This is a genomic window from Aerococcus sp. HMSC062A02 (assembly GCF_001809535.1).
In the GTDB taxonomy this organism is placed as follows: domain Bacteria; phylum Bacillota; class Bacilli; order Lactobacillales; family Aerococcaceae; genus Aerococcus.
Map to the genome: position 1 here is coordinate 1 of NZ_KV797935.1, position 57,671 is coordinate 57,671.

Sequence of the window (57,671 nt, forward strand, 5' to 3'; positions counted from 1 at the left end):
GGTTGCGCAGAAGTGGCTCCTCTTCACAAAATCCGTCGAAGGCCTTCAGCCTTCTCTGGTTTTTGGTTCCAGAGGTCTATTTCTCCCGCTAGCCCTCACACCCTTTAGTTGGGTTCGCAAGAGCAGCTTTGGGGTGCTTTCGCAAGTCGGAAACGTGCAAGCGGTGCTTGCCCTTATTCCGACTTACTCCAAGCATCCAAAGCTAAACGTTCTTGCTCACACCCTTTTTAGATTTTCCAGATGTCTTCGTTATAGTCTTGGATGGTGCGGTCGGATGAGAAGAAGCCGGCTTGGGCGATGTTGGTGAGAGCTTTTTTGGTCCAACTTTCTTGGTCTTCGTAGTCGGCGTAGACTTTTTCTTTGACGTCGATGAATTCTTCGAGGTCGATGAGGGCCATGAACCAGTCCTTGTACTTGATGTCTTCATGGAGACGGTAGAGGCGGTCGTGCTGGCCGAGCGCTAGGAGTTCGTCGCTTACAATGAAGTCAACTAAAGGTTTGATGCGTTCACGGTGGTAGTAGTCAGCTAAGTGACGGTGGTAGTCGCCGGTTTCATACAGCTTGACAATGGTTTCACTGTCTTGACCGAAGACGTAGATATTGTCTTCACCCACACGTTCGGCGATCTCAACATTGGCCCCGTCTAGGGTACAGATGGTGAGGGCACCATTGAGCATGAATTTCATATTACCAGTCCCGCTGGCTTCTTTGGAGGCCAAGGAAATTTGTTCTGAAATATCTGCTGCTGTGATGAGCTTCTCGGCACTGGTCACATTGTAGTTTTCAACCATGATAACTTGGAGGTGAGGGCTCACATCAGGATCCTTAGCGATTAATTCAGATAAGCAGAGGATCAGATGGATAATGTCCTGGGCAATGGTATAGGCTGGGGCTGCCTTGCCACCGAAGAGGATGGTAATCGGTGTGCTAGGGGCATTGCCTGCCTTGATATCCAAGTATTTGTGGATGATGTAGAGGGCAAGCATTTGCTGGCGTTTGTATTCATGGAGTCGCTTGATTTGGACATCGATAATGGCATTATCGTGTAATTGGACGCCTTGTTGGTCAGCCAGGTATTCTTGGAGTTGCAGTTTATTGTGGTGCTTGATCTCTTGGAGGCGTTCCAAGCTATCTGCCTGGTCAATTTCTTTTTCAAAAGCTGTCAAGTCAGCATCCTTATGCCAATCTTGGCCAATCTTTTCATCCAGTAACTGGGTGAGCTCGGGATTGGCTGCCATGATCCAACGGCGGAAGGAAATACCATTCGTCTTGTTATTAAATTTGTCTGGATAAAGCTTATAGAAAGGCTTGAGCTCAGAATTCTTCAGGATCTCAGTATGGAGCTTGGCTACGCCGTTAGTTGAGAAGGAGAAGTGGATAGCGATATGAGCCATATGAGCACGGTCCTCCTGGTCGATGATTTGAACCGCTTCTTGGTCAGGATAGCGCGATCTAATTTCTTCATCCAATTGGCGAATAATCTTGGCGATTTCAGGTACCACTTCGTCAATATAAGCCATGGGCCACTTCTCGAGGGCTTCGGCGAGGATGGTGTGGTTGGTGAAGGCAACTGTCTTTTCAATGACAGCTAGGGCTTCCTTGAATTCAAAACCATGGTAGTTGGTTAAGAGGCGGACAAATTCCGGAATAATGAAAGCTGGGTGGGTGTCATTGATTTGAACGACCGCATAGTCATAGAGGTCGTGGAGGTCGCTGCCCTTGGCCTTGGCTTCTTCAATAATCAATTGGGCTGCATTGGATACCATGAAGTATTGTTGGTAGATCCGCAAGAGGTTGCCCACATAGTCTGAATCATCCGGATAGAGGAAGAGGGTCAGGTTTTGTGGGATATTCATCTTGTCAAAGTTAATGCTGTCCGCTTCAATAATATCGGAAGTTACGGATTCCAAGTCGAAGAGGCGGAGGCGGTTATGGGCTTCTTGCTCAAAGCCTGGGATTTCGATCTCGTAGAGGCTGGATTTGAAGTTGAAGTGGCGGAAAGGAATCTCGTAAGAGGTCTCCGTCTTTACTAACCAATTCGGATGGTTGAGCCATTCATCTGGCACAGAAGCCTGTTGGTTGTCGCGGAAGACTTGGCGGAAGAGGCCGAAGTGATAGTTTAAGCCAATCCCGTCGCCATTAATCCCTAAAGAGGCAATGGAATCGAGGAAGCAGGCAGCTAGACGGCCTAGGCCTCCATTCCCAAGAGAGGGTTCAGTTTCCGCTTTTTCTACGTCATGGAGTGACTTGCCATTGGCCTCGAGGACTTGGCTGACTTCATCATAGAGGGCAAGGTTGATGAGGTTGGTGGTCAGAAGTTTCCCAACTAGGAATTCAGCTGAGATATAGTAGAGCTTTTTCTTCCCTTGATTAACAGGGGAATTAACCATTTGTTCTTGAACATAGTCAAGTAGGACCTTATAAGTTTCTGCGTCAGAGAGATTGGCGAGTTCCTTCTTGAAGAGCTCCTTAGCGTGTTGTTCTAATGCGTGCATGTTAGTCTCCTTTGTTTGTAATACTTGTGCCTAACTTAAATTTAGGATTTGCACGGAAGTAGGTTTCCGTTAAGTCTGTCAATTGTTCATAAACGTCAGCTGTTAGGGCATCTTCTGCCATGCGCCATTGCCAATTGCAACCGATGGTGGAGGGCGTATTCATCCGAGCGCGGTTGCCCAGATTTAATAAATCCTGCATGGTGTAGATGGCGATTTGACTGCTTGAAGCAGCGATTCCCCGGTTGAGGGCATGGGAAGCTGCTTCGGCTTTTCTTCGATTTAAGTAAGCGTCCACTTGATCGCGTTGGGCTTGGTTAGCGCTTTCTTCGTACCAACCGCGTGCGGTCTCATTATCGTGGGTCCCTACATAAGCTATTGTATTGGCATAATAGTGGTGTGGCAAGTCTAAGCTGTCTGTTTTTCCGTTAAAAGCAAATTGTAAAATTTTCATTCCGGGATAGCCAGTCGCTTCTCGCATTTCAATGACTTCATCGGTCATAAAACCTAAGTCTTCAGCAATAATTGCTAGGTCACCAAGGGCGTCCTTTAAGGCTTTGAAGAGCTTTAGGCCCGGTCCCTTGGTCCAGTGGCCTGAAGCGGCTGTTTCAGAACCATAAGGCACTTCCCAGAAGGACTCAAAGCCGCGGAAGTGGTCGATGCGAACAATATCGTACATTTCAAAGCTCTTGGCCATGCGCTGGATCCACCATTGATAGCCCTGGTCAGCCATATAGTCCCAGTCATAAATCGGGTTCCCCCAGTACTGGCCAGTATCTGAGAAATTATCGGGTGGCGTTCCCGCAACGGTCAAGGGATCTTTATTGGCATCTGTTTTGAACATAGCCGGCTGGGTCCACATTTCAACACTGTCACGGGCCACATAGATCGGCATGTCGCCAATGATTTGGATATGCTTTTGATTGGCGTAGGCCTTGAGAGCTTCCCATTGTTTGAAGAAGAAGTATTGGGTAATCAGGTGGTAGTTGTAGCGGTCGGCATGGTCCCGGCAGAGGGCCTTGACTTGGTCAACCTGGTAGGTCCGGTAGGCTTCTGGCCAATCGTACCAAGCCTTTAAGTCGAAGGATTCTTTGACGGTCATGTACTGGCAGAAAGCTTCCAGCCAATCCTGGTTAGCTTGGACAAAGTCTTTGAAGTCTCTGCTCTTGTCTTTCTTAGCTTTTTGGAAGCTGGCGACGGCTTTTTCCAGGAGAGGACGGCGGGCCTTGAAAATGCGCCCATAGTCCACGACTTCCGGATTCTTAGCAAATGATAGATCTTCGAGATCGGAAGCTTTTAGGTAGCCTGCTTCAACTAAACGGTCGAAGTCGATCAGATGGGTGTTGCCGGCAAAGGCCGAAAAGGATTGGTAGGGGGAGTCCCCGTAACTCGTTGTGGTCAGAGGTAAGATCTGCCAGTAAGATTGCTTGCACGCACTTAGAAAATCGACAAATTCATATGCAGCCCGGCCGAAACTGCCGATGCCATAGGGGCTGGCTAAGGATGTAATATGTAGTAAAACCCCACTTGTTCTTTCCATAAAGAAGCCTCCCAATCTAAAATTTTGATAATATGATGGCGTTTACAAACTCATTATAGTAAACTTAGACCATAAGCGCAAACGTTTTCTTAAATAAAAAGAAAGGGTGTCGAATATGACTGTAACCATTAAAGATGTCGCTGAGGCCTCAGGGGTTGCTCCTTCGACGGTCTCCCGGGTGATTGCTGATAACCCATCTATTAGCCAAGCTACCAAGGAGAAAGTTCGCCAGGTAATGGCTGACCTCCACTACTATCCCAACTATAATGCTCGACGCTTAGCCAGCCGCAAATCACGGACGGTAGGGATTGTCCTCCCGGCGGCTAGTGATGCCTTCTACCGTAATCCCTTCTTCCCAACAGTTGTCAGAGGGATTAATGAAGCAGCAAGCCAGGCCCAGTATGCTCTCCTCTTATCGACAGGGGAGGGTGACCAGGCGCGTTTGGACCATCTTCAGAATATGATCCTCGGTAAGCAAGTGGAAGGACTCATTTTCCTCTATGCTAGCCGTGAAGATCCTCTCTTGCAATTCGCTCTTAGCCAGGACTGTCCCTTGGTCGTGATCGGTAATCTGCCCGGAATCGATGTGAACCGGGTCGACAATGATAACCCGGTCATCGCCTACCAGGCCACCCACCACTTAATTGAGCGAGGGGCGAAGAAACTTGCCTTTATTGGCGGCGATCCTAAGCAGCAGTTCGTTAAGGAACGTTTGGCTGGCTTCAGCCGGGCCATGGAAGAGGCAGGGTTGGACCTAGCAGAAGAGGTGATTTATAATGATTTGCCCTTCCTCCAGTCCCCCGGTTATGAGCTAGCGCGTCGAGAACTCCTTAAAAAAGACTTTGATGCCTTTGTTTTTGCTGACCAACTATTGGCAGAAGGTGCCTATCAAGCTATGCGGCAATCAGGACTTGATCCATCTTGGATGGTAACTTTTAAAGCCTACAGTGATCCGGACTTGGGCCAAATCGAGGGCTATCCCTACTTTGATCTCCACAGCCAAGACTTGGGCTATCAAGCCATGCAGGTACTTCTAGAAGTCCTCGCTCAAGCAGAAGATGCTCACTCCCAACGCTATATCTACCAATGTGTGACGAGTGATTTTATCTCTAATGAGTAGGCAGCTTAGGGTAAAACTGCTTCCAGTGAACGAAAGCTGACCGCCATCCCTCATACCCTGGTGTAGTCGGGTTCGGTCGCGCAGAAGTGGCTCCTCTTCACAAAACGCCGTCGAAGACTTTCAGTCTTCTCTGTTGCTTTGCTCCAGAGGTCCACTTCTACCCGCGCGCCCTCACACCCTTGATTAGTTGGGTTCACAGTTGCAAACTTGAAGTGACTTCACCCAAGCGGAACGACCGGCTAAAGCCGCTCTTTTCCGCTTGGGCTCCAGTCATTCAAATCTGAACGCAACTGCTCACACCCTTGATTATGTAATCGTTTTAAAATATACCTTTACAAAAAAATGGGGGAGTGTTATACTTTGCTCGAACAATGAAAACGATTTCGTTAACTTAGCCAAAATTTTAAAATAAGGAGTTGGATGATGATGAACAGTATCAAGAGAATTTTCTCTTTTGATTTTTGGCAACAATTTGGTAAAGCCTTGATGGTTGTTATTGCCGTTATGCCTGCAGCTGGTTTAATGATTAGTATAGGGAAGGCCTTGCCATTGATTAATCCTGACTGGGCCTGGTTAATTACGACGAGTGGAGTGATTGAGAATATCGGTTGGGCGATTATTTCCAACCTCCACCTCTTATTTGCTGTGGCAATCGGTGGTTCTTGGGCCAAGGAAAGGGCAGGGGGAGCTTTTGCGGCTGTCACAGCTTTTATCCTGATTAACCGGATTACAGGGTCTATCTTTGGGGTGACAATGGATATGTTGCTGGACCCTAGTGGCCAAGCGGTGACCCATACCTTGTTTGGTCAAGAGATTCCGGTGAATGGTTATTTTGTTAATGTGCTCGGCGCGCCTGCCCTTAACTTGGGCGTTTTTGTGGGGATTATTGCGGGTTTCCTTGGTGCTAATGCTTATAACAAGTACTACAATTATCGCAAGCTGCCTGATGCCTTGTCTTTCTTTAACGGCAAGCGTTTCGTTCCCTTTGTAGTGATTCTTTGGTCAGCTATTGTGTCGATCATTCTTGCCTTTATTTGGCCGGTGATTCAAACGGGGATCAATTCATTCGGTCAATGGATTGCCAATTCTCAAGATACGGCGCCAGTGCTGGCTCCCTTCCTCTTCGGGACCTTGGAACGTTTGCTCTTACCATTTGGTCTCCACCACATGTTGACGATTCCCATTAACTATACTCAATTGGGCGGGACTTATGAGATCTTAACTGGCGCTCAAGCTGGTCAGCAAGTTCTCGGCCAAGACCCTCTCTGGTTGGCCTGGGCTTCTGATCTGATGAACTTACGCCGGGCCGGGGATACCAGCCAAATTCATTATTTGCTCGAAAACTTCGTGCCGGCTCGTTTCAAGGTTGGACAAATGATTGGTTCTATGGGGATTTTGATGGGTTTAACCTTGGCTATGTACCGCAATGTGGATAAGGATAAACGCGACAAGTACAAGTCCATGTTCCTCTCGGCTGCTATTGCGGTCTTCCTGACCGGGGTCACCGAACCCTTGGAATACATGTTTATGTTTGCTGCGATGCCGCTCTACATTGTCTATGCCCTCATCCAAGGTGTAGCCTTTGCCATGGCAGATATCATTAACTTGCGCGTCCATTCTTTCGGCGTTATTGAATTGTTGACTCGGACACCGTTGATCATCAATGCCGGCCTACTAGGGGACCTGGTTAATTTCATTATTTGCTGCCTGGTCTTTGCGGTATTGACCTATTTCATTGCAAGCTTCATGATCAAACGCTTCGGCTATGCTACGCCAGGTCGGATGGGGAACTACGAGAATGCCAACCCAGAAGAGACTAGCAGTGGGGAAGAAGCTAGTGCGGATCCTAAGGGGTCGGGCGATGCTCAAATTGACCAAGTCATCCGTCTCTTAGGGGGATCAGATAATATCGATAACGTTGATGCCTGCATGACCCGGCTGAGAGTATCGGTGAAGGATACGGACTTAGTGGGGACGGAGAAACAGTGGAAAGACGCTGGGGCGATGGGCCTCATTATCAAGGAACAAGGGGTCCAAGCCGTTTATGGCCCTAAAGCCGACAACCTTAAAAATGATGTTCAAGACGCCTTAGATCGTCATGTTCACCTTGATGCCATTGAAAAAGAATAAAAAAGCTTAAGGATTGGCTCTGCCAGTCCTTCTGCTCTTGTTAGGAGGAAATCATATTGAAATTACTCAGCCTGAACTGCCACTCCTGGATTGAAGACCAACAAGAAGTGAAAATCAAACAGATTATTGACCATATTGTTCAAGAAGACTATGATTTCATTGCCTTACAGGAAGTCAATCAATTGCGAGAAAGCCCCTTGCTTGATCAAGTGGGGGATACCTTCTTCCCCTGCCAAGACCAGTGCCCCATTCGTGAGGATAATTTTGCCTATGTCCTGGTGAAGGGCTTAGAAGATCAGGGCTTGACGTATTTTTGGGCCTGGGCCTTTAACCACATTGGCTTTGATCGATACGAAGAGGGGGTAGCTCTCTTGTCTAAGCGGCCTTTTAGCCCCCAACGCTGCCTCCTATCAGCTGAGGATGAGCCTGAAGACTATCGGACGCGGGCGATGATCTTGGCTGATTTCCCTGACATTGATCTGCAAGTGGCCTCCCTCCACTTATCTTGGTGGTCGGACCAGGTTGAAGAAGGGTTCCAATATGAATGGGACCGTATTCGGAAGGCATTTGAGAATTTCCAAAGTCCCAGCTTATTGATGGGGGACTTCAATGCACCGAGCCATATTGAAGGCGAATCCTATAGCTTGACCCAGGCTGCTGGGCTTGGGGATGCTTACCATCTAGCAGCTGTTTGCGAGGGCGACTATAGTATGGGCCCAGGGATTGCAGGTTGGTCCGATACAGACCGATCTCAACGTATTGACCTGATTTTGATGACAGATGATTTTGAAGTCGCTCGTTATCAAAGTCAATTTGACGGGGTTAGGGGGCCGATTGTTTCTGACCATTATGGGATTAGTGCTGTGATTAATCTACAATAAAATGAAGACACCCACTGGTTGATTTTGACCAGTGGGTGTTTATTTAGAGAAGCTATTTTGCTTAGTCTTGAGCGTTTTCGATGGCTGCAATTTTGTCGAGACGTTTTTGGTGGCGGCCGCCTTCGTAGTCCGCATCTAACCAAGCGTCAACGATCATGAGGGCGAGGCCAGGGCCTAGCACTCGAGCACCTAGGCAGAGCACGTTAGCATTGTTGTGGGCCTTAGTTGCTTGGGCAGAGAAGACGTCACCGCAGAGGGCAGCGCGGATGCCTTTTTCTTTGTTGGCTGTGATGGACATGCCAATGCCAGTCCCGCAGATGAGGATGCCGTAGTCCACACGTTCTTCTTGGACGGCGTGGGTCACCGCATGGGCAAAATCAGGATAGTCGACGGACTCACTGCTGTCTGTTCCGTAATTGACTACCTCGATGCCGCGTTCTTCTAAGTGGTCGGTAATTAAAGCCTTGAGGTCAACGCCACCATGGTCAGCGCCAATTGCAATTTTCATTTTTGGAAAGCTCCTTTACTGATATAATCTGCTTCTTTTATAACGCACTTTGCCTGAAGATGCAAGTTTTTTGCAAGCAAGCAGGAGAATTTCCAATTTTAAAATTTTTTAAGGAAAAAAAGACACCGCCAGCTTGAAAACTAGCTATAATAGGTCTATGCTTCTTAGCGAAAATGGAACTAGAGGTGCTGCTTTTGTGAAAAAATTGAGTCAATTTATCTATCAATTATCGATTTCGGGTGTCCAGCTGATTGCCGGCATTTTTTTGCTGGGCATATTATTTTTGAATAGCCAGTTCAGTGCCCAGGTGGAGGAGTACGGCCGTGAAGTCGTCCGTTTCTATCCGCCGAGTCCGCTTTTTTGGCCCTATGTTGGCTTGGTCTTAGTGATCCTCTTAATTGTATACTTATTGAGAGAGCGCCTGCGGGCAGAACAGGTCTTTAAGTTTCTAGCTGTGCTGTATCTCATTCTAGGCTTCTATTTGATCTTGAACGGAGCACTTCATTTGCGGGCAGATGCTCGGGCAGTTTATGACGTAAGTAAGATGATGGCTGATCAGAACTATGCCTTCACCATGCTTGGTGCCTATATGTATAACTATCCCTATCAAATGGGCTTGGCCCTCTATGAGCGAATTCTCGGGGCTTTCTCAGACCAGGTGATCTTCCTCTTCGTTGCCAATTTATTCCAGGTTTTAGGGATTAATTACTGTATCTATCGGATCAGTGATCATTATTTTAAGGAAAAACAAGGGATGGTCTTGATGAGCCTGGTCTTGTCCTTTCTATTTATCCCGCAACTCTTCTTTATCCGCTTTGCCTATGGAGAAATCCCTGGTCTTTTCTGCTTATTAGCAGGTTATTGGGCCCTTATCCAATACGGGGAGAAGAAACACCTGCTCTATTTGATCTTGACCTTTGTCTTCACAGCTCTATCCCTAATGCTCCGCTTGAATTATTTAATTTGGGTGATTGCCTTAATTCTGGGCCAGATTGTGCTTTTCTTCAGGCAGAGGAATTGGCGCTATCTCTTAGCGGTTGGGGTCTTAGCCCTAAGCATTCCTGTCGGCCAAGAAGCCGTCCCGACCTACTATCGCCAGGTTCATGGCTTCGACTTGGGGCCGGGAAGTCCAACTGAGCTGTGGCTGGCCATGGGGACGGACCCCTTGAATACGTCAAAGGCCCCTGGTTGGTATGATGAGAAGGCCCTCAAGCCTTTCCAGCGGACGGGTTTCGACCAAGAGAAGACCAAAGAGATTGGTCGGCAGAGAGTCCAGGCGAATGTTGACTACTTCAAGGAGCGCCCTGAATACGCCAAGACCTTCTTTGTCCATAAATGGGCTAGTATTTGGGCGGAACCGACTTTCCAAGGTATTTGGTCGGGCCCTCAATTTAAAGAAAACCAACTGACGACAGCTAAAAAGCCCATGCTGTCCCTCTACCGCTTTGGGAAACTATATTTTGCCTCCTTCCACTATATGAAGGGGCTGATTTTCTTGATTTACGGGGGCAGTTTAGTCTTTGTGCTCTTCCTCGTGCGCAAGTATCCCCAAATGACAGTGCTCATTATATTTTTTATGGGCGGGGTTATTTTCCATACCTTCTGGGAGGGCAAGAGCCAGTATGTTTATCCCTATGTTATTCTGCTCGTGCCGCTATTAGCCGCCAGTTTAGGCCATCTTTTTCAAGCGCTGGAAGCTCTCTGGGCTAAAGCCCGAGAAAAATTATTTTCTTAAATCTTAACGAAGTCTGTCGCGTTTATGGTAAAATAAGAAGTCCAAACGACGATCATAAGTTGACCGGAAAGGAGGGTTGATATGAAACTTAATCGAAGCCACCGCTTAATTGCAATGACCCATTACTTACTTGCCCATCCCCACACCCTAGTCTCTCTGTCATATTTTGTTGAACGTTTTCAATCGGCGCGTTCATCCATATCTGAGGATATCTCCATCTTAAAGAAGGAATTTCCAAATTCTAATATCGGCAGCATTGAAACGATTGCTGGTGCAAGCGGGGGGGTCATTTTTCGTCCGAGCATTGCCCCAGACCAGGCCCTGGAGAGAGTCCAAGCCCTCTGCCAGGAGCTGACGGATAATGATCGCATCCTGCCGGGAGGTTATTTCTACCTGACCGATATTCTGGGAGACCCCGACCACTTACGACTGATCGGGCAAATCATCGCTAGTCGCTATCGGGAAGCCGGTGCGACAGCTATTATGACCATCGCTACCAAGGGGGTTCCGCTCGCCCAGGCTGTCTCCATGTACTTAAATATCCCCTTCGTCATGGTGCGCCGGGATTCTAAAGTAACAGAGGGAGCAACGGTATCGATCAACTATGCCAGCCAAGGCCAGAGCCGGGTTGAAAAAATGGAACTCACCAAGAACAGCTTGGGAGAAGGCGAGAAAGTCTTAATTATTGATGACTTCTTGAATGGTGGCGGTACGATCACCGGAATGTTAAGTATGACCAAAGAATTCAATGCAAGCTGTGTTGGCATCTGTGTCCTAGCTGAGGTTCATAACCCTGACCGTAAAGTGCCATTCGACTACCAGTCCCTGATGCAAGTGGTGAAATCACAGGATAACACCCAGTTGGTAGAAGTCCTTCCAGGGAGCATCTTTGATGACCATGAATAAATAGAAACTCCTGAGTCATAGCACTGAGGAGTTTTATTTTTGAATGCTTTTCTCTAGATAAGTCGATTAGGATGGCTTATAGTAGGTTGTAGGATAGACTTTTTCAAAGTGCATAAAAATGGCCCAGGGATCAAATGAGAAGCCTGGTTTGATCGCTTTCTTTTCTTCTTCCTGCATATGCGGGGGTGGTCCTCGGAAGTGAGAAGATCCTATAAGATTAGATATCTTCTTCTAGCGCAAGTGAGTGGTCTCAATCGTTAAGGCGCATGTCAAAGCTTACATCTTTGGATCGAGAGCTTAAGATAATAAAATAAACGAAGAAGCAAGAAGGTTAAGAATAGAAAATGACCCAAAAGAAAAAGAAGCCCAATTGAACGATTAAAAGCTTCTTCTGTACTAGCGGAGGTAATAGCTCCCCCTTTGTCACTTCTATTTATAACACAGTGTAGGAGGTTCAAACTATGTCAACAGTTACAATTGTCTTACTAGCATTATTAGTTTTATCCACCGTTGTTACCTTAGGTTTAACAGTTTATTCAACAATTAAGGATGAAAAGAAATACGGAAGAAAATAATTCCTTTCCGTGCAATCAGAGTACGTAAAAGAAAGAGTATGTTCTATAATGCTTAAAAATATAAAATAAAAGCTCCTTTAGTACTATGAGGAGCCTCTAGCTTCTTTGGTGCATATATTATAACAGAATATAGGAGGTAGACTAGATATGTCAACGTTCACATTAGTTTTATTAATCTTATTTGTAGCGGTGGTTATCTTCACCGTCGGGAGTACTGCTTATGACTCATGGAAAGATAGACAAGATGAACATAAATAAGCTAATCGGGGTAATTATAAACTTCTAAATTCTCACACTCTTTTCATCATCCCTTGTGAGCAGGCAGCTTCCAATAAAGGTTCGATAAGGTGTAATCTAGTTTCTTCTCACACAAGTAGGTGTACTTTTCGGTTTATCAAGCGGATAAATTTTGGAACGATTTTGTAAATTGCGTCCCTCAATATCTTTAGGTTGAAAAATAAATTTGTCCTTGTTATAGTGTTTGTATAAGATAAAAACTAAATAGATTAAGTAAAAAGAGGTGTTTTGATGCGGATAGGTGAAATTTTAAGAAAGGGTCGTTTGGATATGGGTTTGACTCAACAAGAAGTAGCTGACAAAATTGGCGTTCAAGTTGGAAGTATTGCTAACTGGGAACAAGGACGTTGCTATCCTTCAGCTAACTTTTTCTTGTCATTAGTTTTACTCTACAAAATTGAATTCGAAGATTTTAAATGAGATAATAGGGCTAACTTCTGCCTGTGTAAGCAGGTGTGATCCTTAAATGGATTAGGTAATATCTTTTCTTCCTGCGTTAGCAGGGGTTAGCTAGTTTTTTAAGAGAGGAGAGGGTAAGGATTCAAACAACAGTTAACCCAGCTTTTTGGGCTAAGAAAAAAGAAGAGGATGGACGCTATCTATGGTTGCCGCTCAGCCAGCACGCTCTGGATACCGCTCAAGTGTCGGGCTTGCTTTGGGAGCATTGGCTGAGTGATGGTCAGCGCCAATTCTTAACGGATTCGCTAAGTATTCAAGAGGAGAAGATCGCCAAACAAGTGGCGGTCTTCTTGGGTGCGGTCCATGACGGAGGAAAAATTTCTGGATGCTTTCAAGCTAAAAAAGGCTTCAGCAATTCTCCCGATTTAGATCGTCAATTGATTGAACAGTTAGAATATGAAGGTTTTGAGGGCTTAAGCGATACGATCTTTAGAGATGTTGGAAGGACTCCCCATGCGACGGTCGGCCAAGTTATTCTTGAGAGTCTAGGTGTCAACCGAGGGATTGCCTCAATTGTTGGCGGCCACCATGGCAAACCTGTATCTGAAGCAAAGACCTTAAAAGATCAGCGGGGTTATGCAGAAAATTATTACCAAGTTCCTGATCCGAGACATCCAATTTATAAACTTTGGCAGGCTGAACAGGAGAAGTTCCTAGATTGGGCTTTGGCCTTTTCTAATTTTGACAGTGTAGAGGCACTGCCAAAGATTAGTAAGAATGGTCAGGTGATTTATTCTGGTTTGTTGATTATGGCAGATTGGATTGCAAGTAATGAGCACTATTTCCCCTTAGTTGACTTCAATGATCCAGTGACGATTGATCAAGAGCAAAGGATTCGTTCGGGTTTTGGTCGCTGGTTTAAAACTAGGCCCATACATTTTCAGAAAATTTCATCGATTGATGCGCTCTACGATGATCGTTTTGGTGATCCGGATAGTGAGCAGAATTTTGTGCCCAGAGATTTTCAACGCAAGTTTACGGAATTGTTATTGAGTGTCGAAGACCCAGGTATCTTTATTTTAGAAGCACCCATGGGCTTAGGGAAGACAGAAGCAGCTCTTATTGGGGCGGAAGTCTTGGCTAACCGTCGAGGGCGAAGTGGGATCTTCTTTGGGCTACCGACCCAAGCAACTTCAGATGGTATTTTCCCCCGGATATCACACTGGCTATCGCGGGTGAGTGATGATTATATGGAAGATAGTTCGCTCCAACTTGTCCATGGCAAGGCGGCGCTTAACCCAGATTATGAAAGCCTAGCATCGAATATTAATATTGATGGCGAAAGCGGTTTAGGTACGGTGACGGTCAACCAGTGGTTTAAAGGGCGGAAAACTTCCAATCTTGATGACTTTGTGGTAGGCACAGTGGACCAGTTCCTCTTGAATGCCTTGAAGCAAAAGCACCTGGCCTTGCGCCACCTCGGCTTTAGTAAAAAGGTTGTCGTGATTGACGAAGTTCATGCCTGCGATGCCTATATGAATGTCTACCTCAATCAAGCATTGACTTTAATGGGGGCTTACGGTGTTCCGGTCATTATCCTTTCTGCGACTCTGCCTGCTGCTAGTCGCGAAAAGATGGTCAAATCTTATCTTCAAGAGAGAGGGGATGCAAGTGAGCAAATTAAGTGGACAGAAGACGGTTTGCTAGAAGATGCCTATCCCCTGGTTACCTATTCAGATGGCAAGGCGATCAAGCAATTTGCTGACTTTGAAGCCCAAGAAAATCATCCCGTTGAAATTCAGCCACTTGAAGAAGAGCAATTGTTTGATCAATTGGATGACTGGCTGAGCGGCGAAGGTGTGGTGGGTATTGTAGTCAATACGGTGAAAAAGGCCCAAGACTTAGCTCATAAGTGTACAGCACGCTACGGGGATGACCTAGTCGATGTCTTACACGCTTCTTTCATTGCGACCGAGCGCAAACAAAAAGAGCGCCAGCTCCTCAAAGAAATTGGTAAGGGGGCAGACCGACCCGTCAAGAAGATCATTATTGGCACCCAGGTGATTGAGCAATCCTTAGATATTGATTTTGATGTTATGGTCAGTGATCTAGCCCCGATGGATCTGCTTATTCAACGGATGGGACGGCTCCACCGTCACGCCATCCAACGACCTGCCCAACACCAAGAAGCTCGTTTCTATGTTATGGGTTTGTCAGAGACTTTGGACTTTGATAAGGGATCCGAAAGTATCTATGGGAAAAATCTATTGATTCGGACCCAAGCTTTTTTACCGGACGTTTTAGACATACCTGGAGACATCTCGCCCTTGGTGCAGAAGGTTTACGGCGATGCGCCCCTTGACTTAGCGGATGAGTTAAGAACGACTATTGAAGAGGCTGAGCAAAAGGAAGCGGAACGTATAGATGAAAAAGAAGGAAAAGCTGAAAGCTATTTACTAATAACAGAAGATGAGGACGATGAAGATGACGAAGATTCTTTGGTCGGTTGGTTGAAGAATGCTAGTCCAGACCAGACAGAAGCGGGAGGTTATGCTCAGGTCCGGGATAGTGATGAGACCATTGAAGTGATCTTGTTGAAGCAGTTGCCTGAAGGATACGGCTTCTTAGGTGAAGAACGTGATATTTCAGGAGAAGTTACAGATTCAATGATAGCTAAAAGGCTAGCCCAAGAGACTATAAAGTTACCAGGTATTCTAAGCAAGGGTTACAATATCGATGACGTTATCCAAGTCTTGGAAGCTTATACTGCCAAACAATTTGGAGCTTGGCAAGACTCCCCCTGGCTAAAGGGCCAATTAGGCATCTTATTAGACGATAGCAACAGCTTTAGCCTGCATGGTTATCATTTAACTTATAGTCCAAAATTTGGTTTAAGCATGGAAAAGGAGGAAAAGAATGAGTCGCTTTAATTTGATTGATAAAGCCTGGATCAAGGTTCTCGATCTAGAAGAACAAAACCAGGAAGTCTCACTGAAAGAAGTTTTTCAGAATGCCCACCTCTACCAGCGCCTAGCTGGAGAGACAGAAACTCAAAATTTTGCGATTTTGAGAATTCTTTTAGCGATCCTACAGACTGCTTTTGATCATTTTGATCTCGACGGTGAACTTAGACCGCATTATCGGGATAATTGGGATACTGAAAATCGAGCAGATTTAAAGTCACTGAATAAAACGTTAAGAAGAGATTGGCGTAAACTTTGGCAAGATAAGGAACTTCCTCAAACAGTTTTTAGCTATTTAGACCAATGGCATGACCGCTTCTACCTTTTTGATGACCGCTATCCTTTTATGCAGGTGACGGCGGATGAAATTTCTGAAGATAAGATCAGTAAGAAGAAGGCTTCTAGTCTGTCGGGGAAAAATATCAATCGCTTGATTTCAGAGAGTGGGAATAAGGTAGCTCTCTTCTCGCCTAAGTATGCGGCTAAAAAAAATAAAGAAATCCTTAAGGCAAGTGAAGTAGCTCGCTGGTTAATTACCCTGCAGGGCTATATCGGCCTTTCCGATAAGGTGATCTTTGGTCAAGAGAAATATAAGGCTTCTAAAGGTTGGCTTTTTGATATTGGTGGTATCTATCTAGAGGGTGATAATTTATTAGAAACCTTACTCTTAAATTGCATAGCTGTTCATTCTGATCGTCGATATAAGGGCAAACAGCAGAAGCCAGCTTGGGAGTATAGCCCCGCTGAAAACCTTGAAGGCTATTTCAGCAAATTCAATCCAGACAACCTAGCTGAACTTTACACCCTGTGGTCTCGGGCTATCTATATCGACCCAGAAACGGATCTCACCGAGCCCTTCGAATGTCAGGTGGTGAAGCTGCCAGACCTTAGACACACTAATCAATTCCTTGAGCCTATGACTCTTTGGCGCTATAACGATTCAGGGGAGAACAAGGGATACTTTACCCCACGCAAGCATCGGCCCGGACAAGCTATCTGGCGGTCTTTCGGTTTACTGGCTCTACCAGATTCGGATGCTGAAGATGAGAAGCGGCGGCAGCCGGGAATCATCCAGTGGTTAAATAAACAAGAGGAAATCATTGGTGAAAAAGTCATTAGCTTGCGCGCAGTAAGTATGGAGGATGACGGCAATGCTACTTCCTGGGTCCCAGTGAATGAGATTTGTGACCGTTTGGATATCCGCTCCTTTGTCCTGATCGATGTCGATGAGAGCGCTTGGATGCCGCGGATCAATGACACAGTGGATAAGACGAAGAAGATGGTTGAAATTCACTTCCAATATTTTCTTAAAGATATTAATCAAATTCGAAACATTAAGCGTGACGATCCTAAGTATTATGGCTTTATTAATCAGAATATTGAAGAAGTTTACTTTAGGATCGATCGGCCCTTCAGAGACTGGTTGCTTTCTTTAGAGTTATATGAATTTAAAAATGAAAAGATTAAAGTCTGGGAGGATTGTCTCTACGACTTGATTAACCAGCAAGTCAATGAGATCATAGCTAAGGCGGGTCCGCGCGATTATACAGGGATAATTCAAGATAAAGAAGTAATGAATATTGCAACTGTCCACAATAAGTTTTCTCGAATCTTATTGAAAGGATTAAAGGAGGTATGACATGGCAGAAAGAATAAGGCTGTCGCAAGTGACTGAGCACCTCTTACACCAGCTTAGTCATAGTTTAGACAAGCCAGCAACTAAGGCAAGCCTAGCTAACCTAAGACACTCTATTGGACGGGAGATGAGTCAAACAGTTGACGTTTGGCCCTTCCTCTTTGAAAATTTACCAGATGACTACTTGGGTCAAAGCGCGACCTTAACTGATCAGGAAGAAGCCATCTTATTTACTCTCCAGCTCTATGCCCTCTACCAACAGGGGAAAGACCAAGCAGTTTGGACGGAGGAAATTGATCGGCGCAAGAATTTTGGTCACTCGCTAGCTTATCTCAGAAGAAATGAAGAAAATAAGGCAGCTACTGACCAGCGTTTTAACGCCATGATAACAGCAACAACTTATGAAGAATTCAAGTACCATTTGCGACAAATGCTGCAATTGCTCAAGTCCAAGACGAAAGCAGAAGTACCGGTTAATTTCGGCGGCTTAAGCCGAGATATTTATAACGTTAAAGCAGACCGCTATGATTTTAAACATGACCGACCTTATATCGAAGGCCTGCGTTTAAGCTGGTCTAAAGCCTATTATAGCTACCAAAATAAAGAAGCGGACAAAGAAAAGGAGACTGACAATGACTAAACAACGTTTGTTTTTAGATATCCATGCCATCCAAACTCTACCTCCATCCAATATTAACCGGGATGATACGGGGAGTCCGAAGACCGCCAGATATGGTGGGGTACAGCGGGCTCGAGTGAGTTCACAAGCTTGGAAGAAAGCCATGCGGGACTACTTTAAAGAATTTGGCGCCCTCGATAATGTTGGGATAAGAAGCTTAGAAATTGTGCGTTATCTTGCTCATAAAATCCAAGACTTATCAGCAGATATGGACTTCGAAGAGGCGATGGACCTAGCGGATAAAACCATCAATGCAGCAGGTGTAAAAACTAAGGACCAACGCGCCAAGGCCCTCTTCTTCTTGGGCGACTTGCAGGCAGAAAAGTTAGCCCAAGCGGCCCTGGATGGGGTAACGGATAAGAAAGAATTGAAAGCTATCTTAAAAGACAATCCAGCTATTGATATTGCGCTATTTGGGCGGATGGTGGCCGACGATCCTTCCCTTAATGAGGATGCTTCCTCCCAGATCGCTCATGCCATCTCGACCCATGCGGTACAGACAGAATTTGACTTCTATACTGCCGTTGATGATTTTGGCAAAGAAGACAATGTGGGTGCTGGTATGTTAGGGACTATCGAGTTTAATTCATCCACCTTATATCGTTATGCGGATGTGGCTGTCCATGAATTCCTTCAGCAATTAGACGGTGACCAAGAAACCCTTAAACGAAGCTTAAACTTATTCCTTAAGGCCTTCCTCAACTCTTTACCTACTGGCAAGGTGAATACTTTTGCTAACCAAACGATTCCACAGGCAGTCCTTGTTTCTCTACGGTCCGATCGACCACTGAGCCTGGTATCAGCTTTCGAGTCTCCAGTTAGAGCAGAGGATGGTTTTGTAAAACCTTCCGTTGACCGTTTGCTAGCAGAAGTGAACAAGGCAGAAAAATTATTAGACCCAGCTATCGCAACTTTCTATCTCAATCTTGATGGTGAAGAGAGCGATCTCGACCATGTACAGACAGTGGATTCCTTAAGCCAACTTCAGGAAGCTATGGATCAGCAAGTATCCGAACAATTAGATCAAGCAGGTGAGTAAGGTGAAATCAATCGTTTTGAAGTTTGCTGGCCCTTTGCAGTCCTGGGGAACGCAGTCTCATTTCGAAAGCCGCCATACGGACTTGTATCCTTCGAAATCAGGGGTGGTCGGTTTATTAGCCGCTAGCCTAGGCTACCGGCGTGACCAAACAGAGGATATCCAAGCCCTCAATCAAGTCGATTTTGCGGTTCGGATTGACCAAGAAGGTGGGCTGAGGCGCGACTATCAAACGGCTCATAAGTACAAGGCCAATGGGCAGCCGGATCGAACGTATGTGACTAATCGCTATTACCTCGAGGATGCAGTTTTCTTAGTCGCCTTGTCTCATACGGATAATGACTTTATGGCAAAGATTGCCCAAGCATTAAAGAAGCCTTATTTCCAGCCTTATATGGGGCGCCGGTCTTTACCTCTTCCTTTAGATTTTATTGTTGCGGAAACGAATTTGGGAGCAGTGGAGACCCTACAAAGCTTAGACTGGCAAGCCGCTCCCTGGTATCAAAGGCAGCACAGCCGGATTTTGGATGCTTATGCCGATGCAGGTTTAATAGAAGGCGCCAAACGAGAACAATGGCGAAAAGATTTGGTGGTATCCTTTGACCAACAAAACCGTCACTTTCAGACTCGGCGGGAACTTAAGTTTCAAATCGAGCTTCCCAGCTTGGTCCAGGAAACCGAACATGATGCTTTTGGCGAGTTAGGAGGTTAAGATGTATCTTTCACGTGTACAGATCGATAGTCACAACCGTCAAAAAATTAAAGATTTGACCCATGCAGGAGCCTACCACAATTGGGTAGAGCGGAGCTTTCCCGAAGAGTTCGAATCGGGCGAAAGAAGTCGAAAACTTTGGCGCTTAGACCGCTTGCAGGGCAAAGATTATTTGTTGCTTGTAAGTGAAGAAAAGCCAGACAAGGGCCAATTAGAGCGCTATGGGGTCCCAGGTTCTGCTGAAACGAAGTCTTATGACGCTTTTTTGAGTCAGATTGAAGAAGGGATGCGTCTAGCTTTTCGCGTCACTTTGAATCCAGTAATTTCTAAAAGTTCTGGCGAACAGGGCGAACGTGGGCGTGTGATGCCCCATGTGACAGAAGAACACCAGCGTCAATTCTTACTCGACCGATCAGAAAAAAATGGCTTTCTTTTAAAAGAAGAGGATTTCAAAATCGTGGAGAGCAAGCACGCTCTTGTCAAAAAAACCGGCCAGCGAAACTTGCGTCTCATCCAAGTGGCCTACGAGGGTGTATTGACTGTGGCAGACAAAGAACAATTTATTAAGACGCTAACACAGGGCTTTGGTAAGAAAAAAGCTTATGGCTTCGGCCTGATGACTGTCATTCCGTTGAGGGATTAAAGATGGATAAAAAATTGGGAGCTAAAAAGACCGAACTCCAAGAATTACCTCGGATTGGGGACCGCGTCAGCTTCATCTATATTGAGCATGCTAAGATCAACCGCATCGATAGCGCCATTACAGTAAGGGATAAGCGGGGTGTTGTCAGGATACCCTGTGCCATGATTGGCGTTCTGCTCTTAGGCCCGGGTACAGATGTGAGCCACCGGGCGGTTGAGCTGATTGGTGATACCGGAACCTCGATGGTCTGGGTGGGGGAACGGGGCGTCCGCTTCTATGCAGGAGGACGGCCTCTTGCCCATTCCACGCGTTTACTCGAACGGCAAGCTAAGTATGTATCCAATCGCCGCTTGCGGCTAGCTGTTGCTCGTAAGATGTATGAAATGCGTTTCGATAATGAGGATGTGTCCAAGCTAACCATGCAACAATTACGTGGCCGTGAAGGTGCCAGGGTTCGGCGAACTTATCGCTACTATGCCGATAAGTATGACGTTCCTTGGGACAAGCGCCAGTACAATCCTGACGATTTCTTAGCCGGCGATGTAGTCAACCAGGCCTTATCAGCGGCTAATGTTTCACTTTACGGTTTAGTCCACAGTATCACGGTAGCTTTAGGACTATCTCCAGGCCTCGGCTTTGTCCATACGGGGCATGATAAAGCTTTCGTTTATGATATTGCTGACCTTTACAAAGCAGAATATACGATTCCCTTGGCCTTCCAGATTGCCAGTGAATATACAGCTGAGGATGATATCGGTCGCTTGACGCGGTTAAGACTCCGAGATAATTTGGTTGATGGCAAATTAATGAAGCGCATCGTAAAAGATATCCAAGTCCTGCTAGATATCTCTGAAGAAGAGGAAATCATTGCAGAAAACTTTGGCCTCTGGGATGATAAAGAAGAATTAGTGAGCTATGGGGTTAGTTACGGTGAGGAGGGAGATTGATGCCTTTCACCGTAATCACCCTCTCAAAGACTCCAGCTTCTCTAAGGGGAGACTTGACTAAATGGATGCAGGAAATTTCAACAGGGGTCTATGTGGGCAACTTTAATCGACGCATTCGTGATAAATTATGGGAAAGAGTGAAAGAAAACGTAGGCAATGGAGAAGCAACGATTTCCTATGCAGCCCAAAATGAAATTGGCTATCGTTTTGAATCCTATAATACCTCGCGTCAGATGATCGAACTAGAAGGTATCCCGCTTGTCTTGCTCCCTCAGACCGAGGACAAGGGAGCTTATATCAAACAAAGAGGCTTTAGTAATGCCAGTAAGTTTCGCAAAGCAAGGAAATTCTCACGACCAAACTCTGTCAATGTACCTAGCTATATTATCCTCGATACTGAGACAACAGGACTAGATCCTAAAAAAGATCAGATGATCGAAATAGGTGCTCTAAAGATAGAGGGGGCAGAAGAGAATGTCTTTCATTCTTTGATCGCTAATAAGAAAATCCCTGAGCAAATTCAAAAACTAACAGGGATTAGCCAGAAAGACTTAGATGAAGACGGTAAGGATGAATCGCAAGTGCTTGCAAATCTTCTTGAATTTATTGAAGGTCAAGTTATTGTCGGTTACAATATCAATTTTGATATTAGTTTTATTAATGAGCAATTGAAAAATATGGGACAGGAGAATTTATCTAATCCAATTCTTGATTTAAAAACTATTATCAAAAAGGAGAAGATGTTCCTAAAAAATTATCAATTGCAAACAGTTATAGCGAGTTACGGGATCAATAAAAAAGTCCCCCACCGAGCCTTGGAGGATGTTAGATTAATGGCTGAGCTCATTTCCAAAGTGAATAAATTTCCAGCTTACTTAAAAAAGAAAGCCCGGTAATATAGGGATCCTTTAGTCTTCTTCCCGCACATGCGGGGGTGATCCCAATGGCAAACGCTATGATTACACAGTTCCAAACTTCTTCCCGCACATGCGGGGGTGATCCTCGCATAATCCCATTAATTTCTTTGTACGTTTCCTTCTTCCCGCACATGCGGGGGTGATCCCGCAAGAAAAGCGATTGAGCGTGTAGGCGAGGACTTCTTCCCGCACATGCGGGGGTGATCCTCAAGGAGAGCCTTGCAGGCGGTTCAGCGCCTACTTCTTCCCGCACATGCGGGGGTGATCCCACGCCAGGCGGCAATACGCCAGCTGGCAAGATCTTCTTCCCGCACATGCAGGGGTGATTCTGTGATTCGCTATTGGATCAGTCTACTATCACACCTCTTCCCGCTCACGCGGATTTTATTTTATAAATTTTTCATCTACATTTTTGAGAATCGGTGCTAAGTAAATCCTTCTTGATGTATTGCTATTGTGTTCTAAATGAATTACAATATAGACGAAGGGGCTGGTAAATATGTCAAAAAAAGCGAGTATATCAATCAGAATAGATGAAGATTTAAAGAAGAGTACCCAGGACATATTAGATGACTTAGGGCTCGACATGACTACGGCTATCACGATGTACCTAAAAAAAATAAATGCATGTCAAGGGATCCCCTTTTCTGTAAGGAGAACTAGTATACAAGAGGCCTTAGCAGAAGTTGAACTCGGAGAGGTGGAAAGTTTTGATAATGTAGAGGAGTTTAAAGAGTGGATGAAAGAACTTTAAGGATTGAATTATCAAGAAAGTTTGTACGAGCTCTTAAGAAATATAAGAAAAAACATTACAATATAAATAAGTTAGAAATGGCGATTGATGCTTTAATTATCCAAGACAAAAGTATATTACGCACCAAGTACAAAGACCATGCTCTGTCTGGAAATTGGAAAGGTGTACGTGAGCTACATATAGAAGGGGACTGGCTCCTGGTCTATCAGATAGATCATGGCAAATTAGTTCTTCTTTTGCTAGATATGGGCTCACATGACGAGTTATTTTGATGACTTCTACTTCTTCCCGCGTTAGCGGGGGTAATTTTAATCAGTTAGAGAATTAAGTTGAATATATTTTATCGGCTCTTTCCCGCCTAGGCGGATACTTTTCCTTCATTAAATGACTAATAAGATCAACTAATTCTTATCTAGAAAGGATCCAATATGTTAGCCGCCTACCCAGCCTTATTTTACTTCAGCCCAGATGAAAGCAAGATTCCTTTTTTATAGTATTTCCCGATGTCCCAAGGGCGATCACTCAGGGGAAGAATATAGTCGATGCGCTTTATATGGCCAGTGATTGTCTGGGGATCCATTTAGCAGATGCTTTAGAGCGTGGGCAAGCTTTGCCTGAGCCAAGTCCGATAACTTCCTTGTCCTTAGACGACTACCTTCCTGAGGATAAAGATTTTCATTTTGACCGGAACAAATCCTTTATCTCCATGGTCTTGGTCGATCTCGATGATTACACTAGCAATTAAATCGGCTTTTCTGACCAGAAGCGAAGAGCTTTTATTTTAAAGCAGCTGAACTTTTGATACAATAAGATTAAAATAAGTAAGTGAAGGATGATATTATGGCCGGAAAAGTACGTGCAGCTTTGACCCATGCGCAAAATACCCAGCTCCAAGAGTTAGATGTACCGTTCGCTAAGAATGACGTGAATGAAGTGATGACGACCCTGCAAAATTTTGTTGACCAGTATGAAGCTTATTTTGAAGAAGGTTCTTTGAATATTTTTGCCCTGGAAGCTTATCCTAATCGGCGGACTAAGACCGCTCAAACGGCTTTTGCCTTGGTCAATATGACAGGTAAGACCATTACCGAACTGAAGGCCAAATTGCAACTTAAAGTTTCTGACTTCAATGTGAACTTTGAGCCGATTGAATGGAAGATTGACAGCGATTTTTTAGGCAACTGGGCGAATGATATTGCCATTATGATTGTCGATGAAGTCCCTATGGAAGGCATGGCAACCAAGCCATCTTACACTTTGAATGATTTGGAGCTTGAAGTCAGTGATGTAACCGTAATGGAGTACTAGACTTGCATTTTTGATAAAAAACAGTTAAGATAAACGCATAGAACACTAGGGGAACCAAAAGGTTGAGATACGTCAGTAGACCCTTAAAACTTGATCTAGTTAAGACTAGCGTAAGGAAGTGTATAAGCAAGGCAGCTTTTTAGCTTGCCAGCTGTTTATCTTACCGAATACAAGTTTTAAGCCCGTTTGTGTGATGCAAACGGGTTTTGTTTCTTTCTTAGTAAAGAAAGGAAAATGTTAAATGGCACAACGCCAGCAATTATTAGGGATGATCGAGGCTGCTTTAATGGCTGTCTTGGCTTTTGTTTTTGCCTTGATCCCTTTAGATGTCGGGAATATCTTTGAGATTGAGCTCGGGATGATTCCCATTATGATTTTTGCCTTCCGTAGGGGGCCTAAGCTAGGAATTCTAGCGGGTTTCCTCTGGGGGATTCTCAAGCTCGTTTCAGGAGATATTGTGGTGCTTTCCTTCCTCCAAGTCTTTGTGGAATATGTTTTTGCCTTTGCGGTGACAGGTTTGGCTGGCTTCGGCGCCCAAACTATCCAACAGAAGCTTGCCCAAAAGGAGAGCCTTTATGGGACCATCGCTTGGAGTGTTGCTCTAGCAGTCTTTGTTAAGTACTTCATCCACTTCATTGCAGGGGTGGTGTATTGGTCAAGCTATGCGCCAGATGGGATGAATATTTATTGGTATTCCTTCCTGGTCAATGGCTCGAGCGCATTGGCAACATTCATTGCTGATGGGCTTATTGTTGCCCTGATCTGCCGGGCAGCGCCCCACTTGTTACGGGTTAAGGAATAAGCATGGACGGTTTCCTCGTTTCCCTTAGCCCTCAACTGGGAAGTGGGGGAAGGCTCTCCCTCTCTAGAGCCTTAACCGTCAAAAAATACGCTCGTTTCGGCTTAATTTGGCCGAGGCGAGCGTATTTTTTATTCTTTGGAAGTCCTATTTTTGATTTTGAATTTGGGTGTCTTGGGAAGAGGGAGGCGTTTCTTATTTTGTTCGTGGTGGGCGGCCTTAGCGGCTTTTTTCTTGAGTTGACGGCGGGCACGTTCTTGGCGCTGGCGGCGGATCTGTTGCTCGGCCAGACTGATAAACATGAAGCCAAAGACAATGGCGCCCGAAACCTTAAAGACAGTCATGAGGTGCTGGACGCTAGCCACGTAGTCGCCCTCAACGGCATAGCGGACGAAGAGATAGGCCGCATTCCCTGGTACTAGAGGCAGGATGGCTGGGGTGTTTAAGATAATGACCGGGATTCTCAGGCGGCGGGAGAGCTGCATGTAGAGGATCCCAATCACAATGGCAGCCATGAAGTTAGCCACAATTATTTCATTGAAGAGATACATGAAGAATTTATAGGTCATCCAACCGCTGGTACCTGTCAAACCACAATAAATCAAGGCGCGCTTGGGGACGTTTAGGATGGTTGAGAAGGCCACGGTCCCGAAGAAACTTAGGCAAGCTTGTTCAAGAATACTAAGCAACATACTTCCTCCTTCCTAGCCCAACCACTGCAGGGTAAGGGCAATACCGATACCGAGGACAATGGCAATCAGAATGGCATTCACAGCCTCCACCATGCCCGAGACTAATTGCCGGGCAAAGAGGTCACGGAGGGCTCCCGTGATGGCTAGACCGGGGAGGAGGGGCATGATGCAGCCCGTGATCATGGAGTCCAGGTGGCTGACCCAGCCTAAGCGATTGAAGGAGAGGGCGAGAACACCGATAACAGTTGAAGCAAAGAAATCACTGAGGAAGATCACCTCGAACTTCTCCTTGCATAATTCGGAGACGGAGAAGCCGATGGTTGCTATAAGGAAGGCAAGCAAGATATCCCGATAGTTGTTGTTATCCAAGAGCAACATGAAGGCCGCACTGGCAAAGCCAGCAGCGATAACTTGGATGGGAAAGCTGAAGTTCTTGGGTTCCTTGTCGACCCGCTGGAGTTCGCTTTTGAGTCCGGCTAGGTCTAACTTCCCAGCTTCATAGGCCCGGGAGAGCTCGTTGGTTTCATCAATTTTGGCTAAATTAGTAGACAGTTTGCGCACCTGGGTTATTTGGGTCTTTGACCGCTGGTTGAGGCTCATGAAGATAGCAGTATTGGTGACATAGGCTTCGGTATCGAAGCGGTGGGTGTTCTGGGCGATCCGCTGCATGGTGTCTTCCACTCGGTAAGATTCGGAGCCTGACTCCATCATAATGCGTCCCGCCAAGAGGCAAGTTGACAGCAAGAGGTGGTTCTTTTCTTCTTCAGTCATTGACATATAATTCCTCCTTTAATGGCTGGCTTATCCAGCTAAGTTAAGTAGGGAAATAATCAGTGGAATAATCAACACAGAAAAAAGCGTAGAAACAAAGACATAGCGGGTGGCCAAGGCAACGTCCCCGTCAAAGATTGTGGCATAAGCCGTTGCTGAGGAGGGACCAGGCATAGCGGCCGTGACCACCAGGACACTAATGATAATGGGATGGCTGAGGAAGGTCCCGAATAGATAATAAATGATAATGGGCAAGAGGACCATCTTAATCAGCATGAGCAAGTAGATCCGCCAATCGTTGAAGCAATCTCTGAATTTGATCTCGGTCATGGACATACCAATCACGATCATAGCCAAGGGCGTGGTCATATTCCCCACGAGGCTGAGAAAGGATTCAGCTGCCTCGGGAATCTTCCAATCAAGGATAAAGAAGGCGAGGGCGATCAAGGAAGCTGCAAAGCCGGGTGAAAGAAGGATCTTACGCAAGCTTAACTGGCCCTTTCCCTTCTGACTGTAGCGGCTCATGGCCCAGACCCCGAAGGAATAAACCAGGATATTGGAGGGAACATTCACGAGCGAGGCATAGAACATGGCCCCAGCACCGTAGAGGGCTTGGATAACCGGCAGCCCCATGAAGCCGTTGTTCTGGAAGGTCATTAAGAACTGTAGGGTACCTTCTGATTCCTTGGCCACAGGGATAAATTTAGGCACAATAAAAGAGAAGGCCATATAGAAAAGATAAATAATAAAGGCAATGGCCAAGAAGGTCAGGGCTTCACTCTTCGTCCCTAATTCCCCGGCACTATTGATGGTGGAGAGGATGAGGGCAGGTGAGGAGACATAGGTAATCATGGTTGAAAAATCATACTGGGCCGATTCGGTAAAGAGTTGCTGCTTCTGGCCCCAATAGCCCAGAAACAGGGTGGCCAGTAGGATAAGCATGGGTATAACAGCTGACAATAAAATCCCTCCATAATTTATACTTGCTCCCATTATAGCATGAAATAATAGGAGGCATCATGTGGGCTAAAGCCTCTTTCCCGCCTGCTTTGATGAGCCTAGAGGACAAGAACACAGCGCATCCGACAAGCGACTTGGCAGGGGATGCGCTGCTTATGATTAAAATCTTTTTCGATGGGACTTCTAGAAGTCTTTGGTATCTGGATCGGGAGCTTCGGTCAAGTCCTGGATCTGGTCAATCTGGCGGACTTCCTCTGGGCTCAAGTGGATATCGAAAACCTCATAGTTGGAGAGGATATGCTTAGGCGTCTTAGACCGAGGAAGGGGCAGGAAATCATGGGCCAAAGACCAGGCCAAGGCAATTTGGGCGACCGAACGCTCATGTTTGTCGGCGATGGCTTGGAGCTCTTGGTTGTCAAAGATTTGACCGCTGCCCAGGGGACTATAGGCTTCTAGGAGGATATCATGATTCCGGCAGTAGGTCACAAGCTCGTCTTGACTCAGGCCAGGGGCGAGTTTAATTTGGTTGACCATGGGCTTGATTTCAGCCGTTTGGAATAAGGGCTCGAGATGTTTCTCTAGGAAGTTAGAGACACCAATGGACTTGGCCTTACCTTCTTTGTAGAGGTCTTCCAAGGCCCGCCAAACTTCCCGGTTACGAGTCTCAAAGCCTGGCTCTTGGCGGAAGGGTTTGGGGTTAGGCCAGTGGATCAGTAAGAGGTCCACATAGTTGGTTTGTAACTTATTGAGGGATTCTTCGAAAGAAGCTAGGGTATCCTCATAAGTGCCCTTATCATTCCAGATCTTAGTAGTCAAAAAAATCTCGTCACGCGGCACATCACTGGCTTGGATGGCCTGGCCCACACCGGCTTCATTGCCATAAGTCTGGGCAGTATCAATATGGCGGTAGCCAGCGTTCAAAGCATTCTTAACCGCTTGGATCACGGGCTCACCGTCTTCCAGTTGCCAGGTACCAAAACCGATTTTAGGAATTGTGCGGCCATTTACTAATTGATAAGTTTCCATTTAGGGTCACTCCTCTGCTATCAGTATAAGCCTATCATACCAAGAAGATGGGCTGAAAGGTAGTGAAAGCCCTTCAGTTGCTAAGGAGACCAAGTGATCACTGCTGCTATCTTTTGCCTAAGCGCTAAATATTGAGTCTGCTTTCTAAATATGGGATAATGATTAGTGACGATCATTATTTCAAAGGAGGAAATAAAATGGCAAAAGTTGAAAGTTTTGAGCTCGACCACGATGCAGTCAAGGCGCCTTATGTCCGTCTAGCTGGGCGGGAAGAAGGTGCCAAGGGGGATGTCATCACGAAATTTGATATCCGCCTGACCCAACCCAACCAAGAAGCTGTTCCTACAGCAGCCTTACATACCATTGAACACATGTCAGCTGGTCTTGTCCGCGACTATGTGGACGGGGTGATCGACCTCTCGCCCATGGGCTGTCGGACAGGCTTCTACCTACTCGTTTGGGGAGAAAAGACCCCTGAAGAGATAGCAATTGCCTTCACCAAGGTCCTCAGAGATATCGTAGACTCTAGCTGGGATGATGTCCAAGGGGTCGAACGCAAGGGCTGCGGCAACTACAAGGACCACTCCTTGTTTGGGGCTCAAGAGTGGGCCAAGCATATCCTCGACCAAGGTTTCTCTAAGGATCCTTTCGAGCGCCAAGTGGTGGAAGTCGCAGAATAAGAGATCGATACTTTGAATTTTATGGTCAAAGAGCTAAATCATAAAAACAGGAAGTAGGTCCGAAGCTGCTGCTTCTTCTTATCATTTAAAAAGTCTGAAAGCTTGTGTTTGAGAGCTTTCAGACTTTTATTTTCTCTTTGAATATTTAAATGGGGAAGTGGTCGGTAAAGAAGTCGACCATGCTTTTGATAGTTTCAACGCGGACCAGGTGGCCCTCGTCTTCGGCTTGGAAGTCAATCTTTAAGTGGGGATTGGCTTGGACAAAAGTTGCCGCTTCCTGGAAGGGGATCCGGTCGTCTTGGCGGCCGTGCCAGATGAAGAGAGGCCGGTCACCCAACTGGTCGGCTTGCCTATACAGGTCATAATCTTCGAGCCAGCCGAGTAGGGTCTGGGCGTCTTTGGGGAAATAGCGACCAGCTGCACGGGCATGGCGGGCAATTCTTTGGGCATAGTGGACCGGCATGGGGCTGCCCATCAAGCAGGCCGCTGCCTGGATCTCGGGGTGCTGGCAAAGGAGGGCGCAGGTCGTGATCCCGCCCATGGACACACCGGCCACCGCAATCCGGTCATCAGCCAGCCCTAACTGCTGGAAGTGGTCGACAATAAAACCAAATTCGAAGAGATTGGCCTGGATGCTCTGCCAGAAGGTCATGGAGGGAATCTTGGAATACTTGCGGTAGCGTTCGCCATGGTTGTCAGCGTCGGGGAGGAGGGCCCGGTAACCCGCTTTGGCCAGGCGCCGGCCGGCTGTTAGATTGAGTTCCTTGCGCGACTGCCAGCCGTGGTAGTAGACCACAAGGGGCAGGCGGTCATTCTTGCGGTCTTCTTGGACGAGTTCGAGGAGAGGCACCTGGCCCAAGAGCCGGCGACGGATGCTGATCTTCATTCTTATCGCTCCTTTCTATAGATAAGCTCATTGCCATGATGGAAGTAAGGAGAATTTTATAAAAAGTAGAAAAAAATGACGAAAAGTCACAGAAAATTAACAATTAAGTTTTATACTATGGGCATACCCAAAAGGTTAGTAGAACTAACCATATTCTTCATACCTCTCCTTCTTATAAAACGAGAAGAGATGGAAAAAGTGCCGCATTTGCCGGCACTTTTTTTATTGAGTTCTTTAATAGATTGTATGAATGAGCGATGAGCATCCGTTCCGCTTTTGAAGTTGGGCTTTGAATTTAGAAGTACAAGAACGTCTTTCGCCGTCTTGTACTTTATCCGTAAGTCGCTAACACTCCAACGGCTAAAGCAGCACCGGTTCGAGCCAAGGTCTCTCACCTAGCGAGACTCAAACGGTCCGTACGGCTGACGCCTACGTTCCGTAATTCGCTTCGCTTGCTTTTCATGGCTAAGGCCCAACTTCAACGCTTCACTCCTGCTCAAAAAATAATCAGTACGATTTTTTATTACTAGTCATAAATATTAAGAGTACAGGACTTTTTACTCGATAATAATACTGTATATAAATATTGGATACTAGAAGATAATACAATCTATCTTGATTTTACCAGTGAGCTCATCTTATTGGTAAACGGAGAAGCCTTTCTTGTCGTAGAGGCTTTCTTTGTCTTCGGAGACGCTGTCTTGTCCTTTGCCGAAAGCGAGGGCGCCCTTGAAGGTCCAGTGGTCTGGGATGGCCCACTTGCTGGTGTCTTGTTGGCGTGGGTGGTGGAGGCTAGCGTCTAGTCCGAGCTCAGTCAGGGCAAGCCAGCTCAGAACAGCAGTAATGCCATGGTTTTCGCCAGAATAGCGGTCAGCGAGGGACTCATCGATGGCATACTTATCGGTCAGGCTGTAGACATGGTTGCGGTCTTCGAAGAAGAGGACAGTACCCTTAGCCTACTGTAATTTTTCATAGCGGTCGGCATAGTCTGGGTTCAGGCGGCTGACAGCCTCCCAATAGGATTGGCTCTCGCCATCGAGAAGGACCGCCACACGTGGGGTCTGTTCGCCAAAAGCCATGGGCGCTTCATCGATGGCCGTCTTCAGGGCTTGGCTGATTTCATCATTGGACACGGCAACATCTGCACTGAGTTCACGGTGGGACCGGCGTTTGTGAAGTAAATCTTGGTAAGTCATCTTAAAACATCCTTTCTGTGTTGTGTTATGATTTACCTTTATTGTAGCAAGGGATTTTCCAAGAAGCAAAATTAAGGACTTCATATTTTTTGAAAAAAGACGACCAAGCTTGTGAGTTCTCGGCGATATTATGCTATGATGGGAAAGATTATTCCAATAATAGAATAATAGGAAGAAAGGAATCGATTATGGCAAAAGTAAAGCGACAAGCACCTGTCAAAAAGAATGCCACTTATGATTTAAGCATTGAAGACTTGACCTATGAAGGCCTAGGAGTGGCCAAGGTAGATGGCTATCCTATCTTCGTCCATGATGCCCTGCCTGGTGAAAAGTGCTCGGCTCGGATCGTCAAGGTTCTCAAGAAGTTCGCCTTCGCGATTGTTAAAGACCGCTACCAGACTTCGCCCGACCGGGTTCCCTTGCGCGACAAGGACGGCTTGCGGACGGGGACTATGCCCCTCCAACACCTGGCCTATCCCGCCCAGCTTGCCTTCAAGCGCCAGCAGGTCATCAATTCCCTCCATAAATTCGGCCTCGACCAAGGCATAGAGGTCAAAGAAACCATCGGCATGGAAGAGCCCTGGGCCTACCGCAACAAGGCCCAAGTGCCGGTCGCAGGAGAGCCGGGCCAGCTCTATACCGGCTTCTATAAGCGCCGGTCCCATGATATTGTGCCCATTAAGGATTATCAGATCCAGCTCAAGAACATCGACGAGACCCTGCAGACCGTTATCCAGATCCTCAACCGTTATCAAATCACCGCCTATGACGAAAAGGTCCACCGCGGCCTCCTCCGCTTCCTGGGGGTCCGCCAGGGCGAGCATACGGGTGAAATCATGGTCATCCTCGTTCTCAATGGTAAGTCACTCCCCCATGAAGTAGAGATTATCCAAGCTATCCGCCGGGAAGTCCCAGGCCTGGTCAGTCTGGTCATCAATATCAATGAAGAGCGGACCAATGTTATCATGGGTAAGGAGACTCGGGTCCTCTACGGTGACGACCGCTACCACGATCAGATCTTGGGCCTGGACTTTGCGATTTCCAGTCAGAGCTTCTTCCAAGTCAACACCAGCCAGGCTGAGAAACTCTACCAGGCCGCCTTCGAAGCTGCCAATCTCCAGGGGAATGAACAAGTTATGGACGCCTATTGCGGGATTGGGTCTATCTCCCTCTGCCTGGCCCAAGAAGCCAAGCATGTCTATGGGGTTGAAATTGTCGAAGATGCGATCGACATGGCCCGGGAAAACGCAGCCGCCAATGGCCTCAATAATACCAGCTTCCAAGCCGGGGATGCGGGTGAGGTCATGCCAGATTGGGTCATGGCAGGGATTCCTTGTGATGTCCTGGTCGTTGACCCCCCACGCAAGGGTCTGAGCGAGACCTTTATTGAAGCCTCCCTTGAACTCGATGCAGACCGGATTGTTTACGTCTCCTGCAACCCGGCTAGCCTGGCCCGGGACTTGGATAAGTACACAGCAGCAGGCTATCAGATCCAGTCCGTCCAACCCGTCGACCTCTTCCCGCAGACGACACATGTCGAATGCGTGGTATTGCTTGAGGCTGTTCGAACGAAGTGAGTTACAGCGTCAGTTCTGTAGCGATAGCGTAGGTGATTGAAAAAGAGGAGCTATAAATCGCATAAAAGCGAGTTTCTCAAGAAGTTATGACTTCTTGAGAAGCTTGCTTTTTGTTTTTAGAGGAGAAAATGAGGGGAATCTGATAGAATGAGGGTGTACGTATGGGGAAACTGGTCGGCTATTCTGGGAAGAATGTACAAACTAGACATCAATAAAATTGCCACTTTTTGCGTAAGTTGAAAGCGAAATTTAACCTAGTTATAAATCAGAGGAGGAGTGATTATGGCAAAAAAGAAGATTGCAATAGCAGCTAATCTTTTGTTGCTTATATGGTTTTCACTGGATATGTTTGGCGTGAAAATTGGTGACAAGTATTTAGTTGAGGGTGCTTTGAAGGAAGATGGCATGTTTATGATCATTTCGATCATTGTATTCCTTATATTCTTATACACTGATAAAATAGGCAAAACTATCCAATTAGGCTGGTTTCTACTACAATTCCTTGCCCACGAATGGTATACGATTTTCGGAAAGGGTCTGATGGGTAGCGTTGAAGGTAAGGTTGCTTATTTTGAAGACTGTATCCAATTCATCAACATACCAGGAAGGTATGTGCCAGATTTATGGCATATTGTTTTGCATGTTTTAATTATTATCGCCTTCTTCGCTACACTCAGAATGCCTAATGAACATCAAGAAGTAAGTTCGAAATGATCATGAGAATATGGTAGTTCTAAAAGTCGAAATCGAGATGGCTATGAGAAATAGTCTGGTTGAGTTTATTACTTAGAGCTCCGTGTCCATGAAAGGAGAATTTAGATTTGGAACAATTACCCATTCTACTTTATGAAACTGCAAAGGAAAACGTCTATGTGGATGTATACGTTAAAGATGAGACCTTTTGGATGAGCCAGAAGATGATGGCCGACTTATTTGAAGTCGGAGTACCTGCGATTTCAAAGCATCTTCAAAATATTTACACCGAAGAAGAGTTAGATTTAAGTTCAACTGTTTCCAAAATGGAAATAGTTCGTTTGGAAGGTCAGCGGCAAGTGAAGCGAACTGTTGATTTTTATAACTTAGATGCTATTATCGCTGTTGGTTACCGAGTGAATTCCAAGCAGGCAACCCGCTTTCGTCAGTGGGCGACCAAAACTTTGAAAGAATATATCACTAAGGGCTTTGTCTTGAACGATGAATTTCTAAAGAACGGACAAGCTTTTGGTCAAGATTATTTTGATGAACTCCTAGAGCGAATTCGAGAAATTCGAGCCAGTGAGAGAAGAGCCTATCAGAAGATAACGGATGTCTTCCAGCAATGCTCCTACGACTATGATAAAAACTCTGACATCACCAGACGATTCTATGCCTTTGTTCAGAATAAATTACATTATGCGATTACAGGTTCGACGGCTGCAGAAATTATTTATAATAGAGCGGATGCAGATAAGAAATATATGGGACTTACGACTTGGAAAAATTCTCCTGATGGTAAAATTCTGAAGAGTGATACTCAGATTGCTAAAAATTATCTATCTGAAGATGAAATAAAGAAATTGAATCGGCTAGTCACAATGTTTATTGATTATGCAGAGTTGATGGCAGAGGATAATATCTTGATGAGCATGCAAGATTGGGCGGACCAAACAGATATTTTTTTGAAGATGAACCGCAGAGGGACGCTGGACCACAAGGGCGAAAGCAAGCTCTCGAAAAGTCATCTCAAGAGTACGAGAAGTTTAGAGTTGTTCAAGATAGGCATTATTTATCCGATTTCGACAAATTACAAGAAGAAGTTAGCAAGTATGAGAGATAGGGGGAGTTAGCCTAATTATCTCTAGAGATGGCAAAGACACAATAAAGGTTGATATTACAAGCTTTATACAGGCTGTATTTAGCCTAAAAATTGCATGTTGAGTGCGTAGTATTGATTGAAAAATAGGGGATATAAACAGCATAATAGCGGGGTTCTTGCGAAGTTTCGATTTCTTGGGAACCTCGCTTTTGGGTTTTTAGAGGAGAAAATGGGTCGAATCTGTTAGAATGAGGGTGTGGGGGATATTTTTTATGTTAATTTTAACTCAAGTATTGGGCACGAACAGAGAAATAGTCGTCCAGCCATTGTATTAAGTCACGATCTCATCTTCCAAACGAGTCGGATAGCGATCCTTGCACCAATCTCAACAACTAAAAGAAATTATCCAGCCTATTATGAGCTTCAAGAGACTGATCAGATAAAGGGGAAAGTGCTTTTGGATCAAACAAAGGCTCTTGATCTTTATCATCGGCAAGTCAGCCGAGAAAATTTCATTGAACGAGCTAAGCCGAATGAATTTAAACGCCTGATTCACCGCTATAAATTGTTATTCGATCTGGTGGATGATTATCAATAGGCGATTAAGAAGAAGGCTGAGATTTGTAACTCCCAAATCCAACGTCTACGGTCTAGCCTATTTGCTTATATGCTAAGCTATTAACTCATTAAAAAATTTAATCAAAGTAGAGAAGGTGAAGACATGTCTTTAGGAACGGAAGGTGTTTTTAGAAATATCTAGAAATTCCTCGACCAGCACGGCGGAGACTTCGATAGTATTGATGAGGTCATGGACCATGCCATTGCCTTGCATAATGAGGGCTTGCTGGTTTTTGATGATGAGGATGACGCCAGTCGGGCGCCGGACTTGTTTGAGGCAGCCATGTAAATGGCGGATAAGGACCAGCGCTCGGCCTTGCTAGAAGAAGTTCAGGACCTCGATTCAGATAACTTGGCTATTTACTTTGTCTGGGCGCTCGACCAATTCCATGGGCAAGAAACGGTAGCGATGATTCGAGACGAGGCCGATGCTTACTTCAAGGCCCAACGCCAGGAAATTAAAGAATCCGGTGGAGAATAAATTCAATGCGGAAGCTTGTCATTGAGGGGAGACGCGCTGTGACTTCTTTTAAATTAACGGTACAGAAATTCTTTGTTCAAGATGGGAGTATCGATAGTTATGCCTTCCTGCTCGGCTTAGTTCTTTTACTGACCTTTGCCTTCATGCGCTTGCCACTCGGCCTTAGCCAATTGGCCTGTGCCCTGCTGGCTTCGAATGTCTTTCGCTACATCACGACGGATGCGCTCTTTCATGAGGAATTCTTGAGGCTAGAAGGGTGGCAAGAAGTCTTAGCCTATGCCCTGGCAAAGAATTCATTCACCCTACTCTTTGAAGCGGGCGTCTTAGCATTAGTCTTTTTGTTGGTTAATGTATTAAAGATTTTTCTTTTGAGCCAGAAAGTACGCTAGCTATGAGACAAATTCTGGGGCACTTGTTCCTGGTTCTGGGGACAGAGAATTTGATCTTACTTGTCAATCATCGCTCGGTTCCCTCCTATCAGAAGGGGATCAGAAGAGATGGGGCTAAGGATATTGCTGTGGGTCTTGTCAATGCTAAGAGTATGTTCCCTTCCATTGTTGCTAATGGGATGATTGCGGCTCTTCTCTTTTATTATGTGCAAGAAGATTTCCCTATCACTGTTGCAGGGCTTTATTATTTGCTTTGCTTACTCATCTTCGTTAGGTTGCGAACTAAGTTTTAAAACGAAATAGGTAAAAAGGCTTTGACAGGACAATAAAAGTTGCTGTCAAAGCCTTTTTGCTGAGTGATCAGTGCTCAATTGGCTGGAGGCTAGTCCTGCTTTCTTTCAATGATAACTGACGAATAAAGTCTAGAAAAGCTTGAAGAACGGGATTGGGATAGGGATCTGACCGATAGATGAGGCTGACTTGGCGGAAGGTCTTCTGGGGCATGATGGGGAGATAGGCCAGATTATCTGGAGCATTGGGCAAGGAAATGCTGGTGATTAATGAGGCATAGCGTCCTGTCTGGGTGAGGCGCAAGATGGAGCCTGCATCATCCACATTGATTTTGTGTGTGATGCGGAGGCCGAGTTCAGCGAGGAACTGATCACTTTCTTGCCTGAAAGCATAGTGCTTATGGAGTCCAATGAAATCTAAGGGCTCTAGATCTGCTAGTAAGATATGGTCTTGCTTTAAGAGCGGATGGTCAAGGGAGAGGGCTAGGTAAAGTTTATCATCGACTAGCACTTGCTTTTGAAGGCCGGGTGCTTGCATATGGCTTGATGTGACCGTCAGATCGAGTTGGTAATTTTGGATTTGTTTGATCGCTTCTTCATGGCTGAGGTCATATTGGTTGAGGCTAAGACCGGGGTATTTTTCTAGGAATCGCTGGATTAAGTCAGGAAAGACGTGGGGCATGGTGATGGCGAGGGAGAGCTGGCCTTTTTCAAGCGATCGTTGGTTTCGGACCAGGTCTTGGCCAATTTGGAGCTGTTTATGAGCGCTTTGGCAATAGTTTTGATAGGTCTTGCCTTGGTCAGTCAGGAAGATGCGCCGGCCTTGGCGGTAGAAGAGTGGGACCTGGAGCTGGTCTTCTAGGTCACTGATGGCTTGGCTGACGGCGGGTTGGCTGACTTTAAGGGCCTTGGCTGCCTGGGTCATGTTTTCGTATTTAGCCACTTCGAGGAAGTAAAGGAGCTTGTGGGGGAAAATAAGATCGCCTCCTGATAAGATAAGCTTATTAAGTGATTATTTATTCATAGTATTTATGATCTATTATATCACTTATACTAAAGATAAGTAATCTAAAGGAGTGATGATTTTGTCAGAAAAAGTAGCACTAATCACCGGAGGAACTAGCGGTATTGGTTTGGCAACAGCCAAGAAGGTTACCGCCTGGTCCTAGCCAGTGTGGACAAAGAAGAGCAAGTCGAAGAAGCTTTAGAAGCCTTGGGGCATTCGGAAGCCATCCGTCATGTAGCCTGCGACGTGTCTGACCCTGCCCAGTGTCAAGAAGCGGTGGCTACAGCCCTGGAAGCCTTTGGACAATTGGATATCCTTGTTAATGTGGCTGGGATTACGGGCGAACGTGGCGACTTCTTAGACTATGACTTGTCAGCTATCAAGCAAATTATTGACATTAATTTGATGGGGACCATTAACTTCTGCCAGGCAGCGGGCCAAAAGATGAAGGAAGCTGGTCAAGGTTGCATTATCAACGTTGGTTCCATCTGTTCCTTCTTAGCCAACGGGGAAAACATTGGTTACCACGCTAGTAAGGGTGGGGTGAAGATGGCCACTCAGGCGATTGCACGGGAACTCGGCCCCCATGGTGTTCGTGTCTTAATGGTCTCACCGGGTTGGGTCAATACCTCCATGATGCGTGGGGACCTGAAGGACTTTGGCGACAGCCTTCATATGAAAGAACGGGTCATCGAGCCTGAGGAAGTGGCCAATGCCATCTACCTCCTGACCCTGCCAGAAGCTAGCGCCATCAATGGCACGAATGTAATGGTTGAAGACGGCTATACATCCTTTAAGGGGATTTTCTAGATCTTTTTCCGGCCAAAGACAAGCTCCAGAGATGGGGCTTTTTCTATTTTGTAATCTTAGGCTAGTTGCTATAATGGACTTATGATAGGAGGCTAACTGGAAGTCGATGTGTTTTAATGGGAGTTTCATAAGGAAAAAGGAGCTTGTCAAAGCTTTTTGACAAGGAAACTGCTTGATGTCAAAGAGCTTGGATGGTATTTTTAGCTGTTATTATTTAAAGTTGGAAGTGAAGAAGGGAGGCAAAAATGACTATAGGAGAACTGCTTAGGGAGGCTCGCTTGCAGTCGGGCATGACCCAAGAGGGAGTTGCAGAAGCGATTGGCGTCTCAAGACAATCAGTTTCAAATTGGGAAAATGATAAAACTTATCCTGATGTGATTAACATCATTCGATTGAGTGACCTTTACCAAGTGAGTTTAGATGTTTTACTGAAGGGGAGTGAAGATTATATGGGGCATTTAGATGAGAGTACCGATATTGTGAAGAGTAACCGGAACTTAATTCGAACGATTGTCTTTGGTGTCTTGTTGATTGTGTTGATTTTATTCATCAGTCCTTGGCTAGCTTTGCAGTTTGTCCTGTCATCAATTTTCATCATTACATTGGCCTTGGTTGGGATAGTTTATTTTGAAATTATTAGTCGCTTTTAGAGGAGGGATAGCAATGACTACTTATCCGGTTATAATGGCTATAGCTGGGGCTGTTGCCATTATGGGAAGCGTCTTTCTAAGCTACAATTTATATCAGATGATTGCTATGGATGCGGAAGCTAGAGGGATGCCTCGCCCGCGTTTATGGGCTTTTATGAGCCTGCCTAATGGTAATGGGGCAGGGGCTTTGCCTGTTTACTTAGTCGTTCGTCGGAAACACACCCGTCGGCCCTTTAATCATAAGGAGCAGGAGGCTTATAAAGGCTATAAGAAAAAAGCTAAATTGTCACTCCTGATTTTATTGATAGGTATGTTTCCACTAATTTTTGTGGTTATTCACTATCTTGCTTTGAGCTAAAGACTTTGGAAATTTCTCGACCTTATAAGGCAACTTCTCCTTAATCTGGAAGTTCCCTTTCATATTCTGTTGTTGATTTTGCTTATGCAGATTTTCTAGAGCGGCTGGGATTTTATCCCAGGCGCTTTTTTGTTTTCTTGACTATTTGGTAAGAGTGATCGAACTGAGAGCAATTGCTTGCCCATGGACTACTGTAAATAACAGTAAAATTTACGGGTCAGGAGCTTAAATCGACGATTCAGGTAAGATTCGTCTAATGGAAGCCTTTTAATGCTATACTTCATTTATCAGCTTATTTAGCGGTTCTAGCACTGCGGTCCAAGTCTAATCCCTCATATAAAAATGAGTATTCTATTAAAATATGCTAAAATAATAGCTATTGAAAACGAATGAAAGAAATGAGGAAATGAAATGGTTGGGCTTGGGACTTTAATTAATTGTGTCGGAATTCTACTGGGGGGCCTGGTGGGCAGCTTGGTGGGAAATTTGTTTAAGGCTAAGCAGCAGGAGGCCCTCCAGAAGGCTTGTGGGGTGAGCGTGATCTTTATCGCCATTGCCGGGGCAATGGATGGGATGTTGACCCTTCAAGGGGATAATATCGTCAGCGGCCGGTCCATGCTGGTGGTCCTCTGCCTGGCTCTCGGCAGCCTGATCGGAGAAGTGCTGGGGATTGACCGTGCTTTTGAGAGCTTGGGTCACTTCCTCCACCAGAAGTCAGGGAATGGGAGGGATCCACTCTTTGTGGAAGCTTTTATTACGGCTTCGCTGACAGTTTCTATTGGGGCCATGGCCATTGTTGGGGCGATCCAGGACGGCTTGTTGGGCGACTATACCATGCTGGCTGTGAAGTCGGTCTTGGATGCTATTATCATTACAGTCCTAACTTCAGCCATGGGCAAGGGAGCCATCTTCTCTGTCATTCCGGTCTTTATCCTGGAGGGTGGGGTGACCCTGCTGGCCCGCTTACTGGCCCCCATTATGACTGACCTGGCCCTGGACTATCTCTCCTTAGTGGGGTCCATCCTCATCTTCTGTATTGGGATTAACCTGCTCTGGGACAAAAAATTGAATGTCGCTAACATGCTGCCCGCTGTCTTTCTAGCGGTTCTGGCTGCCTTCCTGCCGGTCTCATTCTAATCGCTAAGCTGGCAATATTACTAGTGCAAAAGAAAAGGAGTCTACTCATGAAAAAATTCAACCAATGGGCATTGGTCCTCTCGACGGGCCTAGTCCTTGCAGCCTGCCAAAATAACACAAACCAGTCGAATAATGACCAAACTTCCTTAGAGCCGGCTTCGGAGAAAGTTTCTTCGAGTCAATCAGGATCAAGCAGCCAGAAAGCTTCCAAGGGGTCTTCTGGTCAAAAGACGAGCTCTAAGACAAAAGAAGAGCCGGTTAAGCCAGAAGTCGACAACATGGCCGTTTATGGTCCTACCCTCGAGGAACTGGCCCAGGCCGAAGAGAACCGTCCCGATTATTTCGTCTTCTATGATATCGATGGCAACGGGGTGGATGAGTTGCTGACGGCTACGGACTACGATGGCAAGCTTCACTATAGCGATCTCTACTACTTAAAGGGTGGCCAAGAACCGACACTCCTGGCGAGAAATTATGCAGCCAGTGCCGGTGGTCTGCGCCAAGCTAGCGATATCTTCCAAGACGGCACGGTTCTGGATTCCTACCACTACTCTACAGCTGGGGAGGGCGAAGCTCGAATTCTCCGTATCAATCCTGAGACCCAGACGGAAGAAGTGGTCGAAGAGGGAAGCTATTCAGTGGGCAACATCAGCACTCTGGATGATTTTACCGCCGGCCGGACGCCTATCGATTATGACCAATTGGACTGGCAGCGGATCGACCAAGTCTTTGTTGATCAAGCAGAAGAAGAAACTGCTCAGCCGACCAGCTTTGACCTATCCGCCATCCTGGAAGGAGATTATTCCAGCCTGGCTGGCACCTGGCAGGATGGGAATGGCACGCCTCCTATTACCTTTGACGCAGAAGGAATTGTTTCTGATGAAATTAAAATCTTTAATAGTGAGGGCATGCCTGATGGGACAATCCGTTTAGCTATCGGTCCTAAGTATGAGATGCGAGGCGGCGGTTTCCTTCTCATCGTCATCCCAGCGGGCCAGACCCCTAACGGCCAGTCCAAGTTCCCCGATGCTTATGATGGTTCCGATATGAGCCAGGACCGCTTGTGGGCGGGCCAGAGCCTAGACTTTAGGGACCCAAATGCCTTCTTTTATAAAATAAATTAATTAAGTGCATTATTTAGATTTATCTAACTTTTCTTGGTAAAATAGTGTTGGAAAGTAGGGACGCAGTTTTTGAGATCATCGTTGCTGCCACTGTTTATTTATTGTGCCTTGAAAGGATGATTTTCTATGCGCTTAGGGAAGGTTTTGAAACGGATTGCTAATGATGAACACTATACAGTCGAGAAGGACACCGGCCTAATCCATGGCAGGGTCAATGGCTACACGCTCTTAGTGGATATGATGCACTTTGGCCAGCAGTATGATATTATTTTTCACTTGACCAAGGATGGCCAGGCACCTGACCGCCAGGAGTTGCTCCTCCACCTGCCCAAACACAAAAACTTGCAGAATGTCAGAGTAGAGGGCAATAAGGTCACTTACCAGGCGAGAACAGCTATGCTGGTTCAATCGACAGTGGATAGCTTGTTTGAGATGGTCGACCTGATTACCCGATCCTTAGAAGAATTGGGCTATGAAGAAGCGGCCTAGTCAATCAATTAAGTCTAATCAAACAAAAAAGGAAATCATTAGCTGTTCTTGGCACGCAATGATTTCCTTTTTTCTATTCTGATGAGTAATTCAAGCTGCTAGCAAGAAAATCAGCTTAAGCCTTCACAACTTCCTGGTAGAGCTTGTCGTAACGCCCACTGATCTTGTCCCAGGAGAAGTCCTGGGAGTGGGCCAGGGCGCGTTGGCAGAAGCCTGGATAGTCCGCGAGAATGGCTTGGACATGGTGGACAAAGTCATCTGGCCGGTCAGGGTCCAGGCTGGCGCCGACTTCGTAATTGGGATAGTAGCTGTCGAAGCCTTCGCCCTGGGTATAAATGACGGGGAGGCCCTGGCTCATAGCTTCCACATAGACTAAGCCGAAAGTTTCCCGTGAGGAGACTAGGGCGAAGATATCCATCTGCCGGTAGAGGTCCCGCATGCCATCGTGGTCTTTGGGGCCGTAGTAGGTCACCAGGGGCTGGTCTTTGACTTGGGCCAGGATGCTTTCATCCCAGGCAGGCCCGATGAGGTGGAGTTCGGCCGCTTGGACATGTTGGTTATAGTAGTCCACCAGGCTGATGAGCTTGGGGATCTGTTTTTCTTTTAAGAGTTTGGCCGTACAGACAAAGCGTAGGGGATGGTGGAGTTCAGCTTGCTTAGCGTCATAGCGGTTGGTGTGCCAGTAGTCGTCGATGCCATTGGCGATGACTTGGGTCTTGGCTTCCAGGTCCGCTCGCATAGAGTCTGGAATATACTTGGCGAAGACTTCCCGCCTGGAGTTCTCAGAGATAAAGACCACTTGATCAGCGTCAGCGAGGACCTTGAGGCCGAGCCGGCGGAGCCAGGGCATCTTCTGGAAGAAGGTCCGGATATCGGCACTGCGGACCGCCACGACATAAGGAATGCCATGGGTCAAGTAGACTTTGTGGGCCAGCCAACCATTGGAGAAGAGGGAGTGGGCGTGGACCAGGTCGAATTGGTCGAAGGTATAGCGCTGTTTGAGGTCCTGCCAGATCTTATAGTGCTTGAGGTGGAAGACATAGCGGTCCGCTTGGCGGAAGGCTTCTACAATCTGACAGTAGTCCCCCTTAGCGGCCAGGCGGTCTTTGGGAAATTCTTTGGCAATGGGGACATAGACGTCGAGGGCCATTCCCGCGGCAACTTGCCGGTCATAGAGGTTCTGGTAGAGAGGGGTGGTGGAATAATAAGAATTAATATGGAGGATGTGCACAAGCGTCGTCCTTTCTGTTAAAATAAGCAATTCCCTATTATTATAGCAAAAAGAACAAAAGCCTAACAGAAGATAAAAAAACTTATAAAATTGCTTTTTTTCTAGGGGAGGGGGCTTAATTACTAGGGCATTATGCTATAATTAGCCTTATATGAAGTAAACGAACTGGAAGAGGAGAGCGAATCATATGAAAATTACAGTTGTCGGTGTTGGCTATGTGGGCTTAGCGAATGCCATCTTGCTTGCGCAAAACCACCAAGTGACAGCACTGGATATCAATGAAAATGTGGTCAATATTATCAATTCGGGCCAACCGCATATCAAAGATCCTGAAATGGAAGACTATATGGCTAATAAAGACCTGGATCTGACAGCAACTACCGATTCGGACCTGGCCTATGCAGAGCCAGACCTCATCATTATTGCAGCACCAACCAATTATGATGAAGTGACCAATTCCTTCGATACATCAGCTGTTGAAGCCGTTCTCGACGATATCTTAGCCCATGATACTGACTGCCCAATTGTCATTAAGTCAACGATACCGGTTGGTTACACAGAGTACATCCGCGAAGAAAAGAATTGCGACCGGATTATCTTCTCACCTGAATTCCTGCGTGAAGGCAAGGCCCTCTATGATAACCTCTACCCTTCCCGGATTATTGTCGGAGATGACGGTCAAGCAGGTCATCTCTTTGCTGAGCTCTTAATTGAAGGGGCAGAAAAGGAAGACATTTCTGTCCGTTTTATGGCGCCAACCGAGGCTGAAGCGGTCAAACTCTTTGCTAATACTTACCTGGCCCTCCGCGTTTCCTTCTTTAATGAATTGGATACCTATGCGGAAGTGCGAGGCTTGGATTCCAAGTCCATTATTGAGGGGATTGGCTTAGACCCACGGATTGGCCTCCACTACAACAACCCTTCCTTTGGCTATGGGGGTTACTGCCTGCCTAAGGATACCAAGCAGATGTTGGCCAACTTCGAAGATATTCCCAACAATATTATCCGGGCAATTGTTGATGCCAATGACACCCGCAAGCAATTTATTGCGGATTCTGTCCTACGTCGCCATCCCGAAACGGTTGGGGTTTACCGCTTGACTATGAAGCAAGACTCTGACAATTTCCGCCAATCAGCCATCCAAGATGTCATGAAAAAATTACGCGGGGAAGGGGTCGAAGTGATTGTCTACGAACCGAGTCTTGAGGGTGAGGACTTCCAAGGTTACCGCTTAGAAAATGACCTTCAAGCCTTCAAAGACCAATGCGACCTGATCATCTCCAACCGTCGCGCCAAAGACTTAGAAGATGTGACAGACAAGGTCTATACCCGCGATATCTATAACGAAAATTAAACAGCCCACACCACTTCCAAGTCAAGCGCTCTTTGCTTGGCTGGAAGTCTTTGTGTGCTTAGAAGAGAAATGAGGAAATTTGGCATGCCAAAAGATCCAGGCAAAGTCCGTCGCGTTCTCCACTTGATGAGTGGTTATGGTGGTGGCATTTCATCATTTATAAAGAATAAGGCTGAGGAAATGCCCCACTATGGGATTGCCTTTGATGTGACGACCTATGACGAGTGTCCGACTGACTTCTGTGAAGCTATTGAGGCCACGGGAGGCAAGCTTTATCCGCTCAGAAATCCGAAGAAAGAAGGCTTCAAAGCTTTTGAAGAGAGCTTAAACCAAGCCCTCGACCATAACGACTATGATGCTTTCTATTGCCATATCAATGGTTACCGGGCCCTTCCTTATTACTATCTCTGCCGGCGTCACAGCCAGGCACCTTTCTATATTCATGCCCATAATTCAAATGATAACCAGGGAGCAAGTCTGATGAACCGCGCCCAAGTCCTGCTTTCACAACGATTGAATCGTTATTTATCGGCTTGTCCGCTCGGTTGTGGTAAGCGGGCGATCTGGGCGATCTTTGGGTCTGCTATTGATCTTGGTGAGATGATGATCATTCCTAATAGTATTCATACAGACCTCTATCTGCGCCCCAATGCTTGGATTGAAGACCAGAAGAAGCAATTAAGGAAAGCCCATGCTTATGGTGAGGACACCCTCTTGATTGGACATATTGGCCGCTTAACAGCGGTTAAGAACCATGAACAAAGTCTTGCTATTGCCCAGGCCATTAAGGACCAAGGGCTAGACGCCAAGCTCTTAATTATTGGTGCTGGTGAGCGTGACCAAGAGCTCAAAGCGGCCGTTCATGCTCAAGCTTTAGAGGATGTTGTGGATTTCACTGGTCGAATCAACCCGATATCCGCCTTTTATCCGCTCTTAGATGCGGTGGTCTTGCCTTCCTATTCTGAAGGCTTACCGACAGTGGTCGTTGAAGCCCAAGCCTTGGGTATCCCTGTCGTGATGTCTAATCGGGTGACGGATGAGGTAGACTTGGACTTGGGTTTAGTCGAGGCCTTGTCCCTTGAAGCTGGGCCAGCAGAATGGCTCCACGCGCTTTGCCGCTTGGCTGCCAAAGACCGACCAGACTTGAGCCAGCGTGAACAAGCTATACAAGCCAAGGCCTTCAGTAATGAAGCTTCTGCCCAGCTCTTTGTTGAATTTTTAGAGGGTGAGCGTCAGCATTTTAACTTTGAAGGGGGGCAGTCCAGTGGCCATCTATAGTCTCATCTTACTTGCAAGTGTCTTCTTAGGGACAGAATTACTGGCTATTCCAACGCCTTTTGCCCAGATGACGCTCTACCGGGTCTTAGCGCTGGGAGTTGTCCCGCTAATCGCTTATCGTTGCTTGCTGAAGGGACCGAGTCTGCAGCTTAAGCGGCCAGGTTATGGGCTCTTCATGATTGGGGCCTATGTCTTCTGGTGGCTCTGGGCCCTGATTTCTGTGCTTTGGGCTCGGGCGCTTGGCCCCTGGGCACAGGCTATCTTCCTTTTAACGATTGGCATTTCCAGCGTGGTCGCCCTGTATTTATGGACCGATAGCCTCCGCCAGTGGAAGCGATTGGTTCAGACGGCCTGGTGGATGATGTCCGCTCTCTTGGTTTGGGGCTATTTTGAAATTATCACGAATATTTATTTCTTTGCGGATATGGCCAAGCTGGATAAGTATGGGACCTTCGCTAGTCAACCCCTGACTCGGTTACCGATTACACATTTTGAGAACCAGAATGACTATGCCACCATGCTCTTGGCCTATCTAGCGGTCAGTGCGATTCTGATGGTCTTATCGCGTGTCAGTTGGCAAAAATTCGTCTATCTAGGCGCTATGGTCTTGGCTGAATACCTCATCTTCAGATCTGGCTCGCGGATGAGTTTGTTGTGCTCCTTACTTTATTTTGTTGTGCTCTTTATCCTGCAGTTCAAGTGGGATTTGAAGCGGCGTTATTATGTGATCGGCTTATTGCTGGCTATCGGCGGGGGGCTTGCCCTTTACTTGGGTTTTCCTCCTATCCGAGAAGCTTTGAATGCCTTGATTTATACAGGCAGGGAAGGTTATATCTCAGGCGATACTGGCCGGGTCAACCTCTGGCGGAATGGCTTAGTTTTCCTGGGAACGACCCTGGGCCTAGGCGTAGGTGCCGGAAATATTGAAAGCTGGATGGCTGACTTCCCTTTACTTCCTACCAAGGGCATTGTCAATATGCACAATTGGTGGTTGGAAATTATGGTGGGCTATGGGCTTTTAGTCTTTATCGCCTATGTTGTGGCCTATGCCTTAATGATCTACCAGCTCAACCGGATCCGCTTGGTTCAGGATCCCAAGTGGCGGCAAGTCAGCAACCAAGTCATCGCTTTCCTTATCATATTTATTCCAGCGAGTGTGACGAGCGCTAATAACATGTATATTGAGTGGCACTGGGTATTCTTTGGCTTACTGATTAGCTACCTAGCCTTAGCCGAGAAGTCCCTAACAATTACAGAGAAAGAACGAGGTAGGATTTATGAGCTTAGCAACAATCATTAGTGAATTGTGGCGTTTTTGTAAGGAAAATCTATTGAAAATTGTAGTAGGAGCAGCTGTTCTGACGGCCTTACTCTTCGGCTTGCGCATGGTGCTGACCGACCATCCAGATGAAGCACTGACGTCTTCTGCAGACCAGACTGTTCAGGTGAATGAGGCGACGCTAGAAGCCTCGAAGGAACGCCTCAAGACGGTCTATGGCCAAGAACCTGCAGAGTTTCAGTTCAGCGCCTTGGTTGAAGATGGGAATGTCTTCAGCAACTCTTTCCTCATTGATGAATACTTGGCCCGTCCTGATATGGTCAAGGAAGCCGAGGAGAAGAGTGGGGTGGAATTTGCGGATAGCTTAGAAGCCGAACAAAACTTAGGCTTATACAAGAATGGCGACTTCCGCGGAGGCCTAGCAGCGGTTCGTGACACCTCCAGCGGGGTAATCACTCTCCGCGTTCTCTTAGGGAAGACCCCTGAAGAGAATAAGAAGATCGCCCAAGCCTACTATGATATTCTCCAAGAGCCCTTGCCCTTTACCCGGGACCTTAATCTGATTATGTTGGGGCGGCCTGAAATTGGTGAACGCTTGGACCTGTCCCAGTATGAAATGGTGGCAAGCCCTAATACCATTGCAAGTATTGTGGGGAGCAACTCTCTCCCTGTCTGGCTCTTAGGACTAGCGGCGTATATTGTGGCTCTCCTTATTACAGCCTTTCTCCTCTTTGTTTGGCGACTCTTCAATGGCAAGATCCGCTATGCTTTTGAATATGTATGGAGCTTCGAGGATGAACACTTATTGGCTAAGTCATTGGATGAAGGCGTTCAGCACTTTATCAGTCAACCCTACGGCAAGGAACGCCTGCTTTTAGCTGAACAAGAAGGCTTGCCCCTTCCGGTAGCTAGCAAGCAGACTTTGGAGGGCTTTAGCGGCCAGGCGGATGAGATTGTGATCCTCCTAGCAGCGGGCCAGAGCCATAAGCAATGGTACCAGGCCCAATACCGCTTAGCTAAGCTTTACCATGTGCCGATTAAGATTGTCCACTTGACCCAAGCTTAAGGAGGAAATCATGCAAGACGACTTGGTTTCGATTATTACACCAGTTTACCAGGCAGAGAAGTATTTGGCGCATACCATTGAGAGCGTCCAGGCCCAGGACTATAAGAACTGGGAGATGCTCTTGGTGGATGATTGCAGTCCTGACCAGAGCGCACAGATCATCAAGGCCTATCAGGCGGAGGATGCGCGCATTAAGTATTTGAAATTAGATACAAACAGCGGGGCGGCTGTTGCCCGCAACCGCGGCTTAGAAGTTGCTCAAGGACGCTATATCGCCTTCGTAGATAGCGATGATTATTGGACCAGCGATAAATTAGCCAAGCAGTTAGCTTTTATGAAAGCGGAGGCTTATGGCTTTACTTATACGAATTTTGCCCAAGTGGATGAGGAGGGGCAGGTCCTTAAAGATAGGGCAGATTTGCCCCAGCACTTGGACTATGACGGGCTATTGAAGAACACGGCCATTGCTTGTTCCACGGTGATGATTGACCGTCACTTAGTCGGTGACTTCCGCATGCCCTTGGTGCGCAAGGGACAGGATACGGCAACTTGGTTGATGTTGATGCGCGAGCGGGACTGCCAGGCCTACCTCTTAGATGAAGTCCTCAACCACTACCGGCAAGTGCCTGGTTCCATATCCAGTAACCGCTTGGGAGCCCTCAAGCGGACTTGGCATACTTACCGGGTATTGGAAGGACTCCCCCTCTGGAAGGCTTGCTATGTTTTTATTTCTTATGCCTTAAATGCGATTAAGCGTCGAATTTAACAAATAAAGTTACAAGAAGCTTAACAAGTATGTTAAAATTCTTGTATGGCCCCGTAGCTCAGCGGATAGAGCATTCGTTTCCTAAACGATGTGTCGGAAGTTCGATTCTTCTCGGGGTCGTTTTTTTATGCCTAAAATCTATGAAAAGAGGAAAGTTGGATGGAAAGTAGTCAAAGAAACGATTGGGACTGGGCATTTGCCGCTTTAAGTGCTTGCCTGGTCTTCGCCCTAACTTTTATTTTCTCTCTGTCACTTACGTCAAGCCCTTGGGCCGAGGCCATTCCTGGCCATGATAGTTCCATGTTTATTTATATGGGGCGGGAGATGGCCAGAGGGGGTGTCCCTTACTTGGATTTTACCGATCATAAGGGAATCAGTATTATCTTAGCCAATGCCCTAGGCTGGCTGATGCCCCATGTTAACCGCTTTGGTGGGATTTATTGGGTCGAACTCCTGTCCCTCCTTGCCTTCACGGGACTGACCTATCACATGGGCCGCCAGGTCTTAGACCGGCCACGGTCGCTCCTAGCAGTCGCTGTGAGCTTACTCGTTTTGGATCCGCTGATTGAGTCGGGTAATTTGACGGAACTTTATGCTCTAGCTGGGATTATGCTGACGCTGCTTGCTTACTTGCGTTATTTTGAAGCCAACTCCTTACCGGCTTGGTCTTACTTCTTGGTCGGCTTGTCCGGGGCCTTTGTCTTTAATTTAAGGGCCAATATGATCATCAGTTGGCTGCCCTTGATTGCATTGATCTTTGTTCATTTATTGATTCATAAGAATTATGCGGAGATGAAGCGTGCGGTGGCTTGGACCAGTCTAGGGATACTGACTTTTATCCTGCCGGTTTCTTTATATTTGCTCTACCAAGGAGCTTTTGCTGAGATGGTTAATTTTTCGATTCTTTTCAACCTCCAGTATCTGAACGATAGTAAACTCACGACGGAAGAAATCCTTATGAAGTTGGAAGAGAAGCTAGCTTTCTACCATCTCCTAGGACTGGGGGGCTTGGGACTTTTGGCCTGCTTGGTCAAGGACCGGGGCAGGGGTCAGACCTACTGGCGTCTAGGGGGTTACCTTCTAGCCTTTGGAGCGACCTTCTATTCGACGCTCTTGTCGGGGCGTTTCTATCCCCACTACTTTATGGTTCTCGTGCCCTTCTTCAGTCTATTAATTATCCAGGCGCTCCGCCTCTTTGATCTTAAGCGGGGACAGGCGCTAGTCAACTTGGTCCTAATCGTTCTTGTAGCCTATCTCTTTAAGTATCCGGCTGATATCTTCTACAACCGGGTCTACAGTGTGAGCCTAGCGGAGGACCATCCCACCCTAGTCGCCAAAGTCGACCAGCTGGGCCCTGGATTCAATGGCCAGCTCAAAGGACCTGGCGACTGGCAATGGGCTCTTGGGACAGATGAACGCTATGTCTGGGCCTTAAAACGGAGTTCCACTAAGAATAAATACGAAGCAGCCAGCCAGCGTATTGTCGCTGAGAGCCAGCCGGGGGAGACGCTCTATAGTCATCGGATTGGTGGGGCCTTCTATCTCTTAGCTGACCGCCAGGCCCCTAGCCGCTATTTCAACCTGCCGGCGGTCGATTTAGATCAGGCCGAAGCAGTGGCCAAGGAATTCCGCTCGGATTTGACCCGTCAACCGCCCCAGATGCTGGTTATCGAAGACAAGCTCAAGGCACGTTCTCCCCTGGACCGGTCTCAAGTGGAAACAGACTTTCTGGCTTGGATCCAGAATAATTATGAGGAAATCGACCAGGTTGGAGAATTTCACCTCTATAAAAAATTACCAGCCAGACCCTGAGTATGAAAGGAGTCAGAAATGAAATTATTGAAGAACATCTTTAACGTGGCCCTGTCTAATATCATTGGTTTTGGAACAAGTTTCATCATCAACTTCCTCCTCCCAGCTATTCTGACCGTTGCTGACTATGGCAATTACCGCGAATATATCATGTATACTTCAATAACTTACTTGTTTAACTTTGGTTATAATGATGGGATCTATATTAAATATGGGGGCAGGCGAATTGAGGACTTGGATCCCCTAGAAATTCGCTCTGAGCATAATTTCATTGTGGTCTATCAGCTCTGTGTTTTTGCTTTGATGCTGACCTATTCCCTAGCCGTTAAGAATCCTATCTTAGCCCTCTTCTCAACCGTTACTCTCTTCGATACGATTAATATGTACCATCAGAATTTCCTCCAGGCAACGGGACAGTTTGCGACCTTCTCCCGGGCTAATATTTCCAAGAGCATCTTCTATATCCTGACCTTGCTGGCCGCTATTTTCCTCATGCGAAGTGACAATTACTATCTTTATATTGTCCTCAATATTTTATCCTATCTCTTCTTGACGGTCTTCTATGAATACCGCTTCATCAAAAACCAGGGCTTAAATTTTATCTTCTCTTGGAAGAAACACTTGGGCCTCTTCCGGGTGGGCTTCTTTATCCTTTTTGCCAACATGTCGCTGACCTTCGTGGGGTTGATTGGCAGTTGGGTGACTAAATGGTGGTATGCAATTGAGGAATTCGCCCAGTATTCTTTCCAGAATTCCGTCCTCAATGTCATCCTCTTGATCGTTAACGCGGTGGGCATGGTCTTCTACAATGTCATTGCTAAGCGTAAGGACCAGATGCTCTTGAATGTGATCAAAAGAGCCTGTATCTTCTTGGGGATCTTGAGTGGTTTTGCTTTCTTTATCTTTAAATGGATTATCTTGACCTTCCTGCCCAAGTATGAACCGGCCACAACGCTCTTATCGGTCACCTTTATTGCGATTCCTTATATTATGTTGTCGCGGATCTTGGTGGCTAATATTTATAAGGCAACAGTCCCGGAACGTCAATACTTCCGCGATAGCGCCCTCTACGCGGCTTTATCCTTTATCTTTGTGGCAGGCCTATCCTTTGTCTGGCATGATATTCTAACCGTTGCCATGGCGACGACCCTCTGCTATATCTGCTGGTTCTTCTATACTAGCCAAATCCGTTTTACTTATCTTAGGAACCATTGGCGGGAGGTCTTCCTCTTGCTTAGCCATGCCCTCTGTTTTTATGCAGTAGCTAACTTTATGCCCTTTATCGGAGGTGCCCTTGTTTACCTTCTCTACTTGGCTGCTGTGCTCTTCTTCTACCGCGATTGGCTGCTTGAAGCCAAGCAGCTGCTAACTGACTAGCTTGGCTATGCCGTCAGTGAGTATCCTAATGATCTTGTAAAGGCAGGGGTGACCAGTCAATAGTCACCCCTGCTTTTTTGTGCACAAAAACTCCCCTGGGGTTTCCAGGGGAGGGGCTAAGCTGAATTAGCGGGTCCATTCGTTAGCGGGGCTGCTGGCATAGTGGGGGAGCAGGACTTTTTCACAGGCCAGGCTGATGAGAAGGGCGACGAGGGTAGGGACTAACCAGCCTAGGCCTTGACTGGATAGGGGCAAGTAATCCACTAGGGAACTGAGGACAGGCAGGCTGACGTTGAAAGTAGTCTGCAGCATGTCGACCAAGGGCAGAGCCACAGAGACCGTGGCAGCCACTAGATAGGAGAGGGAGCCAAAGTTGAAGACGTCCTGGCTGATGCCCATGAGGATAAGAACCAGGGCTACGGGGTAGATAACTGTTAGGACAGGAACAGAGAAGGCCAGTAAGTTATTTAAGCCGAAGTTGGCAACTAGGAAGGAGAAGCCGGTCCAGATAAAGACCCAGGCCCGGTAGGAGAGATTGTCCTTGAATAATTGCTTGAAGTACTCAGCACCGGAAGTGATGAGGCCTACGCAGGTTGTCAGGCAGGCCAGGGTGAAGATGCCGGCGAGGAAGACCAGGCCGAAGTTACCGAGAGAGGCTTGGACCGCTTGGGTTAAGATAAAGGCCCCATTATCGGCCCCAGCGAGTTTTTGCGAGGAGACCATACCGATGGCGGCTAGCATGGCGTAGACTAGGAAGAGGACCAGGCCAGCGAGGAGGCCGGACTTCATGGTATACTTGGCCACTTCATGCTTGTCTTGGACCCCGAAGCGACGGATAGCCATGGAGATGACGAAGCCGAAGTTTAAGGCGGCGACAGCGTCCATAGTGTTGTAGCCTTCGAGGAAACCTTGGACAACAGGACTTGCGGCATAGGCATCGACCGGTTCAGCGACGCCTTTAGGCATGAACATGACCCGGACAAACATGAGGGCAATCATCAGGAGCAGCATAGGGGTGAGATATTTACCCACGCGTTTGACCAATTGGTTGGGTTTGAGACAGAGCCAGAGTGCCAAGGCGAAGAAGACCAAGGTATAGAGCAGGCGTGCTAGGCCTAGGCTCATGGCTTCGGGGATATAGGGGGCGACTGCCATCTCGAAAGGAACGGATCCTGCCCGAGGGATTCCTAAGCCAGGCCCGATGGATAAATAAATAGCTGTGGTAAAGATGATGGAAAATTTAGGCCCGACGCGGTTAGCGAGCTGGGAGAGGCCCTCTGACTTACCGACGACAATGGTTCCTAAGACGGGAAAGATGACAGCTGTCACCGCAAAACTAACCAGGGCCAACCACGTTTGGCTCCCCGCTTGATTACCAAGCAATGGTGGGAAAATTAAGTTCCCAGCCCCAAAAAATAAACCAAACAGCATGATAGAAGTTTGTAGAAATTGACTTCGTGATAACTTGTTCATCATAATTCCTCCTTAATTTTCCAAAACTAACCAGCAACATTTCTGACTTTGAAAACCATAAAAAAACGCCCCTTGTCCTATAGACAAAGGGCGAAATAGTCCGCGGTACCACCTTTATTCTTACCGAAATAAGCGCTCAAGCATCCAACAATGCCGGGGGAGGATAACGCACACCACTGCGGCAAGACTTACTTCGCTTCAGCCTTGCAATCAAGAAAATGATTTTCGAACTTATGGCCGTTATAAGCTTCCACCTAACGCTTACTCTCTATAAACTTTCATAAGTCTACTCGTTTTTCTATGTTTTTTCTGGTCTTCAAAAGTTAAACCCATTGTAAGACGGATTCTCATAATTGTCAAATGTTTTTCTTAAATTTCTTAATGTTTTTTTTATTTCAAGGGCTATACAAGCTAAAAATGATGAAGGAATCTAATGAAAAACTAATCTACTTGCTGCATCCGACCAGTATCGACATCGTAAACGGCCCCGGAAATGATGATATCATCGGGGATCAGGGGCGAGGCTTTGAGCCGAGTGATGTCTTCGCGGACGCTGTCTTCCACATCGCTGAAGGGGAGGAAGTCCTGGCCCTTGACGTCGACGCCGAGGTCTCGCTCCAGTTGCTCAGCAAAGCCTTCATTGGTGAAGGTTTGGGCCCCGCAATCTGTATGGTGGATGACAATGATCTCTCGTGTGCCGAGTTGTTGCTGGGAGATAACCAGGGACCGGATCGTGTCATCAGTGACCCGCCCACCGGCATTCCGTAAGATATGGGCGTCACCTAGGGCGAGTCCTAGGGCCTGGGCCACGTGGAGACGAGAATCCATGCAGGTGACAATGGCCACCCGGGTTTTGGGAGGGAGGGGCAGGTGCGTATCTTCATGTAGGTCAGCATAGGCTTGGTTGGTTTTTAAGAATTTTTCAAAGTAAGACATGGTTTTCCTCCTGATCGCTGTGTCATTTAAGTTGGGATTATCTTATCACTTTTTAGGGGGCTTGTCGCTGATCAGTCACTGGCGCTGGCATCACGATGGGAGGGGAAGGGGGAAGGAATTGACGAAGTAAAGTTTGTAATGCTCTGAGAGAGATCTTAATAGGATTAGCCTTAGCAACATTCAAGTAAAATAGCGCCAGACATGAGGAAGCGTCTGGCGCTATTTTACTAGAGCGCTTTGTCTCTTTCATTGATGAGTTGGTAGTAGATACGGGATGTAAACCAATAATAGATTAAGTAACAGATAGAGAAGCCCACAATGACACCGACTACGCTCAAGACAATAGTCACTGTATGAACAGCTTGAATCATTCTCAAGAGATTATTGAAGACAAGTTTGGAGGCAGCTAGGGTGTGGAGGATGGCTACAGCAAGGGGCAGAATGAAGACCCAGAGGATTTGTGAGCGAATGGTACGCTTGATAAGCTGATCTTCTAGGCCAACACGCTTCATAATTTGGAAATTCTTACGATCGTCTAGTCCTTCAGAAATTTGCTTGTAGTAGAGCATGAGTCCGGTTCCTAGGATGAGGATAAGGCTTGTTACGATCCCTAAGAAGAGGAGGCCGCCGTTAATTTCAAAAAGACTATCTTGAATTTCTTGCCGGGATTCAAATTCGAGCCCTAAGTTCGCAAAGTCTTCAGCCTGCTTCGTCAAAGCTTCTCCATCACCTTCTCCGTTGAAGTAAACAGCATAGCGAATAGGAGCTGGTAGGAATTGTTTGGCTTGTGGATCAATGGCTGTTGGAAAAGCTTGACGGACAGCTTCGAAGCTCTCAGAGTCAGGGACAACAATGGAAATAGCTTCCACTCCAATATTATAGCCAAGGGTATGCTTAACTGGCCCTTGGATGTCATAGGACTTTGTATTTAAAACTACTTTATCTTTAATTTGGATATTGGGTCGATTGGCAGAGAGGAGAATTTCGTCAGATTTAAGTTCGATCTTTTCTCCTGTACGGCTACGATAGTCAGAGAGAGGCTCCACCAAAAGGTAGACGCCCACTTGATCATTCTGTGGCAGGCTGTTCGGTTCAATTGGACTTAAGCGCTGGTTCTCTAGGCTGGCAAAGCTAGAGAAGGACTGGTGATAGAAGTGCTCTGTCAATTCGAGGTCTTGGCCTGCTAACTGAAGGCCTTGGTTTAGAAGCTCGATCGCATCTTGGTCGCTATTGAGGTCAGGGCTTTGGGTCGAGATTCGGTAGTCTGTCTCTATGATTTGTTTGGGTTGGCTAAGCATGCTAGCAAAGAGGCTAGTCGTTAAACCAAGGACTAGGATGACACCGGTGCTTAGGACAGCGATGCTAGCTAGGCTAATGGCATTGGCTCGCATCCGGTAGAGCATACCAGATAAAGTTAAGAAATGGGTGGGTTGGTAGTAATAGTTGGGCCTGCGTTTAAGAGCGAGAAGAAGGCGGATGATCAAGGCTCTGAAGATGAGATAGGTACCTATAATAACAAGGATAACGGCAGCGAAGAGGAGGGGGATGGCATTGATGACTTGGACATTTTGGTTGGCTGTGAGATAACCTGCTATCACCATAGCCAATCCGACCAGGCCAAAAAGAAGGTTTCCTCGGGGCTCACGCTCGCCTGCCTTTTCTTGGTGGAGCCAGTGGATAGGATTATAGCGCCAGAGTTGGAAGCGGAGCTTAAGATAAAGGAAGACTTGAATGGCGAGATGGATGCCCACGATGATGGCTGCACTTATAGCAGAAAAAGAATAAGCCATAAGGGGGACACCGACTTGGCCCATAATTTTGTTGAGGGCAAGGAAGATTAGAGCGCCTAATAGTTGGCCTGCTAAGAGAGACAAAGCTGTAATGATAAGGAATTTGATCATTTGTTCATGAACGATAATCCGTCGAATATGTTTCTTCTCCAGACCAAGGATATTGTAGATACCGAGCTCTTGTTTACGCTGCTTTTGGTAGAAGTTATCGGCATAGATGACAAAGAGGATTGTGAAAAAGCCCCCAATAATGGCACCATTTCCCATGATAGTAGGTAAGATAGCGTGTCGCTCCCGGACATAATCATTAGAAATAAGCGAAAGTACAACATATTCAAGGGCGAACATTAGAGAAACAGAAAAAATATAAGGAAGATTTAAGCGGTGATAAGCCTTGAGGTTTCGGATGGCCAACCGCCAGGATAGACGTTGGTTCATTAGTATTGCTCCTTCCGATTTAAGAGAGCCAGGCTATTAGCTATCTGTTCTTGAAATTCAAGAGAGCTTGCTTGCCCGCGATATATCTCATGAAAGACAATCCCATCCCGAATAAAAAGAACGCGCTTAGCGGCTGAAGCTGCCCGAATAGAGTGGGTAACCATCAAGATGGTATTGCCTTCCTGGTTAATGCTTTGGAAGAGGCGCATCATTTGGTCCGCTGTTTTAGAGTCGAGGGCGCCTGTTGGTTCATCAGCGAGAACAAGGTCTGGATCGGTGATGATGGCACGAGCAATTGCAACACGTTGGCGCTGGCCCCCAGAGATCTCGTAAGGAAAGTGTTTAAGTAAGGACTCAATGCCCAGAAGCCTGGCTACGTTTTCAAGTTTTCGCTTCATGTCATCGACCTTACAACCTGAAAGGACTAGGGGAAGAAGAATGTTGTCTTGGTTGTTAAAGGTATTTAAGACGTTGAAGTCTTGGAAGACGAAGCCCAATTGTTCGCGACGGAACTTAGCAGTGTCTTGGCTAGAAATATCCGCTAACTTTTTCCCATTTAAGCTGACTTGGCCAGCACTAGGCTGGTCGAGGGTTGCAATGATATTGAGGAGCGTTGACTTACCTGAACCTGATTCACCCATAATGGCAATGAACTCGCCCGCTTCTACCGTGAAGTTAACATCTTTAAGGGCAATGACCTGGTTTGGCCCCTTGCCATAAATTTTTTGAATGTGCTGGACATTAAGTAACATATTATCAAGTCCTTTCCTGTTTTATAAGCTTTGGATTAATTTTATTTTAGCGCACAAAAAGCGGGCCAGCCTTTATCTAAACTTACAAAGGGGCCCGCTAAACTTACAGTTTTGTAAGATGGGAAGGGAAATGAATCGTGAATTGACTACCTGAGCCAGGCTCAGATTTGACAGTGATGGGTTGATTAAGCCGTCGACTGATCTTAC

Annotated in this window: 53 protein-coding genes, 1 tRNA gene, 3 pseudogenes, 1 CRISPR repeat array, 1 riboswitch and 1 other annotated feature (1 of these 60 running past the window's edge); of the genes and pseudogenes, 41 read left to right on the forward strand and 16 right to left on the reverse strand. The window is 46.5% G+C overall.

Going from position 1 to position 57,671, the window contains the following annotated elements; translation table 11 throughout:
• Nucleotides 1-227: 227 nt before the first annotated feature.
• Nucleotides 228-2,495 (reverse strand): glycogen/starch/alpha-glucan phosphorylase, encoded by a 2,268-nt coding sequence (locus tag HMPREF2626_RS06255; protein ID WP_070618898.1) that lies wholly within the window; start codon nt 2,493-2,495, stop codon nt 228-230.
• A gap of 1 nt (nt 2,496) precedes the next feature.
• Nucleotides 2,497-4,032 carry a 4-alpha-glucanotransferase gene (malQ, locus tag HMPREF2626_RS06260; protein WP_070618901.1) on the reverse strand — a complete coding sequence of 512 codons (1,536 nt, stop codon included), beginning with the start codon at nt 4,030-4,032 and terminating at the stop codon, nt 2,497-2,499.
• A 115-nt stretch (nt 4,033-4,147) separates the two neighbouring features.
• Here malQ and HMPREF2626_RS06265 point away from each other — a divergent pair, with 115 nt between their 5' ends.
• The 3 genes and pseudogenes from HMPREF2626_RS06265 to HMPREF2626_RS06275 all read left to right on the forward strand — a co-directional run bounded on the left by HMPREF2626_RS06265 (nt 4,148) and on the right by HMPREF2626_RS06275 (nt 8,163).
• Nucleotides 4,148-5,152: a LacI family DNA-binding transcriptional regulator gene (locus HMPREF2626_RS06265; protein WP_070618904.1), complete on the forward strand. Its 1,005-nt coding sequence runs from the start codon at nt 4,148-4,150 to the stop codon at nt 5,150-5,152.
• 426 nt (nt 5,153-5,578) lie between these two features.
• A pseudogene (locus HMPREF2626_RS06270) lies at nt 5,579-7,261 on the forward strand (PTS transporter subunit IIBC); the annotation flags it as partial.
• Between the two features lie 77 nt (nt 7,262-7,338).
• Nucleotides 7,339-8,163, forward strand: a complete 825-nt coding sequence (locus tag HMPREF2626_RS06275; RefSeq protein WP_168162722.1) for an endonuclease/exonuclease/phosphatase family protein — start codon at nt 7,339-7,341, stop codon at nt 8,161-8,163.
• A 61-nt stretch (nt 8,164-8,224) separates the two neighbouring features.
• Here the strand turns inward: HMPREF2626_RS06275 and rpiB are convergent, their stop codons facing one another.
• Nucleotides 8,225-8,671 carry a ribose 5-phosphate isomerase B gene (rpiB, locus tag HMPREF2626_RS06280; RefSeq protein ID WP_070618909.1) on the reverse strand — a complete coding sequence of 149 codons (447 nt, stop codon included), beginning with the start codon at nt 8,669-8,671 and terminating at the stop codon, nt 8,225-8,227.
• A 196-nt stretch (nt 8,672-8,867) separates the two neighbouring features.
• Here rpiB and HMPREF2626_RS06285 point away from each other — a divergent pair, with 196 nt between their 5' ends.
• The 16 genes and pseudogenes from HMPREF2626_RS06285 (at nt 8,868) to thiT (ending at nt 24,980) form a co-directional block, all read left to right on the forward strand.
• On the forward strand, nt 8,868-10,406 hold the full coding sequence (locus HMPREF2626_RS06285) for a glycosyltransferase family 39 protein (RefSeq protein ID WP_070618912.1): 1,539 nt from the start codon (nt 8,868-8,870) through the stop codon (nt 10,404-10,406).
• An 81-nt stretch (nt 10,407-10,487) separates the two neighbouring features.
• Entirely contained in the window at nt 10,488-11,312 is an 825-nt protein-coding gene (gene purR, locus HMPREF2626_RS06290) for a pur operon repressor (protein WP_070618915.1), read from the forward strand.
• A 1,103-nt stretch (nt 11,313-12,415) separates the two neighbouring features.
• Entirely contained in the window at nt 12,416-12,604 is a 189-nt protein-coding gene (locus HMPREF2626_RS06295; RefSeq protein WP_070618918.1) for a helix-turn-helix transcriptional regulator, read from the forward strand.
• 119 nt (nt 12,605-12,723) lie between these two features.
• A complete protein-coding gene (locus HMPREF2626_RS06300; protein WP_070618921.1) occupies nt 12,724-15,513 on the forward strand; it encodes a CRISPR-associated helicase/endonuclease Cas3 in 2,790 nt (929 codons plus the stop codon).
• Nucleotides 15,500-17,185: a type I-E CRISPR-associated protein Cse1/CasA gene (locus HMPREF2626_RS06305; protein WP_070618924.1), complete on the forward strand. Its 1,686-nt coding sequence runs from the start codon at nt 15,500-15,502 to the stop codon at nt 17,183-17,185. The genes HMPREF2626_RS06300 and HMPREF2626_RS06305 overlap by 14 nt, the downstream gene beginning before the upstream one ends.
• 1 nt (nt 17,186) lies before the next feature.
• Nucleotides 17,187-17,822: a type I-E CRISPR-associated protein Cse2/CasB gene (gene casB / locus HMPREF2626_RS06310; protein ID WP_070618927.1), complete on the forward strand. Its 636-nt coding sequence runs from the start codon at nt 17,187-17,189 to the stop codon at nt 17,820-17,822.
• Nucleotides 17,815-18,900 (forward strand): type I-E CRISPR-associated protein Cas7/Cse4/CasC, encoded by a 1,086-nt coding sequence (cas7e, locus tag HMPREF2626_RS06315; RefSeq protein WP_083294375.1) that lies wholly within the window; start codon nt 17,815-17,817, stop codon nt 18,898-18,900. Before casB ends, cas7e begins: the two co-directional genes overlap by 8 nt.
• 1 nt (nt 18,901) lies before the next feature.
• Nucleotides 18,902-19,609 (forward strand): type I-E CRISPR-associated protein Cas5/CasD, encoded by a 708-nt coding sequence (cas5e, locus tag HMPREF2626_RS06320; RefSeq protein WP_070618933.1) that lies wholly within the window; start codon nt 18,902-18,904, stop codon nt 19,607-19,609.
• 1 nt (nt 19,610) lies between these two features.
• Nucleotides 19,611-20,252 (forward strand): type I-E CRISPR-associated protein Cas6/Cse3/CasE, encoded by a 642-nt coding sequence (cas6e, locus tag HMPREF2626_RS06325; protein WP_070618936.1) that lies wholly within the window; start codon nt 19,611-19,613, stop codon nt 20,250-20,252.
• A 2-nt stretch (nt 20,253-20,254) separates the two neighbouring features.
• Nucleotides 20,255-21,199 carry a type I-E CRISPR-associated endonuclease Cas1e gene (gene cas1e, locus HMPREF2626_RS06330; protein WP_070618938.1) on the forward strand — a complete coding sequence of 315 codons (945 nt, stop codon included), beginning with the start codon at nt 20,255-20,257 and terminating at the stop codon, nt 21,197-21,199.
• Nucleotides 21,199-22,095 carry a type I-E CRISPR-associated endoribonuclease Cas2e gene (cas2e, locus tag HMPREF2626_RS06335; RefSeq protein ID WP_070618941.1) on the forward strand — a complete coding sequence of 299 codons (897 nt, stop codon included), beginning with the start codon at nt 21,199-21,201 and terminating at the stop codon, nt 22,093-22,095. The genes cas1e and cas2e overlap by 1 nt, the downstream gene beginning before the upstream one ends.
• A gap of 17 nt (nt 22,096-22,112) precedes the next feature.
• Nucleotides 22,113-22,445: direct repeats of the CRISPR family, unit length 28 nt; unit sequence CTTCTTCCCGCACATGCGGGGGTGATCC.
• A gap of 170 nt (nt 22,446-22,615) precedes the next feature.
• Nucleotides 22,616-22,870: a type II toxin-antitoxin system RelB/DinJ family antitoxin gene (locus tag HMPREF2626_RS06340; protein WP_070618946.1), complete on the forward strand. Its 255-nt coding sequence runs from the start codon at nt 22,616-22,618 to the stop codon at nt 22,868-22,870.
• Nucleotides 22,852-23,142: a type II toxin-antitoxin system RelE/ParE family toxin gene (locus HMPREF2626_RS06345; RefSeq protein WP_070618949.1), complete on the forward strand. Its 291-nt coding sequence runs from the start codon at nt 22,852-22,854 to the stop codon at nt 23,140-23,142. Before HMPREF2626_RS06340 ends, HMPREF2626_RS06345 begins: the two co-directional genes overlap by 19 nt.
• Before the next feature lie 215 nt (nt 23,143-23,357).
• Nucleotides 23,358-23,615 (forward strand): annotated as a pseudogene (locus HMPREF2626_RS06350) (type II toxin-antitoxin system HicB family antitoxin); the annotation flags it as partial.
• Between the two features lie 95 nt (nt 23,616-23,710).
• Nucleotides 23,711-24,178, forward strand: coding sequence for a hypothetical protein (locus HMPREF2626_RS06355; protein ID WP_070618955.1), 468 nt, complete (start codon nt 23,711-23,713; stop codon nt 24,176-24,178).
• Between the two features lie 37 nt (nt 24,179-24,215).
• Nucleotides 24,216-24,312, forward strand: a riboswitch (TPP riboswitch).
• Nucleotides 24,313-24,419: 107 nt separating this feature from the next.
• Nucleotides 24,420-24,980, forward strand: coding sequence for an energy-coupled thiamine transporter ThiT (gene thiT / locus HMPREF2626_RS06360; RefSeq protein WP_070618958.1), 561 nt, complete (start codon nt 24,420-24,422; stop codon nt 24,978-24,980).
• Between the two features lie 128 nt (nt 24,981-25,108).
• Here thiT and HMPREF2626_RS06365 read toward each other — a convergent pair whose 3' ends face one another.
• The 4 genes from HMPREF2626_RS06365 to HMPREF2626_RS06380 form a co-directional block, all read right to left on the reverse strand.
• Nucleotides 25,109-25,669 (reverse strand): threonine/serine exporter family protein, encoded by a 561-nt coding sequence (locus HMPREF2626_RS06365; RefSeq protein ID WP_070618960.1) that lies wholly within the window; start codon nt 25,667-25,669, stop codon nt 25,109-25,111.
• A 12-nt stretch (nt 25,670-25,681) separates the two neighbouring features.
• Nucleotides 25,682-26,446, reverse strand: coding sequence for a threonine/serine exporter family protein (locus HMPREF2626_RS06370; RefSeq protein WP_083294377.1), 765 nt, complete (start codon nt 26,444-26,446; stop codon nt 25,682-25,684).
• Between the two features lie 24 nt (nt 26,447-26,470).
• Nucleotides 26,471-27,400, reverse strand: coding sequence for an AEC family transporter (locus HMPREF2626_RS06375; protein WP_168162723.1), 930 nt, complete (start codon nt 27,398-27,400; stop codon nt 26,471-26,473).
• 183 nt (nt 27,401-27,583) lie between these two features.
• Nucleotides 27,584-28,426, reverse strand: a complete 843-nt coding sequence (locus HMPREF2626_RS06380) for an aldo/keto reductase (RefSeq protein ID WP_070618965.1) — start codon at nt 28,424-28,426, stop codon at nt 27,584-27,586.
• A 197-nt stretch (nt 28,427-28,623) separates the two neighbouring features.
• Between HMPREF2626_RS06380 and HMPREF2626_RS06385 the strand changes: the two genes are divergently transcribed.
• The gene (locus HMPREF2626_RS06385) at nt 28,624-29,106 is read left to right on the forward strand and encodes an S-ribosylhomocysteine lyase (protein WP_070618967.1); all 483 of its coding nucleotides are present in this window, start codon (nt 28,624-28,626) and stop codon (nt 29,104-29,106) included.
• Nucleotides 29,107-29,251: 145 nt separating this feature from the next.
• Here the strand turns inward: HMPREF2626_RS06385 and HMPREF2626_RS06390 are convergent, their stop codons facing one another.
• The gene (locus HMPREF2626_RS06390; RefSeq protein ID WP_070618973.1) at nt 29,252-29,992 is read right to left on the reverse strand and encodes an alpha/beta fold hydrolase; all 741 of its coding nucleotides are present in this window, start codon (nt 29,990-29,992) and stop codon (nt 29,252-29,254) included.
• Between the two features lie 956 nt (nt 29,993-30,948).
• Nucleotides 30,949-31,188 carry a nitroreductase family protein gene (locus HMPREF2626_RS06400; protein ID WP_070618980.1) on the reverse strand — a complete coding sequence of 80 codons (240 nt, stop codon included), beginning with the start codon at nt 31,186-31,188 and terminating at the stop codon, nt 30,949-30,951.
• Nucleotides 31,189-31,376: 188 nt separating this feature from the next.
• Here HMPREF2626_RS06400 and rlmD point away from each other — a divergent pair, with 188 nt between their 5' ends.
• The 7 genes and pseudogenes from rlmD (at nt 31,377) to HMPREF2626_RS06435 (ending at nt 36,341) form a co-directional block, all read left to right on the forward strand.
• Nucleotides 31,377-32,765, forward strand: a complete 1,389-nt coding sequence (gene rlmD / locus HMPREF2626_RS06405; RefSeq protein ID WP_070618985.1) for a 23S rRNA (uracil(1939)-C(5))-methyltransferase RlmD — start codon at nt 31,377-31,379, stop codon at nt 32,763-32,765.
• 282 nt (nt 32,766-33,047) lie between these two features.
• Entirely contained in the window at nt 33,048-33,479 is a 432-nt protein-coding gene (locus tag HMPREF2626_RS06410) for a hypothetical protein (protein WP_070618988.1), read from the forward strand.
• Nucleotides 33,480-33,586: 107 nt separating this feature from the next.
• Nucleotides 33,587-34,581 (forward strand): annotated as a pseudogene (locus HMPREF2626_RS06415) (virulence RhuM family protein).
• 235 nt (nt 34,582-34,816) lie between these two features.
• The gene (locus tag HMPREF2626_RS06420; RefSeq protein WP_070618991.1) at nt 34,817-35,158 is read left to right on the forward strand and encodes a type II toxin-antitoxin system PemK/MazF family toxin; all 342 of its coding nucleotides are present in this window, start codon (nt 34,817-34,819) and stop codon (nt 35,156-35,158) included.
• 309 nt (nt 35,159-35,467) lie between these two features.
• Nucleotides 35,468-35,659 (forward strand): hypothetical protein, encoded by a 192-nt coding sequence (locus HMPREF2626_RS06425; protein ID WP_070618994.1) that lies wholly within the window; start codon nt 35,468-35,470, stop codon nt 35,657-35,659.
• A 38-nt stretch (nt 35,660-35,697) separates the two neighbouring features.
• Entirely contained in the window at nt 35,698-36,048 is a 351-nt protein-coding gene (locus tag HMPREF2626_RS06430; RefSeq protein WP_141744600.1) for a hypothetical protein, read from the forward strand.
• Nucleotides 36,049-36,050: 2 nt separating this feature from the next.
• Nucleotides 36,051-36,341, forward strand: a complete 291-nt coding sequence (locus HMPREF2626_RS06435) for a hypothetical protein (protein WP_070619001.1) — start codon at nt 36,051-36,053, stop codon at nt 36,339-36,341.
• Between the two features lie 67 nt (nt 36,342-36,408).
• Here the strand turns inward: HMPREF2626_RS06435 and HMPREF2626_RS06440 are convergent, their stop codons facing one another.
• Nucleotides 36,409-37,335: a LysR family transcriptional regulator gene (locus HMPREF2626_RS06440; protein ID WP_336620009.1), complete on the reverse strand. Its 927-nt coding sequence runs from the start codon at nt 37,333-37,335 to the stop codon at nt 36,409-36,411.
• 177 nt (nt 37,336-37,512) lie between these two features.
• Here HMPREF2626_RS06440 and HMPREF2626_RS06445 point away from each other — a divergent pair, with 177 nt between their 5' ends.
• The 6 genes from HMPREF2626_RS06445 (at nt 37,513) to HMPREF2626_RS06470 (ending at nt 41,912) form a co-directional block, all read left to right on the forward strand.
• On the forward strand, nt 37,513-38,154 hold the full coding sequence (locus tag HMPREF2626_RS06445; RefSeq protein WP_210382802.1) for an SDR family NAD(P)-dependent oxidoreductase: 642 nt from the start codon (nt 37,513-37,515) through the stop codon (nt 38,152-38,154).
• Nucleotides 38,155-38,399: 245 nt separating this feature from the next.
• Nucleotides 38,400-38,804, forward strand: coding sequence for a helix-turn-helix domain-containing protein (locus HMPREF2626_RS06450; protein WP_070619007.1), 405 nt, complete (start codon nt 38,400-38,402; stop codon nt 38,802-38,804).
• A gap of 13 nt (nt 38,805-38,817) precedes the next feature.
• Nucleotides 38,818-39,162, forward strand: coding sequence for a hypothetical protein (locus HMPREF2626_RS06455; protein ID WP_070619010.1), 345 nt, complete (start codon nt 38,818-38,820; stop codon nt 39,160-39,162).
• A 411-nt stretch (nt 39,163-39,573) separates the two neighbouring features.
• Nucleotides 39,574-40,299: a DUF554 domain-containing protein gene (locus HMPREF2626_RS06460; protein WP_070619013.1), complete on the forward strand. Its 726-nt coding sequence runs from the start codon at nt 39,574-39,576 to the stop codon at nt 40,297-40,299.
• A 47-nt stretch (nt 40,300-40,346) separates the two neighbouring features.
• On the forward strand, nt 40,347-41,423 hold the full coding sequence (locus HMPREF2626_RS06465) for a DUF6287 domain-containing protein (protein ID WP_070619021.1): 1,077 nt from the start codon (nt 40,347-40,349) through the stop codon (nt 41,421-41,423).
• 126 nt (nt 41,424-41,549) lie between these two features.
• Nucleotides 41,550-41,912 (forward strand): hypothetical protein, encoded by a 363-nt coding sequence (locus HMPREF2626_RS06470; protein WP_070619024.1) that lies wholly within the window; start codon nt 41,550-41,552, stop codon nt 41,910-41,912.
• A gap of 115 nt (nt 41,913-42,027) precedes the next feature.
• On the opposite strand, the gene HMPREF2626_RS06475 is transcribed toward HMPREF2626_RS06470, so the two are convergent.
• Nucleotides 42,028-43,143 carry a glycosyltransferase family 4 protein gene (locus HMPREF2626_RS06475; protein WP_070619026.1) on the reverse strand — a complete coding sequence of 372 codons (1,116 nt, stop codon included), beginning with the start codon at nt 43,141-43,143 and terminating at the stop codon, nt 42,028-42,030.
• A 187-nt stretch (nt 43,144-43,330) separates the two neighbouring features.
• Here HMPREF2626_RS06475 and HMPREF2626_RS06480 point away from each other — a divergent pair, with 187 nt between their 5' ends.
• The 8 genes from HMPREF2626_RS06480 to HMPREF2626_RS06515 all read left to right on the forward strand — a co-directional run bounded on the left by HMPREF2626_RS06480 (nt 43,331) and on the right by HMPREF2626_RS06515 (nt 52,075).
• Complete coding sequence (locus tag HMPREF2626_RS06480; RefSeq protein ID WP_070619028.1) at nt 43,331-44,497, forward strand: nucleotide sugar dehydrogenase; 1,167 nt, start codon at nt 43,331-43,333, stop codon at nt 44,495-44,497.
• A gap of 84 nt (nt 44,498-44,581) precedes the next feature.
• Nucleotides 44,582-45,775 (forward strand): glycosyltransferase, encoded by a 1,194-nt coding sequence (locus HMPREF2626_RS06485; protein ID WP_070619031.1) that lies wholly within the window; start codon nt 44,582-44,584, stop codon nt 45,773-45,775.
• Complete coding sequence (locus HMPREF2626_RS06490) at nt 45,762-47,075, forward strand: O-antigen ligase family protein (RefSeq protein WP_070619034.1); 1,314 nt, start codon at nt 45,762-45,764, stop codon at nt 47,073-47,075. Before HMPREF2626_RS06485 ends, HMPREF2626_RS06490 begins: the two co-directional genes overlap by 14 nt.
• A gap of 31 nt (nt 47,076-47,106) precedes the next feature.
• On the forward strand, nt 47,107-48,120 hold the full coding sequence (locus HMPREF2626_RS06495) for a hypothetical protein (protein WP_141744602.1): 1,014 nt from the start codon (nt 47,107-47,109) through the stop codon (nt 48,118-48,120).
• 10 nt (nt 48,121-48,130) lie between these two features.
• A complete protein-coding gene (locus HMPREF2626_RS06500; RefSeq protein WP_070619040.1) occupies nt 48,131-48,886 on the forward strand; it encodes a glycosyltransferase family 2 protein in 756 nt (251 codons plus the stop codon).
• Nucleotides 48,887-48,933: 47 nt separating this feature from the next.
• Nucleotides 48,934-49,006: transfer RNA gene (locus HMPREF2626_RS06505), tRNA-Arg, on the forward strand.
• Between the two features lie 39 nt (nt 49,007-49,045).
• On the forward strand, nt 49,046-50,698 hold the full coding sequence (locus tag HMPREF2626_RS06510) for an ArnT family glycosyltransferase (protein WP_070619043.1): 1,653 nt from the start codon (nt 49,046-49,048) through the stop codon (nt 50,696-50,698).
• Nucleotides 50,699-50,716: 18 nt separating this feature from the next.
• Complete coding sequence (locus tag HMPREF2626_RS06515; RefSeq protein WP_070619046.1) at nt 50,717-52,075, forward strand: MATE family efflux transporter; 1,359 nt, start codon at nt 50,717-50,719, stop codon at nt 52,073-52,075.
• 126 nt (nt 52,076-52,201) lie between these two features.
• Here HMPREF2626_RS06515 and brnQ read toward each other — a convergent pair whose 3' ends face one another.
• The 5 genes from brnQ to HMPREF2626_RS06540 all read right to left on the reverse strand — a co-directional run.
• The gene (brnQ, locus tag HMPREF2626_RS06520; protein WP_246818936.1) at nt 52,202-53,551 is read right to left on the reverse strand and encodes a branched-chain amino acid transport system II carrier protein; all 1,350 of its coding nucleotides are present in this window, start codon (nt 53,549-53,551) and stop codon (nt 52,202-52,204) included.
• Between the two features lie 80 nt (nt 53,552-53,631).
• Nucleotides 53,632-53,859: a binding site (T-box leader), on the reverse strand.
• Nucleotides 53,860-53,989: 130 nt separating this feature from the next.
• Nucleotides 53,990-54,484 carry a beta-class carbonic anhydrase gene (locus HMPREF2626_RS06525; protein ID WP_070619051.1) on the reverse strand — a complete coding sequence of 165 codons (495 nt, stop codon included), beginning with the start codon at nt 54,482-54,484 and terminating at the stop codon, nt 53,990-53,992.
• Between the two features lie 227 nt (nt 54,485-54,711).
• Entirely contained in the window at nt 54,712-56,712 is a 2,001-nt protein-coding gene (locus tag HMPREF2626_RS06530) for an FtsX-like permease family protein (RefSeq protein ID WP_070619053.1), read from the reverse strand.
• Nucleotides 56,712-57,464: an ABC transporter ATP-binding protein gene (locus HMPREF2626_RS06535; RefSeq protein WP_070619056.1), complete on the reverse strand. Its 753-nt coding sequence runs from the start codon at nt 57,462-57,464 to the stop codon at nt 56,712-56,714. The genes HMPREF2626_RS06530 and HMPREF2626_RS06535 overlap by 1 nt, the downstream gene beginning before the upstream one ends.
• A gap of 103 nt (nt 57,465-57,567) precedes the next feature.
• On the reverse strand, nt 57,568-57,671 hold the end of the coding sequence (locus tag HMPREF2626_RS06540) for a sensor histidine kinase (protein ID WP_070619059.1). 799 nt of this gene lie beyond the right edge of the window; only the last 104 of its 903 coding nucleotides appear in the window; its start codon lies off the right edge, out of view; it ends in the stop codon at nt 57,568-57,570.

Coding starts and splice junctions, on each gene's coding strand:
- HMPREF2626_RS06255 (WP_070618898.1), bottom strand. CDS start 2,495: ATGCACGCATTAGAACAACACGCTAAGGAGCTCTTCAAGAAGGAACTC.
- malQ (WP_070618901.1), bottom strand. CDS start 4,032: ATGGAAAGAACAAGTGGGGTTTTACTACATATTACATCCTTAGCCAGC.
- HMPREF2626_RS06265 (WP_070618904.1), top strand. CDS start 4,148: ATGACTGTAACCATTAAAGATGTCGCTGAGGCCTCAGGGGTTGCTCCT.
- rpiB (WP_070618909.1), bottom strand. CDS start 8,671: ATGAAAATTGCAATTGGCGCTGACCATGGTGGCGTTGACCTCAAGGCT.
- purR (WP_070618915.1), top strand. CDS start 10,488: ATGAAACTTAATCGAAGCCACCGCTTAATTGCAATGACCCATTACTTA.
- HMPREF2626_RS06295 (WP_070618918.1), top strand. CDS start 12,416: ATGCGGATAGGTGAAATTTTAAGAAAGGGTCGTTTGGATATGGGTTTG.
- HMPREF2626_RS06305 (WP_070618924.1), top strand. CDS start 15,500: ATGAGTCGCTTTAATTTGATTGATAAAGCCTGGATCAAGGTTCTCGAT.
- casB (WP_070618927.1), top strand. CDS start 17,187: ATGGCAGAAAGAATAAGGCTGTCGCAAGTGACTGAGCACCTCTTACAC.
- cas7e (WP_083294375.1), top strand. CDS start 17,815: ATGACTAAACAACGTTTGTTTTTAGATATCCATGCCATCCAAACTCTA.
- cas6e (WP_070618936.1), top strand. CDS start 19,611: ATGTATCTTTCACGTGTACAGATCGATAGTCACAACCGTCAAAAAATT.
- cas1e (WP_070618938.1), top strand. CDS start 20,255: ATGGATAAAAAATTGGGAGCTAAAAAGACCGAACTCCAAGAATTACCT.
- cas2e (WP_070618941.1), top strand. CDS start 21,199: ATGCCTTTCACCGTAATCACCCTCTCAAAGACTCCAGCTTCTCTAAGG.
- HMPREF2626_RS06340 (WP_070618946.1), top strand. CDS start 22,616: ATGTCAAAAAAAGCGAGTATATCAATCAGAATAGATGAAGATTTAAAG.
- HMPREF2626_RS06355 (WP_070618955.1), top strand. CDS start 23,711: ATGGCCGGAAAAGTACGTGCAGCTTTGACCCATGCGCAAAATACCCAG.
- thiT (WP_070618958.1), top strand. CDS start 24,420: ATGGCACAACGCCAGCAATTATTAGGGATGATCGAGGCTGCTTTAATG.
- HMPREF2626_RS06365 (WP_070618960.1), bottom strand. CDS start 25,669: ATGTTGCTTAGTATTCTTGAACAAGCTTGCCTAAGTTTCTTCGGGACC.
- HMPREF2626_RS06370 (WP_083294377.1), bottom strand. CDS start 26,446: ATGTCAATGACTGAAGAAGAAAAGAACCACCTCTTGCTGTCAACTTGC.
- HMPREF2626_RS06380 (WP_070618965.1), bottom strand. CDS start 28,426: ATGGAAACTTATCAATTAGTAAATGGCCGCACAATTCCTAAAATCGGT.
- HMPREF2626_RS06385 (WP_070618967.1), top strand. CDS start 28,624: ATGGCAAAAGTTGAAAGTTTTGAGCTCGACCACGATGCAGTCAAGGCG.
- HMPREF2626_RS06390 (WP_070618973.1), bottom strand. CDS start 29,992: ATGAAGATCAGCATCCGTCGCCGGCTCTTGGGCCAGGTGCCTCTCCTC.
- HMPREF2626_RS06400 (WP_070618980.1), bottom strand. CDS start 31,188: ATGACTTACCAAGATTTACTTCACAAACGCCGGTCCCACCGTGAACTC.
- rlmD (WP_070618985.1), top strand. CDS start 31,377: ATGGCAAAAGTAAAGCGACAAGCACCTGTCAAAAAGAATGCCACTTAT.
- HMPREF2626_RS06410 (WP_070618988.1), top strand. CDS start 33,048: ATGGCAAAAAAGAAGATTGCAATAGCAGCTAATCTTTTGTTGCTTATA.
- HMPREF2626_RS06425 (WP_070618994.1), top strand. CDS start 35,468: ATGGCGGATAAGGACCAGCGCTCGGCCTTGCTAGAAGAAGTTCAGGAC.
- HMPREF2626_RS06435 (WP_070619001.1), top strand. CDS start 36,051: ATGAGACAAATTCTGGGGCACTTGTTCCTGGTTCTGGGGACAGAGAAT.
- HMPREF2626_RS06450 (WP_070619007.1), top strand. CDS start 38,400: ATGACTATAGGAGAACTGCTTAGGGAGGCTCGCTTGCAGTCGGGCATG.
- HMPREF2626_RS06455 (WP_070619010.1), top strand. CDS start 38,818: ATGACTACTTATCCGGTTATAATGGCTATAGCTGGGGCTGTTGCCATT.
- HMPREF2626_RS06460 (WP_070619013.1), top strand. CDS start 39,574: ATGGTTGGGCTTGGGACTTTAATTAATTGTGTCGGAATTCTACTGGGG.
- HMPREF2626_RS06465 (WP_070619021.1), top strand. CDS start 40,347: ATGAAAAAATTCAACCAATGGGCATTGGTCCTCTCGACGGGCCTAGTC.
- HMPREF2626_RS06470 (WP_070619024.1), top strand. CDS start 41,550: ATGCGCTTAGGGAAGGTTTTGAAACGGATTGCTAATGATGAACACTAT.
- HMPREF2626_RS06480 (WP_070619028.1), top strand. CDS start 43,331: ATGAAAATTACAGTTGTCGGTGTTGGCTATGTGGGCTTAGCGAATGCC.
- HMPREF2626_RS06485 (WP_070619031.1), top strand. CDS start 44,582: ATGCCAAAAGATCCAGGCAAAGTCCGTCGCGTTCTCCACTTGATGAGT.
- HMPREF2626_RS06500 (WP_070619040.1), top strand. CDS start 48,131: ATGCAAGACGACTTGGTTTCGATTATTACACCAGTTTACCAGGCAGAG.
- HMPREF2626_RS06510 (WP_070619043.1), top strand. CDS start 49,046: ATGGAAAGTAGTCAAAGAAACGATTGGGACTGGGCATTTGCCGCTTTA.
- HMPREF2626_RS06515 (WP_070619046.1), top strand. CDS start 50,717: ATGAAATTATTGAAGAACATCTTTAACGTGGCCCTGTCTAATATCATT.
- brnQ (WP_246818936.1), bottom strand. CDS start 53,551: ATGATGAACAAGTTATCACGAAGTCAATTTCTACAAACTTCTATCATG.
- HMPREF2626_RS06525 (WP_070619051.1), bottom strand. CDS start 54,484: ATGTCTTACTTTGAAAAATTCTTAAAAACCAACCAAGCCTATGCTGAC.
- HMPREF2626_RS06530 (WP_070619053.1), bottom strand. CDS start 56,712: ATGAACCAACGTCTATCCTGGCGGTTGGCCATCCGAAACCTCAAGGCT.
- HMPREF2626_RS06535 (WP_070619056.1), bottom strand. CDS start 57,464: ATGTTACTTAATGTCCAGCACATTCAAAAAATTTATGGCAAGGGGCCA.